This window comes from Paenibacillus sp. FSL L8-0494 (assembly GCF_038003695.1).
Taxonomy (GTDB): Bacteria; Bacillota; Bacilli; order Paenibacillales; family Paenibacillaceae; genus Paenibacillus_AQ; species Paenibacillus_AQ odorifer.
In genome coordinates this window covers 3,630,479-3,688,149 of the sequence record NZ_JBBOPQ010000001.1, presented here as the reverse complement: position 1 = coordinate 3,688,149, position 57,671 = coordinate 3,630,479, and the positions used below count along the sequence as shown (strand labels likewise).

Below are 57,671 nucleotides of genomic sequence, written 5' to 3'. Positions count from 1 at the left end.
ACGCGATCCCATGTAGCGTATGTGCCGTTCCATCTGGCATTTGCCGGTGTAGGCAATTTCTCGATTTTCAATATTCCGGATGCTGCAACTTCTTCACTGATATCTCCCGCATTATTTATGACAATAGCTGTAACAGTGTAGTTGCCCACTCCCAGTGCCCTTGCATAGGGCAGAACATGATGCCTTTCATGATTGTTAGGCTGGTCGGGACCCCCATTTTTCGATAAATAATAACCAACAAGTCCACCGTCTTTGAACAGTGTTACAAGGGTATCGCCGTAATTGGAAGCGCCATTATAAATACCCGTATCCGAGTCAAGCGTTGGATTAATTGGTGCATTCACCTGCGTATTGGTGGTTATCAACAACGGTACAGCATGGGATTTCACCACAACTCCCTCTGCCGAGGAGACTTCGCAATAATAAAAATTGCCTTGTTGTGAAGCTGCGTCCACATTGGAAAGTGTTAATACTGCCTTATCAGCTCCGCTGACTTTTGTCCCGCTCAAGCCAGTCTCGTCATCAGATACATACCATTGATAAGCAGTAGCAGCGGCTGATGCCGTAATGCTAAATGTTGCTGTCTCACTTTGTTTCACTTCTGCCCTTGTTGGCTGAGTGATTATTTCTAAATTTGGCAATCCGCCGGGAGGTACCAAATTCACTGTTAATGTTCTGGTACCTGTTGTTGTAGCCACATCTTTTACAACATAAAAATCGTCAATTAGATGTTTATTTTTAATATAAGCTTTGTTCCCTGACTGGCTATTCCATCCTCCAGCTATTTTAGGCTGAATGGTTGTACCGCTCTTCATAGCTTTGTAAATATCACTTTGCGCTGAATCGGATATTAATGTTCCGTCTATTTGTAACGTCGCACCATTCGGTGTAATAAGCCACTCGAATTTATGCCAGCCTGTGGAACGTAAAGCCCCGCTATCTTTCCAACGGTTGCCTGCTGTACCCGCTGATGATGGTTCATAAGCCCAAGTATATTTCGTCGGGTTATGAATAACATCAGCCTCTGAACTTTGATAGAATGTCCCGGCAAAGGTGGCATTTTTGCCATCTACAATAGCAAATTGCGTTCTATCCGTCGCAGTCTTCTCCTCATTAGGATACGGGTCAAAATACCATGCCGTCATCTTATAATTGCTGCCAGCCGGCAATGCCACGTCCTGGGCTACCTTTTCATTATTCGTATCATCCGATGGTGTAATCGCTTTCAATCCAGAGCGGGACTGTGCATCGGACAGCGTGAAGGACGAGCCTAATTTGCTCATAGATGTCATCGGACCATTGTTGTTCTCGAAGTCCTCCATGAATAACACTTCTGAGTCAGGGTAATAACCTGCCGTGGCCGTGATTGTCACCGGGACGCCCGGGGCACCTGGCGACGCAAATGTATAACCGTTAGATAAAGTAATGTTACCCTGATTATTAACAGTTAAAAGATGCGAATTGCTGGAATCATAACTTACCTCGTCAATAACCGGTCCTTTAACCAGACTGCTTAAAGGCGAACCTTTATAGGAAAGATTTACCCTGCCTGCCTGACCTGCGGCTTGTGTCAATTCTAGTACAACGGAGTCAAAAGATTCGCCCCCTCCCGCAGCTGATACTTCAGATGAAGGCGCCAAGCCGAACAGACCAGGGAATGCCAACGTTGTTGCCGTAACTATCGACAAAGCTTTTTGCATCCATTTCGATCGTATCATTCCAAAATTTCCTCCCTTTGAAATTAATAAATTTATACTTTATAAAAAAATCTGTATCTATGGAAATCTCAATAGACAAAGATTTTTATAAACTTAAAAACTAACTATTCTAGTTCACTACTAATTCACTGAATCGATTACCGTTATACACGATCTTCAACTTATTCGTATTTGTTATTAACGCTCGCAAGTCAGATTCCGCCCATTCGTATATAATGGAATCTTTCACTTCTTCCAGTTTAAGCTTGGTGATTTCCGGTTTTGTGATTAATGTGGCAATGACATCCTCGTCCATATATTTACCGATTACTGTCTCACCTACAGAAGCAGCAGCTAATGACTCCCAGAACTTAAGAGACTCGGTATCTTCTTTGGATATATCCAAACGATTTAGCACTTTCTCTTTCTTGGCCTGCCCCGTTGTCGCTAACGCAGCCGTTAATTTATCAGCAACACGAGTATATTCCGCACTTTTTGATGCATACTCAACTTGTAACTCCGCGTTGCTCATTTTCGTTTTCTTAACCTGGGTTTCTACCAAATCCGGCCAACGGGCGCCACTTAAATATTGCATGTATTGATATAAATCAAACTGAGGCAGCCCATAGTATGTCTCTCCTGAATCATCCATCTTAGCTCGCTTAACATTTTCATCATCCATGTCGGATTCTAGCTCATCAAAGCTTTTGTAAGGGGCGATCCCCCGCTCATCTGCAATAAACTGCTCCTGCTTGGTTTTTAGCAATGCAGTCATCGCAGAATTTTTGGCGTATTCAGAGGGGGTTTCATGATTTTTGCCGTATTTACGTGTCCAGAAGCCCTCATCTACTTGAGCCCCATAAGTTCTGAAGAAATAGTCTGCTGTTACAGCTCTTTGCTCTGTTACATAGAAATGAAATTCTTCCTCTGTTACTGCATATCCATCTACGGTAAATATCCAGTTTTCAGGCAGCTCCGCCTTTTTGTTAGTTAAGCCCAACATGAGTAAAGCAAGAACAATCAGAGCGGTAAACAAGATAATCACTGTTGGTTTTCGTCTTGTAATCCCCATGACAGCCCCCTTTCCAATATTCAACCTAGCTTTGCATGAAAGCCATGACAGTGAAATTCTTCCCCGTTGCAGGAGAAGTTCCCAAATTTAAATGGTTAGACATTATTGTAAGTTTAGCCACCCCCTAATGTAAGCGCTTATTTAGACTGAATTAGAACAAATTTGACTTATAAAAAAACAGTCCTAGTTCGCAACTTTGTGTGTACTAGGGGATCAATATCTTAAAAAGGAACTGTCGTTTGGTGTAAACGCTTTTATTTATGGATATTAATTTTTAAATTTTATTCACAAACACCTAGACACGGCGAAAATAGTTGTGATACATTTGAGCATAAGTAATGCTGCTGGGTTAGCAATTTCTACCTATAGGTGAAAAGTGACGTTGAGGATGCGATGATTTCCTATTGAAGCGCATATCTTCAAATCTCTTCAGCATATAAGTCAAATGTCACCTTCGCCCTAAAGTTAAAGCGCTTAAACTTTATAGGCTTAAATAACATCTATTGTTAAGCGTGTTACTTTGGAGATCAGACTATAGGGAAGGAGGATTCATTGACGTTAATTAAAAACCGTCACTTAAGGAGAAATTTTTGTGCACTCATTGAAATCGACCTCGGGCACAATGAAAGTGTTAATAGTAACGTTGAGGATGCGATGATTCCCTAATGAAGCACGTATCTCCAAATCTTTTTCAGCATATAAGTAAATGTCACTTCCGCCCTAAAGTTAAAGCGCTTTAACATTATAAGCGTGTGTAGCACTTATTGTTAAGCGTTTTACTTTGGAGATCATTCTATAGGGAAGGAGAATTCATTGACGTTAATTAAACTAACCATCACTTAAGGAGGAATTTTTATGTACTCATTGAAATCGACCTCAGGCACAATGAAAGTGATGTTACTTGTTATGCTTTCGGCGGTTATGCTTCTATCGACATTAGCCGCACCTGCACCGCTTCAACCAAAAGCTCATGGAGCGGGTGAATTGAAACCGTTTCCTCAACAAGTCAGCTATCCGGGTATCATTAAACCAAACCACGTCAGTCAATCCTCGTTGAATAGTTCTGTAGCTTCCTACTATGACTACTGGAAGGCTACTTATCTTAAAAACAACCTGTCCTCGCTGCCTGGAGGATACTATGTAAAAGGTGACATTACTGGCGAAGCGGACGGCTTCGATCCGCTAGGCACATCGGAAGGCCAAGGATACGGTATGGTCATTACCGTGCTTATGGCCGGTTACGATACGAATTCCAGAACAATCTATGACGGTTTGTTCAAAACGGCTAGAGCGTTCAAGAGCTCTAACAACCCGAACCTGATGGGATGGGTAGTAGCAGATAGTACTGGGGCTCAAGGGCACTTCGGTTCGGCAACAGACGGGGACCTCGATATCGCTTACTCCCTTATTCTAGCTGATCGCCAATGGGGCTCGACCGGAACGATCAATTATTTGGCTGAAGCCAAAAAGATGATTGGCGCTATTAAGCTTAGCAATGTGACAACTAACAACAGGCTGAACCTTGGTGACTGGGATACGAAGAGCGCCTTGAATACCCGTCCCTCCGACTGGATGCTCAGCCATCTACGGGCTTTCAATGAAGTAACTGGAGATTCAACTTGGCTAAGTGTCATCAACAATCTGTATAACGTATACAGCCAATTTACAGCAGCTTATTCGTCTAGCACAGGTCTGATATCGGACTTCGTGGTAGGCAACCCGCCTAAGCCGGCTCCCCCAAACTATTTGGAAGAGTTCCCTGAAACAAATGAATACAACTACAATGCAAGCCGTGTACCACTTCGGATCGTAATGGATTACGCCTTGTACGGAGATACCCGCGGTAAGGATATCGCTAATAAAATGGTGGTATGGATCAAAGGAAAAACAGGCAACAATCCGAACAATGTGAAGGACGGTTACCAACTGAACGGTTCGAATCGCGGTACTTATGCAACAGCGGTATTCGTAGCGCCTTTCATCTCCGCAGCGACGACTACCAGCACGCATCAAGCTTGGGTCAATGCCGGTTGGGACTGGATGAAGAACAAAAAGGAAAGTTACTTCAGCGACTCCTTTAACATGCTGAACCTACTGTTCATCTCGGGGAACTGGTGGAAGCCTACCTACAGTGCAGCGGATGCACAAGCTCCCTCGGATCCAACGAATCTGACCGCAACAGCAGCTTCAAGCAGCCAAATTAATCTGAGTTGGACTGCTTCCACAGATAATGTCGGTGTAACAGGCTATCGGGTTTTCCGTGGCGGCGTGGAAGTAGGCGCACCTACAGACACATCCTTCAGCGATACCGGACTTACCGCATCGACAGCTTACAGCTATACGGTGAAAGCTGTCGATGCCGCAGGCAACCTGTCTGCTAACAGCAATACCGCAACAGCAACTACAAGTGCAACTTCTCCTGACAACACCAACCTTGCGCTAGGTAAGACAGCGGTAGCCAGCTCTATCGAAGGTGCAGGATTTGAAGCTTCCAAGGCAACAGACGGCAACTCCACTACCCGTTGGGCGAGCATGGAAGGAAGCAACAATGAATGGATTTACGTCGATCTGGGTGCAACCCAAAGTGTGAACCGCGTCAAGTTGAATTGGGAAGATGCTTACGCTAAAGGCTACAAAGTTCAGGTGTCTAACGACGCAACAACATGGACGGATACTTACGTAACAACGACCGGTAATGGTTCTATTGACGATATTACATTTACCGCAAATAGCGGACGTTACGTCAGAGTGCTGTGTACTGCTAGAGGGACCGTATACGGATATTCAATATTCGATTTCGAGGTTTACGGCTCTTAATTGAACAAAGCCTGGCGGATATGAATCCGTCAGGCTTTGTTACTTTTGCTTAGGGCAGCGACGGTTCTATAAACCGTATTATCACTGGATGTGCAGCTATATGGACTTCATTTCGATTATAGGAGAATAAGAACCATTTCCATTGCGACATTTGCTCGTATCTCTTTATTAAAGATTAAATATCCCGAAATCTGGATGCCTCCCTCCACTCTCATATCCTGATCTTGTTCATTTATTCGATTTATCGTTCGCAACAAGGTTGATTTCCAGCAACCGGAGGGGCCGATCAAAGCCGTAATTGATTTTTCAAGGATGCACATAGTTATATTTTTTAATCTGGCACATCTCACGTTCAAAATAATACGGTTGGCTGATATCGCCCTGCTGATCTAGCATGAGCAGTATCGTGTAAATATCACCCAGTTGTGAGCTTTGAAAGATTAGATTAAATACGATCGGATGCTCCGGCATATGTTCCAAAAATGTACTGTCTTCTTACATCATCGTTTTACAAGTGTTTTGCATAATTCAATACTAAATTCCTAGAAATAAAAAGCCGAATGGATCGTTCTCATCCACTCAGCTCATAGGTTTATTTTACAATAATCTGTATAGTATCACTTTCCGTAGTTCCACTTCCATTCATAAACTCACAGTGATATTGATAAATGCCAGGAGTTTTCCCTGAGATTTGTGTAATGGCCGATTGAGCACTTGGTGTTTGTGAAGATAAAGATTGCGTTTCAATGAGTTCGCCATTTTCATATAATCGATATTGTGCTGCGTTCGTGCCCCACCACATATTAGCAGTAATGTTATAGTCCCCATCTTGATCCCAGTTGTCACTAGACAACACAGGTTTGCCGGGATTCGCCTCAGTCACGGTGACGGTGTGTGGATCACATGAAGTCGTTCCATACAAATTCGATAACTCACATGTATACACATAGGTTCCATTCGGCTTTCCTTGAATAGGAATAATGGAAGTCTGGGCAGCAGGCGAAACATCGGCCAGTGACTTCGTTTGGATCAATTGGCCATTCTCGTACAACTTATACAGTGAGCCATTGTTTCCCCACCACATATTCATCGTAACTTCGTAATTGCCATCATTTATGCCTGTGGCAACACCGCTATTATTCGAAAGTGCCGGTTTACCTGGCACCCCATTTGCAAGCAATTCCGGGCTAACGGAATGCCGTTCGAACTTGACTGCATCAGCCCTCGTATAAATCATATCGGCAGGTAGAGTTGGCGGATCTACCGTTGTCGGAGTAACCCTGGTTAGACGAACATACTCGCTGCCGTCTCCAGTAAAGTCGAACGTTCCTAGATTAACCCAACCTGAGGAGCCGACGGTTGCATCAATATACGTGACCTCGGTAACCGACTGATGCTTCACTTCTACTTTGACATAATTATCGTTTGCCGTCGTATGGACGAGCTTGTAGATGGAGACCGTATATTTCCCCTCTGGGAACTGGCCTTTCCACGTCGCTGATGATCCTTGCACGGTAGAGTAACGGGACTTAACCCCAATTTTGTATCCGGCTAAATTGCTTTGGCTCCAAGATCCTTCTGTCGTGTATAACCCAGTCGTATTCGTGCTGTCGACAATAACCGTTAAGTCCCTGATCGCAATTGTCAAAGACGGCGTTGTTAAGGTCACCCCGTCAATCGTTACAGTGGCCCATACCTCAATATGATCCGTTTCTCCGTCGAGACTTAGAAGGGTCAACATACCGCTACTGTCCACTTCAGCCAGATCGGTTCGATCAACGAAATATTGCACATTTGCCTGTGATAGATCACCAATCAGACCGTTATCCAAATAGCCGGTCACGCTTAGTTGTGCGGTTTGAGTCATTTGCAGTTCACTCCGATCCGACAGGATCACCACAGACTCCAATTGCGGCATACTTTTTGGATCGACCCACATCATCGCATCGGCAACTACCCGTGACTTGTTGGCCTTATTGGTTAACTCGACATATCCGCTATAGCCTGCTGCAAAAGGATAATCTCCCAGGTGCACCCAAGTCCCATTGGCCGTTGTCTCATCAACGGTAACCGTCTCGGAGCCTCCACTATAATAAACGGTAAATGAGGCATTCGTTGCCCAATTTTCACTTGTAGCGGTTATTTGCGGAAGCTTGTAATACACACTGTAAGTAACACTTTCCGGCAGCTCAGGCTGCCATTTAATTCTGCTTGTCGCTGTGCCGGCAGCCGATTTGGCGTACACATAGTTATCATAGTAATAGTCGTTAGCGGTTGTATCCCGTATCCAGACGCCTTCTGTCTCCGCCTCCGTATTATCCACAATGATCGATGAACCCTTCTGCCAATCCGGTTGAACCGGAGTTTCTTGTACCTGATCAGGCAAATAGAGTGTCCGCTTGCGAGTCTGTTTCCCGTCCGATTCCACATAATAAGTGAAGGTTTGGGATAAATCGTTTACCCGTATCGACCATTCCATCGGATAAATCGTATCTGGAATCGTCGTATACGTCGCCCCGCCATCCAAGGAATAATGGATCGTCGCTGGTTTTGTCGTTTTTGCCTGCACATAAGCATCATAGGCCGTTTCGTCGGGCTTGACGATCAGCATACCTTTAACCGCATCTATAGGGCTGTGGATATCGAAGAAATAGCTTGCCTCCGATGTATCAGCAGTTCTGACCTGGTGCAGCGGCACATCAATGTTGAGTCCTTCTACAATGATAGCGGTTATTCCCTTGCTTGAAACCGTGGCTTGAATGATTCCGCCACTCATAACCGTTTGCTCTGGTGTGCCATTGTCGCGGATGATGGTTACGGTATAATCTTGTGCCGGGTTGAACCCAATGATTTGCGCATTCAATTCGATAGGAGTCTGGACTTCAGCTGACGATTCGTTGCTTAACCCGATGTAGAATTTATTCCCGCTCTCTCCCGTTATCCAGTTCAATTGAGGATGGTTGGTCTTAATAATCCCCTTGGGCATCCAGAGCCAAACGTCGGAATTACCGTAAAAATGACCTGGTTTATTTCCATAGAGGTGATATTTGAACCATAAAAAATTAGTTTCAAATACAGTAGGGAATGTAATACTACCATTCGATTTCAACGATTGTTCGCTGATCAAATAATCCATAGTTTGCCCGAGTTGTCCCGGTATATGGTGATAATAGATAGATGTAGCCCCGCTTGGGCCTTCCAGAGGAAACTCTGGTTCAAGTTGGCTAACGGCGAAGCCCTTATAGTAATAACCTGGATAACTGGAATACCGACCAATAACCGCATTATGAGCAATATCCTGCAGCAGTTTATCACCTGTATAGAGCGACAATCTCAGCATGAATGGAGCTTCCTGAGCATTCATCCGATAATAGCCAGTTGTACTTCCCGCTTCAAACGTCAATCCATTGGGAGAAACAAGCTCACTATCCGCTTGTACGCCTCCGGCTACATCTTCTGGGAGCTTGATCCGAGGATATTGATATTTACCACTTTCCGGCCAATGGAACGACTCCGCGTAATTATACGTCTCAGGCTGCGGAATCGTAACGGCACCTTCAGGAACCGGACGAGCAACGAACATCGTTGCATACCGTTTGGCTTCCTTATAAGCAGCATTCAAGTATTTGGGATCCTGAGTTTCCTCGTAAAGCTCCAAGATCTCCATCCACAGCTTGCTATAATAATAAATGAACTCATTTTTACTCACATTAACAGATGCAGGCGTATCAATATGCTGCATGATATAGCTGTCGGCTGCATCCTTGGCAGCCTGTAAATAATGCGCATCTCCCGTCATACGATACATCATCAGGGGCTGAATGACAGGACCGCGGTCTTTCTGGTCAGGATCACGCACGAGGTACTCTTCCTGTGCTAGCGCCCCAATTCCTGCCGAAGTACCCATCATCTGATTGACAGCGGCTACGCTTGAAAAATCAAACGGCAAGGTTGCCATTTTCCATAATGACGGCACACCGTATACTGGCTTCTGCGTCGGCGACCAACCTATGCCATTTCGCGATAAGCCATACTGGACGGACGGCAATGCTCTCGTATCGTAAAGCTGGTCATCCCCAGTCAAATAGTAAGCCCCCAAAAGAACCGCATTCGAGCTTGTTCGAACGCTATCCTCGTTTTCGATGTCAATGAAGCCCTTGGCACGGCTCCACCACCCGCTGGGTGACGGGACATAATCAACAGAGTCATCTCCTTGCGGCTCTATCTTAAGTAAATCGATCATATTGAACATCGCGTCAGTAAGCGACTGATCTGATACATTCTCACGGTATGCAGAATAACCGTACTCTTTGCGAAGAATATCCGCGTAGGACTCATACAAATTACTTTTTTGAGCGATTAGTCCCATATGAAATTGATAAGTGCTTTCTGCGTTCATTTGCGAATAGGTCCCTAATTGAGGAGCATACAAGATTGGCTGCACGCTGCCTTCGTTGTTGACAAGGCTCATGCCGAGCCTTTGCTTCGTAACACCTCCCGTCGGTTCAAATTCAACCAGAAGCTCATCCGACGGTACAAATACCCCATACGTCAATGGATTCCCCGAACCGTCATTCTTCTCAACCAGACTCATCGGAGCGCTCAGTTCCCTTAAGCTTGTTGATTCCACTGAACCTACCATTTTGGCGTGTGATCTGAAACCATTTAACACTTCATTGACACCTGAGATTTGCTCTGTTGTGAAGGACTGATAACCGATTACATAATTGCCATCCCTGCGAGGTGTAAAGGCGAAGGAAACATCAGGTTTGTCCCCTGACATAGACCAGTTCACTTGTAAATCGTAATCGCTTTCATGTGATGAATCGGTTAATATCGCCGTGTGGCTGTCGGGGAAGTCGATCTCGTCGAATGTAATCCAGTGTTTGTTCATCGTATCGTAGTAATTGGTACGACTCCCCGCATTCCCATCCAATAAGACCCATTGTTCTTCAAGTCTTTCTGATACATTATTGACAGGTACCCAGTTCTCCGTATCCGCGTCCTTGTAGAACAAATCACGAACGATGGATTTGCCACCATCCCAAGCTGCTTCATAGAAGGTTGCTTTATAGCCGTCATTCTCGATGCTGCCTTTTTCCGTGTAACTGAGATTCGCCAATGTACGGCTGCGCAGCGGAGGCAACGGGGGAGCCTGCTGCCGGATATTCCCTTCAAATTTGACCGCATCGGCTCGCGTAATGATCTTTCCGGTCGTAGGTTGTGTTCGAGTCAGTCTGACAAATTCGCTATCATCACCACTGAAATAATATGACCCCAAATCAACCCATCCGGCCGATGGTCCCGACGAGGGTCTCAGATCCATAAACATGACATCCGTAATCCCATTGTGAACAATTTCGATTTTAACATTACTGTCTGCTTTGTCCGCCCAATCAAGCTTGTTGAATGAAATTTTCGCCGTCCCTGCTTCTAATCGCGGATTCCATGTGATGCTTCTTCCTACTGCATCGGTAAATTTGGAACTGGAATAATTATATCCCTTCACTCCCGTACTTGTAGTCCAATCAGGAGCGGAGAATCCGTTATTTGCGTTATTTACATCAGTGGTGACGACATCATCAATCGTGATGCTTCCATCATCAATGATGATCGTCTTATGAGGTTCTTTTTGCTGAATATTACCTTCGAACTTGACCGCATCTGCACGAGTAAGTATCGTGCTGGTTGTGCTGGTAGACCGAGTTAATCTAACGAATTCGTTACCCACTCCGGAAAAATAGTACTCTCCCAAATCAACCCATCCCACAGAAGCGCCAAATGAAGGTCTCAAATCCATAAAAAGAACATCCGTCGTTCCATTGTGGACGATTTCAATTTTTACATTGCTATCTGCTTTATCTTCCCAGTTAAGCTTGTATAACGAAATTCTCGCCGTTCCCGCTTCCAATCGTGGATTCCATGATATCGTTCTGCCTGCTGTACTCGTATATTTGGAACTGGAGTTATCATACCCCTTCACCCCTGTACTTGTGGTCCAATTCGGTGCCAAATATCCGTTGTTCTCGTTACCCACATCAGGTGTCACAACATCATTGATCGTGATGCTCCCGTCATCGATGATAATCGTCTTATACGGTAAGGTCTCTGCATAAGCGGTCCTTATTCCGTCTAGGCTGAAAGGAACTAATATCGTCACGATGAAAACGATTAAGAAAAACAGCTTCCTTTTTATCATACAACTCACAGCCTCCCTTAAGTTGATAACGCTTTCAAAATAATAAAACCCTCCTTTGTTCGAAGATCATAAAGAAGCGATCAGCCGTATCCTTCTGGCTAATCCCGCTCCGTCGTTTTTATCATAGCATGTCACAGAACTGTGAAATTTCTTTGATTTCAAGAATTTCTTATAAGATTTTAAGCAAGAAGAAACGACTTTGTCTTCCTTTAAAAAAGAGACCTACATCATAACTGGCCGCTCAACTGCAGTCAGTATAAAATAGGTCTTTCAATTGGATAAAACCTTTAGATTAATTATAATGGCGGCTGCACCAATAACAACTTCCCAAGCTGGATCACCGTTTGATCATACCAATCTGGATGCTGCCGAACATGCTCAATACTTCGTTCATTTCCGCATGCCTCAAACACAGCCGCTTTGTCTGTCTTTTCGGTATCGACTTCGAAGCGAACTGTATGTTTCCCATTCGGGAGCTCTGGCAAGAATACATACTGATTACGATTATGATCGTTGTGTAGTGTGAATCGATCGACAATAAAGGGTTCTCCACCATCCACCGACACCTTCAATCTGCCAGAATCAGGCCCCCCGATATCGAATAATCCGATATGGGTTCCCTCGAACTGCACCGTGATAGCCTCTCCAGGATCGACTGCTCGCCATAGGCCGGGGAACAACCAATTGTACTCGCGCACTAAAGCACAATCATCCGGAGTCATGTAAGACCATCCTGCGGAAAAATCGGTAAGACTATCCAGTGACAGCATGGTCGCATACTCCCAAGGATTAGCCGGAACCAACGGATTCTGAGGTAAGTGATGTACTGACCTTCCCGGATGATCTTGAAGTTCTCTAATTTTCTCAAATGACCGGGTGATCGTATCCGTGTAAATCTGGTGTCCTTCAGGAATAGTCGGATGGATCGAATCATGCGTAAAAACAACGGCTCCGGAAATGGACACGTCTTCCCTTGAGGTAAAAACGAGTTTTCCCTCCGACACCAAGTGACTGACCTCTACGCCTAGATGAATCGAAGGAATGCCGTAATAGTCGGCCACTTCCTCTTGCATTATAGCCCCCTTCTGGTATTCCCCAGACTGAAATAAGGCCACATCCCGCTCCTTCAGCGTATAAACGAACAGGATATCGGTAAACCGGTTCCGCTTGCGGATCTGACGGACAATCCCTTCGATACGCGCCTTGGATTCGGGATCTCCGCCATCGTTACCGACAAATTCAACAAATACTAGATCAGGCCGATGACGCAGTACATCTGTCTCCAAACGGGCACAGCCCAAATCCGATCCTGTCCCATCAATGCCTGCATTCACAGAGCGGATATCCGCCTTAGGATATTGCTTACGAAGCCAATCCGCCGTCATGACCCTGTAGCCTTCAGAACGTGTATTACTGCCGCCGAAATAGACGATTGTTACGGTATCCCCATTTTCCAATTTTTGAATTATATTGGGGAGCCCTTTACGAGGGAATAATTCCTTCATCGTGACTTCACCTGACCTCATTTATCGATTTTAGGAGCAAACAATTTTACAGCAAACACTTCGAAATAAGGCGAACCATAAGTTGCGCAGAAATTAATCCGGATTCGGGATACACGTTTCTCATCCACCTTATGTTTATTCAAGGTGAGATAATTCCCACGAGTTATGATTGTCCTATCGGTTCCGTCTTCTAAGGTCAAGGTCATATCATAATCTTGAATAAGGGACTCGATCGGATCGTTGAAATGCTCCAAATCCAGCTGCGAATTAAAAACAAGATGGATTTCGTCCAGATTTTTGGGGCTTGTAAAACAGAATTCCAACCATTCCTGTCCTTTCGAATGTTCAGAAATCCAGCCGTTCGGTTGGCCATAAGGTCTGGAGTAGCCATTGACAACATTCTCAGGACTATACATATTCTGAGCTGGCATCAGGTCCTTAAAGCAAATGCTCTTATTGAATTTCTTCAGCCTGGACGGCTCTTCCGGCCTATAATGGAAGCTGACCGCACCTGTCAATTTCTCTTCATTACCGTATATGGCAATGCTCGCCGTGCCCTCCAATATGATGTAGATTTTGTCGTCAGCCGGTTTCTTGCAGTCCAAGTCTAGCGTAATCCAGTCGTCATGACCGGCTGTAATAACCAAGTGGTAGTCTCTCAACTCGCTGGTTGGAATGTAATTTTCCTTCCGTTCCCCGCCAAACAGCTTCACATGTAGAGTTTCCGAATGCTTGGACCTATTTTTAATTTTGATCCGTACGCTTTCAGCCACGGATGTCTGAATCGGCAAGACCAAACATAACCCTTTCTCCAAGGAAATCTCTTCGGTTGGATGAAGATTGTCATAACTGCGCTGAGACGAGGCACGAATAGTTAATCCGTCAGCGAAGTAAGGATCCAATTCTTCTTGAAGGCCTACAATGGTTTGCCCGTCTCGAAGCAGTAGCGCCTGCAGCTCCCCCATATGAGCTTCGACTATGGCCGCGGGGTCTACCTCATATTTCGAGCACAAAGAAGCAGCTGTTCCAACCGCCTGCCCCATACAACCGCAGGTTGCCATAACCCTTGTAGATCCGAAAGCCACATGGGTAGCACTTATATTGCGACCAGCGAACAAGAGATTAGGAATATTTCGTGAATATAAACTGCGGAAAGGGATATTGTACAATCCGGGCACGAAATTCCAAGCTGTAGCCGGCCCCTCATCGTAGATACCCTTATTAGCATGTAAATCCATATACCATCCACCGACGGATACAGCATCTTCGAAATGCGGCTTTGCTGTGAGATCGTTCTGAGACAACATGTGATCCCCAATAAACCTCCTCGACTCCCTCTTTCCCGGGATCGGGCATACATAATCCAAGATGAGATTGTCTACATCATCAAATTCACCGCTATTTTTGAGATAATCCCAAATCCCGTACACCAATTTCCGCAGTTCCAACGCGATGTCTTCATTATTTTTGATAATATCCATATGTCCGCCGTATTCCAGCCACCACAATCCGCCAAGCCCGTTGATTTTTCTTGGAAAAGCCCGATGGTTCAAGCCTTTTCTGATACTATCGAAAAAGGCCAATTTCGTAATATCATACGCAAAGCCAGGTCTTTTGTATGGAACGGAATATCCTACGTCACGGGCTTGAAACAGGATCGTATCGCCCATGGTGTAATGGTCCGCCACTTCAGGAGCCAATTCTTCCTTGTATTCATGTTTCGCTTCTCTCCCCCATCGGAAGAGAGCACCTGCCTGATATCCGACAACTCCATCTCCGGAGCAATCGATATAGGTTCGGCTTTCAAAACGAAATTTCCTTTCGGAAGCCAATTGAAGGCCCTCCACCCATTTAATTCTGCCGTTCTCCATGCCCGTTTCATGCACGCATGTATTCAGAAATAGAGAAATGTTAGGCTCAGCATAGACCATATCCAACAAGACCGTATCCGAAAGCGAAAGCATCAGCTTCTTGTTGTATAACGGATTATAGTGGAAAATCTTCAACTTGAGTTCTTCCACCAACCCTCCTTCGCGTGCATAATAGGATGGACTGTTTCCGAGATATGCCGACCCGTTGATATGAACCCTGACCTCGCTGCTCGCATTTCCCCCAAGAACCGGTCGATCATTAATAAGTGACACTTGCAGCCCTTGGCGTGCGGCAGCAATGGCAGCGCATATCCCAGCAATACCTCCGCCGACGACGGTTACATCTGCTTTAATAAGCTCCATTTTGATAACCTCCATGATTAGATCCTTCTATCATGGTAATCCTTTTGCTCCCTTTTTTTTTACATGATTTCGCGAAAAAATCACACATTTTTTGCAACCTTAATTGGATTCATACCGTGTCATTTTTATCCGATATTGCTTAGGAGTATCACCCGTATATTCTTTAAATAATTTGCAAAAATAACCTTCATTCACAATTCCTACTTCCTCGCACAATTCCAATATAGAATAATCCTGAACATTTAACAGCTCGAGAGCTAATTGGATTTTTTTACGATTGATGTAGCTGATAACGCCCTCGTTCATTGTTTTTTTGAATAAGCTGCTAAAATACGATGGAGCTAAATTCACTTCCTCGGCAATCGCCTCGAGCGTTAATCGCTGTTTCAGGTTTTTCTCTATAAACCGCATAGCACTCATGATTTCTATACGATGTAAAAGTTGGCCAGCGTGTACATATTCGAAGGTAAAGTCGCCAATATAGGCAAGCTGCTCCCGAAAAGCTAAAAATTCTATGGGAAACTCTGCTACTTCCGTGGCCAACTTGTTCCCCGATTTAAACTTCACAATAATGTCTCTGTACAAGTCTCGTAGCATAGGCGCCATGATGGACTTATGGATTTTATGGTCCGTAACAAATTGGTTCAGATCAGCAAACGCTTTCTCCAGCTCTTCCTTGGAAACCTTTCTTTTCACCCCAGCAAGAAAATCAGCCAGTTTCTGCTGAAATTCTTCTTTTCTGTCATTATGGTAATGGAACCGATGCATGGGTGTTTTTACTACTTTCTCTGTATGATAATAGAAATCATCACTCACATTTTGTGCTTCCGTGTAAGCTTGTTTGATGGATTCCCAGCCTCGGTGCTGACCTCCAAAAGCGACAGATACCCTTTGATTCAAATATTGATGCAAATGGGAGACGATCTGCCCCCCCAGTGTCTGGCAATCATATTCCGTTTCCAGATCACTACGATTATTTTCCCAGGAAAGAAAGCCAATAAAACGATTATCGGATAGATCCGCAGCTACACCACTGCCGCCATTCATCACCGTTTCTTCGATTATATTTGTAATCGCATACCGCAAGATGTTTTGATCAGACGCTGAATAATCGTTTCGGAAACTTTCATACATATTCATTTCGACAATGAAGCAGCGATAGTTGGCTTGAAAAAAATGGAACTGCATGCGATTGGCAAAATCCGATGCCCGATGAGAAGGAATTTCGCCTCTGATAAGCTCGTTAAAAAATTGCTTGCGGACTCTATATTTATTTTCAAGCACGGATACGTTTAACGATTGAAATTCCGCTTCTTTTTTCTTTACCTCATTTAAAATCCCGGCTGCCTTATCTAAAGCTCGATCCAAATCCGCGTCCCTGAGCGGAACCTTAACAATGTACTCCAATACGTTGGCTTGAATAGCTCTCTGGGCGTATTCAAAGGATGAATAAGCGGTCAAAAGAATGAATTGGGTATGGGGAAGCTTTGGCTTTAGCTGCTCAATCATGGAAATCCCATCCATTCGCGGCATGACGATATCAGATATTACGATATCCGGCTTAAGCTTTACGATCTCCTCTAACCCCTTCAGCCCATTATTCGCTTTTCCCACTAAATGAAATCGCCTATCCCTAAGGGAGAGCTCGTGAAAAAACAATTCCAATCTCTGAATGATTAGATCTTCATCGTCAACAATGAAGCAGGTGTAGTCTCTCATCATCATGCATCTCCTTTAAACAAGCCTGCTGGGAATAAGGCGCGAACCCGGGTTATTTCCTTAGGTATGCTTATGATTTGGAGCCCGAATTGTTCTCCGTAGTGAAGTCTGATTCGGTCATGAATATTGTTTAACCCGATTCTTTTTCTTTTCAATTCCACATCCCCCGGTTCTGAAATTAAAATATGCTTTATTTTATCAGTTGGAATTCCCTCGCCCTGATCAACTACTTCTATGATGACATTGCCGCCCTCCCTGTACGCATGAATAGTAATAGGGCCTTCGATCCCCCCACCGTTATAACCATGGAAGATACTATTCTCCACAAGGGGCTGCAGCAGCATTCTAAAAACCGAAAAATCTATTAGCCCTGCTTCGATATTTTCGATTAAGTGGAAGTTTCTGTTATAGCGGATGTTCTGGATCGCGATATAGTCCGATACATTTTGCAATTCCTGACGCAGTGATACCTTCTCCGAAGCGTCGGCTATCCCATATTCCAATATTGAAATAAGAGACTCAATCACCACATCTACTTTCTCTATTTGTCCGAGTCGTATGACATTGCTGATAGAACCAAGCGTGTTATACAGAAAATGAGGGTTTATTTGAGACTGCAGTACTTGAATTTCCAGCTTGCGTTCAAGTTCATTATGAAGCTCTGCTCCCCGAATCAGTTCCACAATTTGCTGCAGCATACGATCGAATGCTCGGGAGAGATCTCCAAACTCATCGTTTCGGTTAATCGATATTGTAGTTGTGAGGGAGCCTTGCTCCACCCGCTTCATTTTTGTTTTGAGTGCATAGAGCGGGTTCCTAATATATTTGGCAATAAAGAAGGAAACGAACAGACTTAAGAGAAAACCTGCAGCTAGAAGCTCGATATAATAGGTTTCCAATCTGGATAAAGCAGCTTTTAGGCGTGATTCATCGTTGATTGAGATGATGGTCCAGTTAAATTTTTCAGTCGGTTTTTTCAGAAGGGAGACCTGAATCCCCTCCTTGGTGTGCAGTTGAAGGTTTGTTTCTGTAGTATCCAGAATTTGTTCCGCTGACGTTTCACCGATTGAAAAAGTATGATCTTGAACATTCAGGGGGCCTTTATTTTCCGAAAACCCGGCAATGATTTTTCCCGATGCGGTGATTAGAGCCAAATTCATTTGTTCTTTTTTATTAATCTTGAACAAGGTTTCTTCAATGGCATTTAGATCTAAGTCTACCGCAATGGCCATAGGAAACGGAGCACTGTTCAGATATCGGACCATCGTAACTGTCCAGCCGGAATATTTAGATTTGTAAGGATCACTGACAAATGTAATCCTTCTGTTCTTGTCAGCTGCCTCAAACAATGGTTCTCTTTCAGCTAAAGGTTCATCAAATATTCGGGTAGGTGTACTTCCGCCTAGAATGGATAAATCGCTTTTGATCAAATAAATATTACTGACGTAATTACTGTTGAGTTCATACAGCTCTCTTAATTGCTTTTTAATCACGTCCGGATTGTCAATGTTGGCTTTCACCGATGACTCGACCGAGAACAGCATCGTCTGGAAGGAGGAAAAATTAACTGTGAAATACTGATCAATCTTATCAAGTATTTGGTTGGTGTAATAAATGTCAGAGGTTCTTATTTCCTTTTGGACATAGCGATAAGACAATTGACTTATCAAGATTATGCAGCTTAATACAAATGCAAACACGATAAAAAATAGTTTTAAAGGCAAGCTGATTCTTCTTCGCATCGATCATCTTCCTTTTAAATCTGTAATAAACAAATAATAGCATATGATAAGAAGAAACGCCTTCGGCGTCCTTTTTAAGGACGATAAGCGTTTCTTCGAAAAATAGAAGGATAAAGTATAAAGTAAAACTTATACTTTCTTATATTTCAATAAAGAGAGGGGCTAATTATAGCCGCTCTCTTCGTTTAAAAGATAAGAATTTATATGCTTCGCGCATAAATGTTCCTTATCTTTCTCGCTGAAACGGTACCGCCCTTTAAAAGGACGGCGAAGCCGTTTCTACTTGATTTACTTGATTAAGCCTGCTTCTTTAAATTGCTTGATTACTGAGTCTTTATACTTCTGCATGTCAAACTTAGTTTCCAATGTATTGAGGAAATTGTCCCAGTTCGAAAGAGGCTCTTTGCCAGTCATAAATTTGACCAAGCTTTCATTAATGTAACGTTGGCGGTCAGCTGCCAATGAATCGTTCGGGTCTTCAGTCAATAAATTCCCGGGCAACGTAGCCGCCACGTATTTCTGATTGTTCTCAAAAGCTTCTGCCGTCTTAGGATTCTGGAAGCTGAAGTACTCAGCATCATCACCACGACGCGGCATTCTATAATGATCGACCCATAAGTACTTTTCTTTCATTTCCTTAGATAATTCGGAGGTTTTATTTTTGATCTTGCCGTCTACCAAATCCCAATGAATCCCTTTAATTCCGTATGCAAAATTCGGATAAGCTTCTTTGTCCGTAAAGAGATAATTCAGCATGGACAAGATCCGAATGATTTTGTCCTTATCCGCTTTCTTGGATATGGCCCATGAATTGCCTTGGAACGATTTTCTCTCTACAATTTGATCACCATAAGGACCTGTCATTGGAGGAATAACGATCCATTCCGGCACCTCTCCACTGATTTCTTTCATTTTTTGCTGATAATCTGGTTCCAGCCTGCGGGCATCCCTTATCATGAAGCCAACTTTACCCTTAAATAACTTTTGGTCCAATAAATCGGGAGTATTCATCGTCACCCAGTCTGGATCTACAACTTTAGCTTCCATCATTTTATTGATATAAGCGAGTGCTTCTTTCATTTTTGGGTCGGTAAACAGGAACACTGGTTCATTGTCTTTCACATCAATGGCTGAGGGAGGATTGACACCAAACATCCACATCAAACTATCGAAGCCGTAGGTTTGCAGATTACCTTCTTTATTCATACCGCCTATGAATCCGTACGTATCATTTTTGCCATTGCCGTCCGGGTCTTTTTCTGTAAAGGCTTTCATAACTTCAAATAGCTCGTCGGGTGTTGTTGGCACTTCCATATTCAGCTTTTTCAGCCAATCATTACGGATAAAGAAGCTTCGACTAATACCGTTTACGTTATCATAACCTGGAACCCCAATGGTTTTTCCCTGATAGGACATCGCCTCCCAGGAGTCGTTGCTAAAACGTTTCTGCAATTCAGGAAATTGATCCAGATACGGTGTCAAATCCGCAAGAACGCCCTGGTCATAATATTGTGCAAGATCAGCCCGGCTCTTTAAGAAGATCAAATCTGGAATATCTCCGCCAGCAATGAGCGTATTTAATTTAGTCGTTGCTTGCCCTGATTGAGGAATCATCATTTCCAAGTCGATATTTACTGCTTTCTCCAACATTTGGCGTTGGATATCTTCTTCACGGGGAGGAATCGGAGCAGCAGCATTGAAAGTTCCTTGGTTAAACATCGAAATTTTCAATTTGGTTTCAAAGGGACTAGACTGGCCTTGTGAATTACCCGAAGCTGTCGATGTAACCTCTTTTTGTTCCCCACAGCCTGACAATACTGTTCCCACACCGACCATTGCTGTCAGAATAGCAAATGTAATCGCTTTACGTTGCATAATGACCTCTCCTTTGCTTCTATATTATCACGGTTTCCCCGTAACAACTCAGGTTGGAATATCTTTTTAACCTTTAACCGATCCCAAGAGCACACCTTTGGTAAAATGCTTTTGCATAAATGGGTAAACGATCAAAATCGGAACTGTAGTCACGACAACTGCTGCCATTTGTATAGCGAACGTACTAACAGCTCCGGTATTGGCAAGCGAATCAGCACTTTGTGTTGCGACGTTAAGCAGGATGTTGCGCAAGATCACTTGAAGCGGCATTAAGTTGGAATCATTGATATAAACAATAGCATCGAAGTAACTGTTCCAATGCCCGACTGCGTAAAATAAAGAAATTGTGGATAGGACGGGCAAGGACAGAGGTAAGATGATCCGCCATAGCGACTGAAGTTCACTTGCACCGTCTACCCTCGCTGATTCCTCGATTTCAGCAGGCAATTGCTCGAAAAAGCCTTTAATGATCACCAGATTAAATGCACTAATGAGATTTGGAATAATCAATACCCACGGGCTGTTTAGCAATCCCAGAGAGCGGACTAGTAAATAAGTCGGAATTAATCCTCCCCCAAACATCATCGTAAAGACAATGAATAGTAAAAATGGGCTGCGACCCGGCAAATATTTTTTGGATAACGGATATGCCGCGATTACCGTAAAGAACACATTGAGAGCAGTGCCCACAATCGTTCGAAACAATGTAATTTTATACGCCTGCCCAATACCATGAGAAATAAATACTTCTTTATAGGCTAGAAAGGTAAAGGTTTCTGGTATAATAACAATTCCTCTTCTTAGCACTTCCGATTCTGGCGTTACTGAAACAGCAACAACATATAGAAAGGGTAGTAAGCAAAGTAGAGCTAGCAAAATAAGAATAAAATAAACGAATGCTTGCCAGACCTTTTCTCCGATTGTCAAATTGATCATTTTGATAACCACCTCACCAAATTTGCCCATCGAATTTTTTGGCGAGCTTATTCGCTGCCAACACTAAAACAAATCCGATGACCGCTTTAAATAATCCCACAGCAGTAGCCAAGCCAATCTTAAGTCGCTCGAGCCCTTCACGGTATACCCATGTGTCGATAATGTCGATCTTCTCCTGATTAAAGCTGTTGGCAAACATGAATATTTGGTCAAAACCAGCATCCAGAATATGGCTTAATTTAAGGATCAGCATCAGAATCATAACGCCTCGAATGCCGGGAAGTGTTACATGCCATAGCTGTCTCCACTTGGAAGCGCCATCAATTCTAGCCGCTTCATATAAGCTTGGATCGATTCCTGCTAATGCTGCAAGGTACAATATCGCTCCCCATCCAATATCCTTCCATATTTCAGATAAGATGATCAGCAGTCTGCCCCAGGCAGGTTCCGTTAGGAATGAGATGGGTTCAACTCCAGTTTCCTTCAAAATCATGTTAAAAAGACCATCCCCTGGGGCTAGTAATGCCACCATCATTCCATAAACAATGACCCATGATAGAAAGTGGGGTAAATAAGTGATCGTTTGTACGATTTTCTTAAACCATTGGGTATAAACTTCATTGAGCAGCAAAGCAAGTATGATAGGAGCTGAGAAACCGAACAACAGCTTATACAGGGATATGATAATCGTATTTCTCATGATGTCCCAGAAATAAACGCCGTTCATAAAATCTGTGAAATTTCTAAATCCCACCCATGGGCTATCCCATAGTCCCAAAGCTAGGTTATAGTTTTTAAAGGCAATAATGATTCCCGCCATAGGAATGTATTTGAATACGGCAAAGTAAACTAATGCCGGGAACAAGAGAGCGTACATCACTTTATACTTTTTTATCGTCCTTATCCATGAGTTCCGCTTTTTGGGGAGGGGAATGGCGTCCGCTGCCAATTTTGCTTGCATATCATCACCTCGTCTTTATTTGTATTTGTATAATAGCATCTCGTTATTGGATAAATTTCTGTAATTTCAAGAATTTCTTATAAGATATTAAGTAAGTACAGCCTCGGATAATTCGAATACAATAGGCATGATTGTCTTGCATTAAAGCTCGTACAATAACTCTGACACGAAAGTTTGAGTATAGACCAAATACAATCCTGAGGTCCCAAACAAAAAAAGCCCTAGAAAAAAATGGGCTTAATTTAATGAGTCTGTTTTTATATAATGCATCCACGTATTTTATTTTCCATTACTAAAAACTACATTCATGAGCAAAAAAGGCATCCTCCATCCCTGTTCACGTAAGTTTAGACTTCTCAATATATAAATCAATAATGCTTATGACTAGACCAAAATTCCTTTAACAAACAATGAGACACTATGCTTGTAGAACTCTTCCTCGGTGACGAATTGGGATTGATATTGCCGATGAATCAGCTCGCTCATCTGAAATCCGTAACACATCGAGAGAAAAGACATTGCGACAAGACGCTCATCCTGCCTGGCGATAACTTTTTTCTTCTGCAAGCGTTCAAAATATTCAACCAGCAAGGAGTGAAGTTTCGCCGGCGGATCGGCCAGCACTCTGTCTAATTCGGGAAGCATTCCTTTGTCGCGGATACCAATCAAAATGATGTCCGCATTTTTATGGAAGAACAAACGGTACTGCTGACTTACATTCAGCAGATCGACTTCCGGATTATCGGTCGCTTCCTCTTTTAACAGCTTCTCAAATTGCGGAATATCCGAATGTCTTTGAATGATGGCTTCCAATATCCCTTGCTTACTTCCGAATTGCCGGAAAATCGTAGATTCATTTACTTTAGCTTCCGTTGCAATGGCTTTGGTGCTTACACCCCGATAGCCATTCTTTTTGATGAGACGTGTCGCGGCTTCAATGATTCTGTCTGAAGTTTGCATTGTAGTTCTCCTTTTGCATATGTTAATCCTATTCTACTACAAGTTTTGCAGTCAGGTACCACTTGCGTGAGCATGCTCTTTTACTATCATATCGCATAGAATAAATGAAAGCAAGTACTCGCTTGCATTTATTCTTTTCATTCTCTATAATAATGACTTAGTCAGTATGCCTTATCCTAAAAACATATACGTAAAGGAGAATTTTTATGAAGTATGGACGTATTATCCAAAAACCTCGCGTTAAATTTTTTGAAGTCGCAGATGGCGTCTTTGCTGGTATTTCGCCGTATCGTGGGATCAGTTGGGCCAATGCCGGATTTATCAACAAGGGTGATGGGTTGGTGTATGACACATTCTTCGATTTGTTCCATGCGCGGGAAATGCGGGAGGTTTTTATGGAAGTAAGCAACGGCAGCTCTCCCGCATATGTGGTGAACTCGCACTATAACAGCGACCACGCCTGGGGAAACAAAGTGTTTGAAGATGCTTGTATTATTATGCACAAGGAAGCCTCCAGAGAGCGTCTCACCGAAAATATCGCTTGGATGGACAGCGTCATCAGAAGAGGAAAGAATTCTCCGGAATCGACTCCGGGTGAGCGGTTTTTTGCAGCGGAATTTGAAGGATTCGACCTGGAAGGCGTAGAATGGGTGCTCCCGAGTATTGAGATAAAGGACGATATCAACATCCGTCTTGGCGATACAGAAGTTATGATTCACAACGTAGCTCCAGCCCATTCTGATAGTGACTTACTGTTGTGGATGCCAAAAGAAAAAGTGCTGTTCGCTGGCGATGTCGTGTTTAATGGTTGTACGGCATACAGCGAAGAGGGAACTCTCAATTGGGTTAAAGTGCTTGATCGCATTATTGATGAAATTAAACCCGAAATCGTTGTTCCAGGGCATGGCGCCATTTGCGGCTTGGATTTCGTGAAGGAACAGCGAGACTACCTCTTGAACCTGATCAGCGAGTTCAACAAGCATTACAATGACGAAATCGATTCCTTGTCCCTGACCAAGCAAATGGATATTTCCCTCTTCCTTCATTGGATTCAGCCAGAACGCTTGTATGTTACAGTGGATATCCTATTGAAAAGCAAACGAGGGTTACCACCCCTTCCAATTTGGAACGAGGTGCCTGCTAAGCTGGAAGACATGAAAGCTTTTTTGGCTGGAAAATATGACAATCAGATCAAGCCATGGGACCCTATGAGTGTTTGGCAAGAATAGCAATTTACAGCTAACCTATGAAAACAAAAGAACCGCCCTGTCGCAAATGATGCGAACAGCGGCCGTTCTTTTGAATTGTTCCACGAAATTAAAAACGGTGCTTAGAAACGATTATGATAAAAAATGGAGAAGGACTATGACTTACTAGAGGGTATCCCCTCATTTGGATTGGAGAAGATTCCCGTTGTTGTTGGACTTATTATTCCAAATAACCTTCGGCAAGTTTCATCAAGGTTTCTTTGCTTACCTTATTCAAGTCTCCTTGTATAGTATAGGCGTATTTCACCTTTTTGTCTGGGCTCTCGTATACCCATTTCAGCTCGTGCCACTGCGAAGGACCAAATTCTGTATGCAGCATTTCTACACCCTTCACTTGAACCTTCTCCTGCTTAAATTCAACTTTCTCGTCAATATACGATGTTGGGTCGCTTTTCCCGCTCAGATTATTGATCATAACCCCGATTTTATCTTCGCCATTTTGATACGTAACATTGAGAAGAGAAAACTGATCTGTCATTTCAACAGACATCATTGCATAGCCCTTATTGGACTCTTCCGCCTGTTTTCTCAGCTTTTCTGCCATTTTCTTCTTTTCTTCCGAAGAAGGAGGATTCACTTCCTGAGCATTTTTAAAGATTACGTCCGCCTTTTGGAAAGTATAATTTCCATTGATGTTGTCTGCGATCTTAATGGATTTATCCGTAATCTTATCGCGCAATTGAGATGGATTGTAGAAGATAGTCAACTTCGTTCCAAGATCTGTTTGATGATTCGGGTTATTGGCAACCATATAAAACAGCCCTGCTTCCCCGTTCTTTAGCACCTTTTCCTTAAGTTCAAAAAATGCCTTGAAACGATCTGCCTCATCTTTCGATTCTGTTTTTACGCTCTATACAACGAAGAGCTCGACCCAAAATGTGACAGCAATAAAGATCATTACAATCTAAATCGAGCTTCGCAAGGAGCTTGTGTGGCCCTTTTCCGTTGGAATGTTTGTCCTTTTTTCGCCATGAAAATATCCCCTCCAAGTGTCACTCGAACCTCCATGATAACATGCAGGTTTTTTCGAGTGTCTACTTGAAGGGGATAATACCAAACAAGATCAACCTTTAGTTTTTATCTTAACCATTTTTTGAATCAATCGTGTATAAACCATCGGAATCTGAGAAGTGGCATTTGCAACAAGTTGATGTGTTTGGTCTATATTTACACTTCAACTTCTCCGATCATTTGCTGTTCGATTTGTTTCATCTCATAAAAATAGCCTTTTTGCCCCATCAACTCCGAATAGGACCCCGTTTCGACTACCCTGCCTTGGTCCATGACCACAATCTGGTCCATCTCTTCTAATCCGGTTAGCCGATGACAAATCAGGAGAAGCGTATCATTAGCCGCCTGTGCGTAGAGATGCTTCAATACGTGATGCTCTGTCACATAATCCAGCGATGAAGTTGGTTCGTCCAGAAGCCATACCCGTCCTTTGCGGAGCATCGCTCGCGCCATAGCCAACCTCTGCTTCTCGCCGTCTGACAGATTCTCCCCTTTTTCATACACCATATCGGTCAACGATGTATCGGGCAGCTGCATTTTAGCTAGCACATCCAACAATTGTTCGTCAGCGTGTTCTTCTCCATTTAGCAGCAGGTTGTCCCGAATCGTTCCCCGGAAGAAATGATTTTGCTGAAATACCACATTAGCCGTTTGCCAAATGCTCGTCTCGTCCAGTTCCTTCACCGAAATACCGTTTAATCGTATCTCGCCAGTCGTTGATGTTCGCAGTTTGAGCAGCAATTCGATAATTGTTGATTTTCCTGACCCACTCGGCCCGACTATTGCCGTTTTGGAGCCAGGTAAAATGTGCAGGGACATATCCCTGAGTGCCGGTCTCCACTCCCCTTCATATTGAAATGTAACATTGGATAGTTCCATCGTAACAGCATGATTAACAGGCAATGTGCCACTTGGTTGCGAAGACTGCTCATCAAAAGTCTGAACTGTTTCCGTCAGTCGTTTGGCTGCGTGTTCGCTATCCTCTTTATACGCGGGTAATGTGGCCATAGCCGCCGCTTCTTCAAATACAGTTTGTGATGCCATAACCAACATGGCAAGAAATACGCCTGCAAGCGCTCCTTCCATAATTAAATAGGCGCCGAGCGTCAGCACTCCCCAGGAAACGAGAAATGTAACAAAAGTATGCATCGATTGCCCGCGCAGCAAGTGCCCGGCTGCTCGTTGCTGTTCAGTTGCCAATACAGCGGAAGCATGCTGAAGCTGCTCCTCCCGCTGTGCCAATTGACCATATACTTTCAAATCCCGGAAACCGTACAACACTTCGGTAACTTCCGTGGACAGCTGCGCCCTCTGCTCACGAACGCGTCCATGTGTTCTCCGCTGCCCGAGTAACACAATTCCCGGTACAACGAATGCCGTTACCAGCATACCTATTACAAACAAAACGGCAATCCAGATCGAAAAGGTAGAAGTAAACAGCACCGTAGCCAAAAATACCATGACGACCATGATCGGAGGATAAGCGACTCGCAAAAAATAATTTTGCAAACTTTCCACATCCCCAACGATCCGCGCAAGCAGATCCCCGCTTCGATTTTTGTTCAATATACCAGGCGTTAAAGGAATAAGCTTGGCGAAAAAGGATGTACGTAAACGGCTAAGCATGGAGAAAGTCGCCCGGTGAGAATACAAGCGTTCTCCATAACGACTCGCCGCCCGAAGCAGACCCAGCAGTTTGACCATGGAGGTGAGTACAATTAAAGTATAAAGCGGTGGCGCAAATACCGTTTGTGAAATCAGATACCCGCTCGCAGAAAAGAGTGCCACACCGGCTATGCCGGCAATAAATCCACCCAAAATCGAAAGAATGATATCCTTGCGCTCCTGAATCATCGCCTTTGACAGAACAGCCAGTTCATTCATGAGGATATCCCCCCTTTCCGCTCTACATCAATCATCTCGGCATACTGAGGCAGGCGCTCCAGAAGCTCGTCATGTCGTCCCGAGTCCACCAACACTCCATTGTCCATAAACAAAATCTTGTCGGCTTGTTGAATCGTATATAATCGGTGAGCCACCGTAATCATCGTAGCCGTTTTTGCCAGTTTGGCTATGGAGCGTTGCAGTACCCGCTCGGTGTGCAAATCCAGTCCAACTGTGGGTTCATCAAACAAAATGATAGCAGGACGCTTCAAAAAAGCGCGTGCTAAGGCAAGCCGCTGCTTTTCCCCACCAGACAGTCCCCGGCCTCCTTCACCAACAAAGGTATCAAATCCATGCTCTAATTGGGCTGTAAGCGCAGCGAGTCCGGCTTCCTCCCCCGCCCGCTCAATTTCAGCTCTGGAGATGTTTCCACCAGCACCAATCGCAATATTTTCAGAAAATGTGCCTGCAAAAATATACGGATGCTGTGTAATGTAGCTAACATGTTCGAACCATTCGGTTTCATCGTATTGCGAGAGTGGACTTCCATTCACCAGAAGCGTACCCGATTCTGGTTTCAGCAGACCGGCAATGAGATGTAGCAAAGTCGTTTTGCCGGAACCGCTTTTGCCAACAATCGCAATGTGTTCTCCTGGACTAAGCTTGATCCGCCCCGTCTTAAGCTCGAAAGAATCTGGAGCATACTGAAACCGAAGTTGGTCAATTACGATAGACGGTGGTATTAAAAGGTCTCCGGAATGGGCAAGTTCCAGTTTGCTTATTCTGTCGGTCCTATCCCCGACCTTATCTATGCTGTCGATCTCGTCGATTCCATCGGTTGTTAATGCTCCTTCAATGCCATTAGCGTCCCTGCTCTCCCCTGCCGTTTCCTCAAGCATCTGTTCCACCTTACGAACCGCACCCATACTTGTCCGGCCGCTGTGAAAGGCTGTTCCCGTATTCTTTAACAGGTTGTAAAACTCGGGAACGAGCAGCAAAACGAAAAAGGCAGTGTGGAACGTCATAGCTTTGAAAACAAGCAACTGGATGGCCAGTTCGAGAGCCACAATACCAATGCTTAGCATCACGATTGATTCCAGCATGAAGGTATTCGTAAACGCAATCTTCAGAATACCCATCGTGGCATCACGATAACCCAAGCTACTGCGTTCAATCTCCTGTTGCTGACGGTGAGCCCGTCCGAATATTTTCAATGTCACCAGTCCTTGAAGAGAGTCCAGAAACGTCCCTGAAAACTCAGCGAGTTGCGCATATTTTTCTTGGGATTTGTTCTTCGTTTTCAGCCCTACCAAAATCATGAACAGCGGGATGAACGGAGCAGTAAACAATAGAATGAACCCCGTGTTGGCATGTTGGATAAATGTAACGACCAAAATCAGAACCGGGATGATAGCAGCTTCCATCATACGCGGCATGTATTGACTGAAATAACTATCAGCCTCATCCACAGCATCCAGAGCAATACTGACCTTCCCTCCCGTCTGTCCACTAAGGGTTGAAGGCATGGAAGCATGGGTCAAGTTTTGCAGCACGGCTGCGCGCATATTTGTCTTGGCAGCAGCTGCCATGTGCAAGCCAACTATACCGTTTCCATAGGACAATAGTGTGCGTACAGCCATAATAGCCAGAAGTATACCGAGCAACAGGATAACCGATGAAAATGAAGCTCTCTCCACAAAAATCCGTTGGACTGCTTCAGCAAGCAGTCCAGCCTGACTCACAATAGCTATACCAAGCCCGAGCGAAATGATTGCGAGGAGAGCCATGTTTTTCCTTTGTGAAGACATTTGTTGAGAAATCAGACTGGATTTCCTCTTCACAGATCACACCTCCTTTATATATAGGCTTGTAGGGAAACCTCAAACATGCCGTAATGGATTAATCAGCTTTATTTTTTCCCTTTTACATAATCCGCATCAAACAGGAAGAGTCTGAAGACCAGAATAAGGGATGGGATCAACAGGCATAGACCGCCGATAAACACAATAACTAACGCTAAGCCCATTGCTGGTGAAGTTGCACTGCTCTGAATCGTGATATACGGATCAAGAATATAAGGGTATTGCCCAATCCCATAAGCGAAAAAGGCACAGAAAAATTGCAACATGACGCATATAAAAGCTAATCCGTAACGGCGTCCGTTATATAACAGCCACATCGCGATCATGAAGAAAGCAACGGAAAGTGCCAGCAACCACCATAAATCCATCATATTTTGAAAATGCCGCTCATTGTGTTGACCCAAATAGATAAATGCTGTAAGTGCGAGGATTATCGTCGGTGTGCTCCAAAACAGGGCGTAGTTGCGCATCAGCTTCAACGCGGAATGATCCTCTGCCCGAGAAGCGTAAAATGTCAGAAATGAGCCGCTAATGAACAAAACGGACACAATTGCCAGTCCAACGATACTCCACGATAACGGATTGGTAAACAGCGCCCAGTAATCCAGAGAAACCGTCTCCCCCTGCTTCACGATAAAGCCGCCTTCAGACAAAGTTAGCGCCACTGACAACGATGCTGGAATAAGCAAACCTGTAGCTCCGTACAAAAAAAGATATACTATGTTTTTCTTGGAACCGTAATTTTCAAAAGCATAGAATGAACCGCGAATCGCAAGAAGAATCACTGCAATGCTTCCCGGAACAAGTAACGCAGAGCCATAATAATAGGCTGTGTCCGGAAAAAAACCGACGATGCCAATGTAGAAAAAGATAAAAAATACATTTGTAATTTCCCAAACGGGTGATAAATAACGCGAAATCAGACGATTAATGAGGTGATCCTGCTTCGTTAAACGGGCATAAAAGGCGAAGAAGCCCGCTCCGAAATCAATGGAAGCTATAATTAAATAGCCGTACAAAAACAGCCAGAGCACCGAGATGCCAATCAATTCGTAACTCATCATTCAGTGCCCCCCTTTTCCGTAGATTGATTAGGATGATCCTTCATCCATTTCTCCATCTCAGCTTCTGCCGGATTATTGTTGAACAAACGTCTTAGCACGATTACACACATACTGCCGAGAACGATGTACAAGAGCAATAAGGCGAAGAATATAATTCTTACATTCGGTGAAGACGTGGCCGCCTCCTCAACACGCATATATCCACGGATAATCCACGGCTGTCGGCCAACCTCTGCATAAAACCAGCCCAGCTCAACAGCCAGAAAAGCGAGGGGGGCGCTCAGTGCGATGATGCGAAGCATCCACTTGTTAAGATCATTACGCTTTTTCCAGAACACAAACAGAAAATATAGGAACGAAATCGCGAGCAAAGTAAATCCGATTCCGACCATTAAATCAAACAGATAATGAACGAGAAGTGGTGGCCATTCTTCCTTGGGGAATTCCTCGAGCCCCGTCACCTCTGCATTAAAGTTTCCAAAGGCCAGGAAGCTGAGCAGCTTCGGAAGATGAAGAGCCCCTAGAACTTCATGCTCTGTATTCAGCCATCCCAATAGAACCAAATCCACCCTGCTACTCGTCTCAAAATGCCACTCTGCCGCTGCAAGCTTCTCTGGTTGATGCTCGGCCAAAAACTTGGCGGACACATCACCGGCTAACGTGTTCAGCAAACCGAATAGTAAAACGACCGCCATCATGAGATTTAAAGATTTTTTGTGGTATGCGGACACACCTTTTCTCAGCATCGCGAAGGCTGCAATCCCGGCTAACAAGGCAGCTCCTGTTAAATAGGCCGAGCTTAATACATGGAACACTTTGGAGAACGTCGCCGTATTCAGCATCGCTTGCACCGGGTTAATCGCTGTGAATTGGCCTGCTTCCATGACAAAGCCTTCAGGCTGGTTCATGAATCCGTTCACCGTCGTAATAAAAACGGCAGACATGCCTGCCCCGGCGACAATCGGTATCGTCAGCAGCCAATGGGTATATGGATTTTTGAACCGATCCCACGTATACAAATAAATGCCCAGGAAGATAGCCTCGAAAAAGAACGCGAACACCTCCATGAATAACGGAAGTGCAATGACATTCCCAGCCAGTTTCATAAAATTCGGCCATACCAGGGCCAGCTGTAGTGAAATCGCTGTACCGGTCACAACACCAACCGCCACAGAAATGACAAATCCTCGAGACCACCTCTTTGCCATAAGTGTATAATGGGGGTCTTTCTTCCGGATCCCGATGAACTCTGCTATAGCGATCATTAGCGGTATACCGACGCCAATCGTCGCAAAAATAACGTGGAACCCGAGAGTCAAGCCTGTCACTAGCCTGCTCCATAGCACCGTATCAATTGCCATTCTTTACTGCTCCCTTCAAAACTCTGTTCATTTTTCGTCTTAAGTTGATACTTATGATTAGGCCCGCTAACTGTAGGCTGCATTCAATATCAGGTTTAGCAAGGCTCAGCGACATCGTTTCCTGTTCGTTTTAGTATGACATTCCTCGTTCTTTGCTATGTAAAAAGAGAAATATTTCACAAAGCAAGAGTTGGCGAACCTGATTTACCTGTTACTGAGCAGTCAAATTAATAACGTGGCCTAATAATTAAAGTTATCTTATCTTAAATTTTAAGTATTTCAATCATCGACATCTCTTAATCCCTAAACGTTCAAGAAAGGGACAAATCTTTCTAACAACTCAGTGAATAACACAAAAAGCACCCGAAGGAGCTATTGATTGATTAGCGTATATGTGATGTCACAAGTTTCCTCCTACTTCGATGCTAACAAAAAAACGAAATTTTCTCATTTTAAGCCGTAATATACCCCCTTTTTGCAACAAAAAAACACTGACTTAAATCATCAGTGTTTTTGAATTCAAGCTAATTTCATCTTCGTCATGACAAATCTTGAACTGCCACCATCATTTAGTACGACCGTAGAAAAAAGAATACCCATCTGACTTCCCGAGTTTAGTCGTCTCCGTTCCGTCCACTAGCTTGACCGCTTTCAGCAACGATACAATTTGCGTATGCATTAGCTTTGCATCAAATTTGTCCATCTCTCTGTTGTCACTATCCACGAGCAGATAGTCGGGCATTGGAATGAATCCAATCACCGGTATCCCTGCTTCAAATAAGGGCTGACTCTCTCCAAACTCAAACTTGTTATGTCCACGCAATAATACAGTACGTGTGCTATCTGTCTTTTCAATAGCCTTCAGCCAAATGGCTGCCATCATTTCATTGCCTGCATACGTATATTCTGTACTTATTTGTCCAGTTGGACCATAATGACCCGTATCATCGTCCTTCCACTCCATGCTGCCTAAATGCTCAACCGTAATTCCAGCTACAGCTTTTAAATGACCATTCTTGCCATCCCACAGCTCTCGATGCCCCTCCATCCAGGTGGAAGTTGCCTGAGAGGACCCTTTGAACTCCGGTAATCTAAAATGTCCTGTCACAAAAGCGAAAATCATCGTACGTTCCGGCTGCTCCTGCTGTAAGTAACGAATCATAGACAGCATGCCCACAGCGCCATTCTCCTCCACTACATTTATCCCATCCGTATGGGTATTTACGATAATCGCTTCGTCTTTATTCTTACCGTCAATTTTCACATAAAAGGATTCTGTTGGGGCATCTTTTTGAATTTCCGCTTCTAAAATAACCGTACCTTCTTTATGCTCCTGAGCTGCGCTGATCACCTTTTTCCCTTCCGTTTCATTAACCCAGATTGCAGGGATTCCTGCATAATCGGTGGTAAAAGGCACATATTGCTCTTCAACCTTATCGTCAGATACCCCTTTCCAGACTAAAACAACAGCTTTTACGCCCATTTCCGTCGCTTGCTCCAATTTAGCTTCTTTTAAAGCTGTAGTGAGGACCAGATCGCCTTCATTTGGGGCAATTTGGTTGTCCATTGGAGATGAAGCCCGCATATTCATAACGATCCCACTTGGAAAATTTCTAAAATTCTCAATTTCAATGACAGCAATTTTTCCACTGGCCTGGCCATATTCACCACGCTTCGTATACACACACCAGCTCCCCTGTCACACCTTTTTCGTCAGTTTCCCCGGAATAGGGAAAAGCTGAAGAGACATGAATTGCCTGGTGATCAATCATTAAAGCACTGTTCTTTTCTTCCCATCGGTCAAAAGTATAGCGATCACGATATACTTGCAGCCCCATATCCGTTACCTGCTGCTCCAGCCAAGCAATAAACTGATTGTGACCCTCAGAGCCGGTTGTACGGCTTCCAAAAGAATTCATTACTTCAATATCTTTCAGCATCATTGCTGCAGAATCCAATTTACGTTCATCGATCGTCATAGCCGCATCAGCTGATAATGCCACAGGTGTTGTAATAGGTTTTGCATAGATTCCAATCCCCCAAAGTGCAGTAACGATAAGTGCAGTAATGCTGAATAACACTTTACGAACGGCTAGAAACGGAGTGACTCTTCTGCTCCCCGATTGCCCAAAGAGTCCTCTACATATGCCCGCTACGATCAGCAGCAGGATAGAAAGCGCAAGCAGCCAAAATTCTCTTGTTAGTAAGAATAGCCCTTCTGCCACCATCACACTAATAAAAACCACATGTACCTTCTCACGTTTCTTTAAAAGTAAAAAAGAGATGCCTAATTCTGCTAACAAAAAGATAATGGTCACGATCGAGATTACCGTTTCTTTGCCAATGAATACCGTAGCACAGAGTGCTAGGATCAAAAGCAGGACCGCTGACAATCGTCTATATAAGATTTCTAACATGACGCCCTCCCATTTTAACTAACGATTATTTTGACATTACATTTGTAATGCCTTATGGTTTTAGCATATTGAAAAGACTCATGAAAAACAATGAAACGAACATCAGAATGTACAAACGGAGGGGAAATGTCATCTCAAATCATGAATTATACAGTCCAAATACCTCTCAGCATCGTTCCAATAAAGAAACTAACCGTTTGACAAGAGAAGCCATCTGCACGGCATTAGTCTTCTTGATCCAGGAACAGTCTTTTAGTAAAATCACCATCACCGATATTGTGAAGCGCGCAGGGGTTTCTCGAACGGCCTATTACAACAACTATTCCTCCAAGCAAGAGATCCTGGTGGATTTGGTCGATTCGCTTATTTTCGAAATTAATCAAAAACTCTTACCTTACACCAATGAATTAACAGGCAAAGCTAAAGAACCTCAAAAATTTATCAAAGTGCTTTTCGAAGTTATTTTTCAGCAGCGGAACATCTACAAAGCACTGCAAAGCGCAAAGTTTGATGATGTAATTCTGGATTGCTTGAATGAAATGATGCTTTCTACTGCTCATGACAAAAGCGATGAGAATGTGTACCGAATATACTTTAAAGCGGGAGCCCTCTATAATGTTCTCCTTAAATGGATACAATCAGACTTTGCAAAATCCATTGACGAAATGACCAAAATTTGTCTTGAGGTATACCATACTCCAATGTCCCAGGAATAAGGTTTAAAAATCGTGTTTATAAATGAAAAAACAAAGAAACCACGGAACCAAGTTCGGCTCCGCAGTTTAATTATCAACCCTACTATTGAATTTGAATTTGTTTCATATACTCTTTGAATGCCTCAGCGATTTCTTTATATTTTGTATGATGCAGATAATGTGAACCTTCCATTGGGATCATTTTGCCCTGTGCGGATTGTTTGACTTGCTCCTCATGCAGTGGAATCCACTGTTTATTGTGCTCGTTATTCGATTGAACGAAGAGAAGCAACGGCAAGTCATTTGGCATTGTGATTTTTTCTCCATTTTTGAAATTGGAACCGAGGTGGCTCAGTTCATTCATCAATGTTGGGTTGGTCGCGACTTGATTTGATATCAAACGCATCTGTTCTTTGGTATGCTCATCGAATGCAAGCGATTCATACGGATCTCCGCTCACTTTTTGGACCAATCTCATTAGCCCTGATTTTTGAAGAAACTGCATGGCTTTCAAAGGTAGTTTGACATCCATTCCGGGTTGATTGGGAACGCTGCTATCGATGCCGACAAAAGCAAGAACTTCATCCGGATAAGTATTCACATAGGTCGCTCCGTATAGTCCCGCGATGGAATGTCCCATTAGAATGTAACGGTCTACACCCAGTTGCTGCAAAGCTTCGTGAACCTCACTTACTATATTCTCAGTCGTTCTTTCCTTCTCGGTTTCATCGCTCAAACCATAACCGAAAGGCTCGACCACCACGACTTTGTAATTAGGGGTAATCTCATCGATCAGCAATTTGAAATCAAGTGCAGGTGTCGGGGTTCCTTGTCCTGGTAGGAGTACAACCGTTTGTTCTCCGCTGCCTTGAATAAGCACATTCATCTTTTTCCCATCCACATTGACATACTGGCCATACGATTCGATTTTCTTTTTCTCTACCCCGTCGCTGATTGCATCAACGATAAAAACGATGCCCATGAACAACACTAGCGCCCCTACAATACCTCCGATTATTTTTAACCATAGGTTCCGTTTCTTGTGGCTCTTAGTCCCAGTTGTTTTTATTTCCACCTTATTTGCCACGTTGATCTCTTCCCTTCCTTGTCCCTGTATCTGAAGTGCCGCCTTGACGACATATTCAAAGTGTAATCAATCAAGATGTACTCTTCGTGACGACAATATGAACGGAATATGAACAAGCCAAAAAAGAGGTTTTAGATCAACATCAAATCGGAAATGAAATAATGTTCTTGTCCTTTACTCAAAAAGCAGCGCCTCTCATTTAGAGGATCGCTGCTTTTTATTGTTACTTCATTTAATTATGTGTAGGTTCTCACTATTATATTATTTTTCAGCACAAATCATGAACATCGGTGTTGACCGGTTTAAGACTTGCTGTTTCTCATCCAGTACTTTGGCGTTCAAATTCTCTTCAGCAAAAATAGTGGTGAATCCTTCTTCCTTGAGAGTCCGTATATCCCATTCGGGACGCCACTCTCTGGTCAGTGGCAATACAAGACTCAGACGGTCTGTCTCCTCTATGTCCTTATGATGCGGGAGCTCACCAAAGCCCTTATCTACATAGACTTTCTGATCCTCTACTCGCTTTTGCTGCATCTCTTCGTCCCAGAGATGGCGATTCCAGTTGGCATCAAAAACCAGTAGCCGTCCCCCAGGCTTAAGTACTCTTTTCCACTCTTTGTAAGCTGACTGCGGATCGGTAAGGCTCCAGGTAACATTGCGGCACACGATCAGATCGAAATTCTCCGCAGCAAAGTCAAGCTTGTGCGAATCCATCTTGCGGAAAGTAACGGTGACACCTTCCCGACTGGAGTGGGAACGTGCTTCTTCCAGCATATTGTCGGTACAATCGATCGCAGTAACCAGATGCCCGGCACTTGAGAGAATCACAGAGAAGAAGCCAGGCCCGCAGCCAATATCTAGAACCTGCAATCTTTCCTTCTGTGGTGCGTTAGCGAGGATAAGCTTCAGCCAGGCCTCCCGCTGGAATCCGTTCAGTTCCTTCTGAATGCCTTCGCTGTACAGCTAGGCTTCGCCTTCCCAATACATTTCCACCTCTTGTTGTGTACCCATTTATCATTCACCCTTCTTGGCAAGTATCATGAACCGGTTTACATTCTGGTAACCGTATTTCAAAAAATCGAGCGGCATCTCACGGGCAGAGATAAAGTTCCGGTGAACATCTATGCTGCGGAACCCGGCCTGTTTCAGCGCTTTCCCGTCAGCTTCAGGCCGTTGTACATTAACAAATGGCAACTCGCTTAGCAGGTTTTTATCTTGACTGCTTCGCTGGCGGATTCTTTGTTCTGTGAGAAGAATCAGTGTCCAGGACAAGGCATACCAAAGTCTATGGAATACAGTCTTGCTCTCTTTATATAAATAGTTGCCGTCAAAAATAATCAGAGTCCCGCCCGGTTTTAGAATCCGATGCCATTCAGCATAAGCCCTCTGTGGATCAGGCAGCGTCCATACTACATCCCTGCAGACCACTGCATCAAAGCTATTCTCTAGCTCCATATGCAAGTCGGCAGCATCAGCGACATAAGCTGGAACTTTGTATCCATAACTCTCAAAATTTCGTGAAGCTCTATCTATCATTCCCTGAGAGGCATCCACCGCTGTAGGCAGATGACCCATCTGTGATAAGAGTATGGAGAAAAAGCCAGGTCCTGTTCCCACATCCAGCACCTTTTGCTGGGGAGTTGTTCCCAACCCTTTAATAAGCAGCTGTTTCCAGAGGTTTATAGTTTTTTTACTGCGGAATTGAGTCTGTATGACTTTGTCATAACTCTCCGAGCTTGATGTCCAGTATTTCGAAATCTCTTTTAACATCATTTTTCTCCTATGTCGAGTAGATTCCAGAAGACCGGCATAAAGGTGGAGTACCCCGGTTTAAATCCAGTCACTCTATTATTAACTGCCAAGATATCGTCAGGGAAATAAATAGCTGCAAACATAGCCTCCTGATACAATTTGGAAAAAATGGAGTCATATGCGGTCTGACGTTCCTGAATATCGGTTGTTCCTACTGCTGTGTCAATTTGAGATTCTAGTGCAGGATCAGACCATACCACAGCAGATGCATCAGCTGTTTTATGAAATAAGGAGAGCAAGAATGCATGCGGATTATAGGCATCGTCATAAGTCCGGTACATAATTAGATCAGAGGCTTTGCTTGTCCATAAGGCATCGTAATAGGCATTCGGCTCAAGAACCTGAAGATTCACTCTAATGCCAATCTCCTTTAACTCAGACTGAACCAGTTCACTGATGGACTTCCATTCGGGATATTCAGCCTGCTGCAGCACGAAATTAAGCTCAAGCTGCGCTCCGTCCTTCTGTACCATTCCATCTCCGTCCGAATCCGTGTAACCGGCAGTTGCTAGCAGCTGCTTCGCTTCCAGCGGATCGAAGCCGTACCAGGTATTATTGGATTCCGTCACATAAGGAACCGTCAACGGAAACAGACCTTGGGCTTCACTGCCGATACCGTCCATAAGATCATCGACAATGCTTTTTTTATTAATTGCCAAATTGATAGCTTTGCGCACATTCAGATCTTGAAGTGCGGGCGTTTTGTAGTTAAAGATCAAGAAATGAGAGTTTGTTCCTTGTGATTTTTGCAAGGTCAGTGAAGAATCCGCTTCAATCACTGGCACGCTTTCGACTGGAATCTTTCCCATTTGTCCCCCGGCAATGTCAACATCTCCAGCTTGCAGCGCTAGTACTCTGGACTGTGGATCAGGGATTACCTTTAAAATAATTTTCGACAGCTTCGGCATTTCTCCCCAATAATTCGGATTTCTGACGAGTACGGCTTCCTGATCTGTTTTGTAGCTCTCAGCCATCCATGCGCCAGTTCCAATCGCTTTGATGAATTTACCCGTAATATCTCCTGCGGGTTCCACAGCGGAAGGGCTGATAATTCGGACCGGTCTTGCAAAGGATAACTCGGTTAAGAAGGGATAATACGCTTTGTTGAATGTCATTGTAATCGTATGTTCGTCCACAACAACAAGGGATTGCATCGCAGTTGCCACATTTAACGAATTGGCTGGATCCTTAATCCATCGTTCGAAGGAGAATTTAACCGCGTCGGCATTGAACTCCGTACCGTCAGAGAATTTGACGTCATGGCGAAGATGGAACGTATATACTTTCCCATCTTCTGAAATATCCCAAGACTCCGCAAGCGACGGCAGTATTTCGCCTTTTTCACCATACTCCACTAACCCCTCATATATCATCGCGTGCACATTCATCGAACCATCATAGGCACCGGCATCCAATCGGTCTATACCGGCATCGGACGATATAGCAACAGTGACTGTCTTGTCCTGAGCTTCAGATCCTTGTGCAGCTTCATTATTGGCGGTATTATTGGCTCTAGCCGTAGAATTGCTGTTATTACTGTTACCGCAACCTGATATCACCATAACTACCACAAGAAGCATAAAGAATAACGATTTTGATAATAGGCTTTTTGTCTTAAGGTTCGTTCTCATTCTTGGTACATCCTTTCTCTACTTAACATCATAGGAATGGCTGGGTTGCCACTCTGTGCCCAGTCTCTTCTTCCTTAAGCGGGGGTCCTGCACGGGTACCGAAGAGAGTAATGTTCTTGTATAAGGGTGGTCTGCTTGCTGCAACATAGTTGCACCTGATTGCTTCTCTACTATTTCCCCTTGACACATCACTGCCACACTGTCGCAAAAACGATTTACAACTGACAAGTCATGTGTAATGAATACATAGGATAATCCCAGCTCATGCTTCAACTCCTGCAGCAGACCCATCATTTGCTTTCGCAGGGTGACATCGAGACTCGAGAAAGGTTCATCACAGATAATCAGCTCCGGCCGCAAGGAGATCGCTCGTGCAATTCCGACCCTTTGCTGCTGTCCGCCGCTGAGTTCATGCGGATAGCGGTGAATATGCCGCCGTTCAAGTCCCACAAGCTCAAGTGTGTCTGCTACCGTGGCCCTGCGGGCTCCAGCCTTCCTCTCTCCATAGTTTCGAAGAGGCTCCCCGATAATCTGCTCTACCGTAAACAACGGATTAAATGAAGCCAGACTGTTCTGAAACACCATCTGCATCTTCCTGCGGATCATGCGCATTTCGCTGAAGCTCCAGTCCGTATAATCCTCGTTCCGGTACATAACTCTTCCGGAGGATGGTTTCTCCAGTCCCAGCAGAAGTCTGGCCAAAGTGCTCTTACCACAGCCACTTTCCCCCACTAATCCAAGGGTTTCGCCGCTCTCCAGACTGAGAGACAGGTTGTTGACGGCATGAACACTTCTGGCATTACGTGTGAACCACCCCCTTTCCATCCCATATTTCTTGTTCAGGCTTACCGCTTCCAATAACTTCAAGATCACCACGTCCCTGAAAAATGTAATATTACCGTTGTTATCTGCACTCCATTAAGTATTTAGTATAGGGATGCACGGGATTAGAAAAGAGTTCAAACACATTGCCTGATTCCACGATCTTCCCGGACTTCATCACATATACATAATCTGCAAGCTCCGCAACAACGCCTAGATCATGGGTAATTAATAGGATGCCGACATTGTTCGTCCATCTGATTCGGTCCAGCTCTTTAAGAATCTGGGCTTGAATGGTTACATCCAATGCCGTTGTAGGCTCATCTGCAATTAATAATTTTGCACCGGATACCAGTGCGATGGCAATCATTACTCTTTGACACATACCACCGCTAATTTGAAAAGGATATTTATTGAAAAGTAAATCAGGATCGCTGAGCCCTGCTTGCTCCATCTGCTTCATGGCAAGTAATCTTGCTTCTTTTCCCGACACCCGCTTATGCAGTTTAATCGTCTCCGTGATCTGCCTGCCAATAGTAAGTACCGGATTCAGCGCGTTCATAGGATCTTGAAAGATTACGGCCATTTCTGTTCCCCGAAGTTTCCGTAACTGACGGCTGGAGCACTCACGAAGATTGTTACCCTTAAGCCAGATTTCTCCACTCTCAACTAAGCCTGGAGAATCTAATAATCCTAATATGGACATTGCCGTAACACTTTTACCGCTGCCGCTCTCACCTACAAGTGCGACAATCTGCCGGGATTTCACCTCGATACTGACATCATCAACTGCCGTAACTTTATAACTGCCTGTGTGAAAGCAGGTGCGTAAATGACTGACCTTCAGCAGTGGAGACTCTGCCATCATGTTCTGGCCCCCCACTTCACTGCAGAATCGAAAACACGCTCTGGTTGTCGCAAGCCATCTCCCAACAGATTAAAGCCCAGAACCGCCAGCATGATCATCATTCCCGGAAATAGCATCAACCGTGGCTCCGTTTGAATATAGGCACGGCTGTCGTTCAGCATTACTCCCCATTCCGGTGTAGGCGGCTGAGCTCCCAAACCCAGAAAGGACAAACCCGCAATGGAGAGCATAATCGTACCCACTTCCATAGAAGCAAGAACCAGAATAGGCCGGGCTGCGTTCAGCAGAATATGCCTGAAAATAATTTGTAAATGAGAAGTGCCTGACGCTTTGGCCGCTGTAATATATTCACTTTCCTTGATTTGAAGGACCATGCTGCGTATCACTCTGGCATACCCCGTCCACCAGACAGCAGCAAATGCGATTAGCAGATTCTTCATACTGGGACCTAGCATGGCTGTAATCGCAAGGGATAGGATTAAGCTGGGAAAGGCAAGCAATATATCTATGATCCGCATAATCAAATGATCGATCTTGCCGCCAGCGTAACCCGCCAGTAAACCAACAGGGATGCTAATCGCAAAAACAACGATCAACACCATAAACGAATAATTCAGGGAGGTTCGGGTCCCATAGATTAATCGGGATAAGACACAGCGTCCCAGATGATCCGTACCGAGCGGGTATTGCCAGGAAGGCATAGCCAGTTTGTGTTCCATGTGAATCTGCAGCGGATCGGAAGGTGAAAGCCATGGGGCAAAGAGTCCAACGCATATGAACAAAAGTACTATGCCCGCTCCTAACCTTGCTCCCTCATTCTTAATTAAGCTAATACGAAATATGACAATCCGCTCCTTCTAAATCGTCACCGCAGCCTGATTCGCGGATCCAGCAGCAGATGTAATAAATCCACTGTCAAGTTAATCAGGACAACGACAACAGCCATCCATAATACGTAACCCTGAATGACAATATAGTCTTTCGCAAAAATCGCCTCAATGGCATACTTACCGATTCCCGGCCAAGAAAATATAGTTTCAACAATAACGGAACCGCCCAATAGCCCCGCTATGTTAACTCCAAGGAGGGTAAGACTCGGAAGAAGCGCATTACGAAGTGCATGCCGAATGATTATTCTCCATTCCTGCAGCCCCTTAGCTCTAGCTGCTGTGATGTACCGCTTGCCCAAAACGTCTAGAAGACTGGAACGAATCAAGCGGATGTAGACTCCTGCCATTCCAAATCCTAGTGTGAGGGCAGGTAGAATGACACTGGATACCCCATCCATTCCCATCACAGGAAATAGCTTAAACTTCACCGCACCATAATAAATTAGGAGCAGACTTAGCCAGTATCCCGGCATTGAAACACTGAGCAGTGCACATACTCTTCCCAGTCGATCAAGCAATTTACCCGGATATAGTGCAGATCCCACTCCTATAGGCAAGGCAATAAGAATAGCGGACAATACGGAACAGGCACTGAGCAGTATAGTTGCCGGAAAGCGACTCATTAGCTCTGTGAATACTGGACGACCGCTGCTGTAAGATAGGCCTAAATCGAGATGGGACACCCGGTTCAACCAATGAAAATATTGCTTATGTACAGGACCATCCAGACCAAGTGCATGTCTGGTCACCTCAATAGCTTCCTGCGTGGGTTTAATGCCGTCAGCACGCAGCATGATCTCCGCTGGATCACCTGGCGTTAAGTGCATCAGCGCAAAGGTAATGCAAGAGATACCGAGCAGCACGGGGATGAGCTGCAATAAGCGTTGCAACAAGTATCGATTGATGGCATTCAACTCCAAGATCTTAATCGTAATAATTACGATTATAGCATAATCTTTTTAAATTAATAGTCTTAATTTGATTTATTTCATGTAGGACATAAAAAAATCAACCCATATTAAATGAGTTGATCTTTAAACATTTGGCCTCTGCACAGTCGCAACTTTTTTTTGCAATAATATTGTCAAATCCTTAATAATCATGTCATTATAAGTAGGTTCATATTAAAAATAACAATAAAGGAAGTGTGTATTTGAATCGGTTCAATTTAGTCCTCATCTATGTTTTATCCATCATGATAGCTTTTCTTTTAGGAATTTACGTGGCCCCTAGCGTTGAAACACGCTTGAATGGGCAGAATGTGGCAAGTAATCCCGTTATCGAAGAAATACCACCTAGTACCGCAGATAAAGCTGCTATTGCTGCTGAATCCAACACTACTGGGTCCAATTCTATTGAATCAGATCCTACTGAATCAGATCCTACTGAATCTTCACCTTCCCCGGAAGCCGTTGTCTTGGAAGATATGCCTTCGGACGATGATACCGGACCCGCCGGTGATGAAGCTGAAGATCTGCCAGCAGCAGATACCCCATCCGGGCAAGGGATTGGTGCGCCATTAGAATTCAAGTATAGTACGAACTCTGCCGATGCTGTTAAGCTGACCTGGGAAGCTGACAACTTAACCGGTAAAAGGATCAATTATTACACAGCCCACATCAGCACGTTTAATCCAGTAGGCGATCCTTCCAATGATCAGCTGAACGGCAAGAGCAGCTTTTCGCTTAAATATGTGGGGCCGGTTGAGCCCAATGATACTTTATTTATTTTCAGTGATTTTACATATCAGAATACAATACATACGATTATTATTGACCAGCTCACACTTCAATATGATGATGGTACTATCGAGACCTTCGACTATGGTTACGAAACTACCGATGATAGCGGCCTATAATCCATATGATTTGCAGCCCTGGTGCGAACCAGAGCTTTTTGCGAGGCACAATGAACTAATGGTAATGTAAAAAACGAAGAGCGGCCTGGAATCCGGCGCTCTTCGTTTTTTACTGTTATTGTTACTGCCATTCAGTTTAGCGGATGACCGTTACCTTGATCGTATCACTGGCAGTTACTCCCGCCGCGTTGACCAGCTCCGCCCGATATTCGTACACACCGGCAGTGCGTCCGCTGATGGTGGTTGCTGCACTTTGCGCCGAAGGTGTATGGGCATTCAGCGGCTGTGAGTCGATAAGCTCCCCGTTCTCATATAGGCGGTACTCTGTAGCGTTAGTTCCCCACCAAAGATTCATCGACACCTTATAGGTGCCATCTCCGTCCCAGTTATCTTCGGACAGAATCGGCTTGCCCGGCGCAGAGTCACTTATGGTGACCGTAAGCGAATCGATCTTGGTCGTGCCATATTTGTTGGTTAACTCTGCAGTGTATACATAAGTGCCGTTCACCTTGCCATGAAGCTCTGTGCTTGCCGTCTGGGCAGCCGGCGATACATCCTTCAGTGTCTTAGAATCAATCAGTGTGCCGTTCTCATAGAGTTTGTAGCTCGTGCCGTTATTACCCCACCATAGGTTCATGGTGACCGTATAGTTACCATCACTAAGTCCATTAGCATAGCTGCTGTTGGAGGAAAGATCAGCCTGTCCTGGCTTACCAGTCGCAATCACCTGGCCGCCAATAACCTGGAAAGTATAGCTCTTTTCAGTCGTATTGCTGGCCGCATCCTGCACGGTGTATTTCACGGTGTGGGAGCCGGCGCCTAAATCGGCGGCGCTCAGGGTCTGGCCCTCGGCAATCGTTTTCCCATCTAATAGAAGCTGTTTCGAGGTGACACCTGACAATACATCGTCAGCAGTCAATTCAAAGTAAAGCTGCGCTCCTTCTTCTACATCTCTCACCTCATGGCCGGATTCCTTCAGTTCGGCAACCGGTGGAGCCGTATCAATATTGAGGTTCAACGTCTTGGGATCTTCCGATTTGCCTTTTCCCGGCACAGCATGGTATGTCAATGTATGCCGCCCGTCTTCCTTCAGGTCCACAGGTGTACTGTACTCAGCTTCCTTGTTGCCGTTAAGCGAGTAATAAACATTAGCTGTATCTGTATTCGCCTTCAGGGTAACGGTGACCGGCTGGTTAAACCAGCCGGAAGCATTAGGCTCGGCAGACAGCGTCGCCGTTGTCACCGGAGCCCCCTCTTCTTCTGCTGCGGCGAAGTCATCGAGGCTTCTCGGCTTGAGCTGGTAGATGCCTTTAAAAATTGCGGCAACACCTGTGATATTAAGTTTTTGTCCCTCAGTATAAGGGAAGATATCCTTAGTAATGCCTGTCCGGGCATCCACGCGCACATGATTGCTTGTCCCGTCGGCGTTGACTGCGTCGAATTCAAAGGAGCCGCTTGGCGTAGCGTTGATAATGTTCGCCACTGTCACACCGTTCAGTTGAACCAATTGGCCTTGGTTGGCATCATTCACCATGTTCGCCGCAATCGGCTGCGGCAGTGCCGCCGTGCCCGTCTTCGCAATTTGTACTGCTTCGGTCAGCTCCAGCTCTGTGTTGTACAGTGCGGTGGACGCTGTTACCTTGACCTTATCGCCCACGTGGAAGCCGCTCTGACTCTGGAAGACATAAACCCCACCGGTTCCATCTTGGAGATAGAAGGACTGTCCGCCAAAGATACCCGGCTCGGTCGTCACGGTCCCCTCCACCGTTACCAGTGATCCGGCTGCCTTAGCCCGGGAATCGCCGATAGAGATTGCAGCCGGTATGGGATCTTCCTCAGCCGGAAGCGGTTCAGCAGGAACATTGCCCAGCGTCACCGATTCAGTCTTGAGGTTTGTACTGTTCTGACGGAGGCGCAGATTGGATGCAGCTGTGGTGCCCGGCTTGATCTGGATCGTCAGGTCCTTGTAGGCATGACCGTTCAGATCAGCCGTCAGATTGAATGAGGAGCTATAGCCGTAGCTGCTTGGCCAGGTGCCGTCGCTGTTCTGAATCTTGGCGATTTGGGCGCCGCTGCTTACCTGGTAGACACCTACCTGGAAGCCGGAAACGCTTGTGCCTGCTGGAAGATTATCTGCACTCACCCGAATCTGAAAATTCTGTGCATTTGGCAGCACAGCCTGGTGCGTGAAGTTATAAACCGCACTTGCAGTGGCTGCTGGTCCGCCGTAGGAGCCTGCTTTGAAGGTGCTGCGATCATACCATTTGTAGCCAGCATTTGGTTGAGCCCAAGGCTCCGGTTGCGGCTCAGTGGACAGCGCTGGCTCCTCGAATGGCAGCAGTGCTGTCGGCTGATCTAGCATCAGGCCATTCACCTGGGTGAAATCCGTATAACTCTCCTGCTCAGCGAGCCAGTTGACGGTGTTAACCAGCAGTTTGGCATCGTCCACTTCCTTGAAGCCATCGTAAGTTGTTTTCTTGGCACCGGTATCTTCGCGCAGGTATTTCGGTGTTGCATCTTCTACAGGAGATGAGTCACCGATGAAGGCTGCCTTGCCGGAGCCTTTTTTCGCAACTGCCACATAAGGACCTTCTGCCACACCGCCGCCGTTATAGACCCCCTGGTCTACGGCATTGGCCCAGACAGCATTGGTTTGCGGCAGGTAGACGATACCTTTCGCACGGGCTGGGTCTAGAATGGCCAGCGTGGAACCGGCATGCATAGCTACCGCCGATACGCCCGTTGTAATGCCGAAGGCTTGATCGGGAGCCACGATGTTGGTTGTGTTAATGTCGCCAAGCGCATTGTAGCGGAAACGGACACCGAACTCGTCCGCCAGCCAGTCAGAGCTAACCACACCCTGCATGGCTGCAGAAGCGACCTCATCGGCATTCATGCCTTTGGCTGGATTGTCCCACGCTCCACGGCGGTAGCCGTTGAAAGCTTCAGAACCATCCCAGCGATTTTTGTTGCGGTCGGCATTATAATGGTCGCCGATGAAGAAGATACTGCCGCCATCCTCCACATATTCCGCCATCGCAAGCTGCTCGCTTGCTTTGTAGGGCACGTTGGATTCGGCGACGATGTAGACATCATAATCGGAAAGATCACTCAAAGTAATTGGAGTCGTCTTGCGGAGTTCTTTGACATAATAGCCTTCCTGGGCAAGGGCATTCCCAAAGTCTGAAAAAGCGCCGTCAATCACCCAATCGGCTGCTCCCGCAGTCTGCTCATGGGTATTGTCAAACAGGATCTTCTGGCCTGCATGCTCATTGACCACTTTGGCCTCAATGTACGGTGCAGGATCGTTTGGTCCTTCTGCGAATACCGCCGAACCGGCTCCGAACGTGAACAGCTGAAGTGGTACGGCCACCGCCACAGCTAGAGTGCTGTTCATCAGCCTCTTTTTCCAAACTGAATTCTTCTCCTTCATACCCTTCCTCCTCAAGAAATAGTCCGGTGAGTAATTACCATAAATACCCACCTGCTTGACATCTACTATCCTATCTCAAAACAATTAAAAAAAAGATAGATTTATGTAAACTGCTGTAAAAATTATACTTTTGGCCTATAAAACGGGTCGAATATAGAAAGGGTATTATGAAAAAAGTCACAGTTGCTGAGGCTCATGATGAAGGATTGGGCTATCGGGATATTAGTACAAAAAAAAGCGAAACGGATAAATGCTCCGTTTCGCTCTCTCCTAAGTTACTGATAACCAAGTAACAAATTCACAATCGTATCAAGCTGAAGCTCTAATGAAAAAGGGTCCTCCATTACGAATTCATCATGATAATTATCGCCATACAAATAAACTTTGCCATTTTTCACTGCAGGGATGCCTTTCCATATGTTACTTTCCATTGCTTTATTGGTTGCATCCGCATCGCCATTATATACAAAAACATAATCACCTAAGTATTCTGGAAGCACTTCAAGTGAAATGGATTCAAACCCCTCCGCCATATTTTTGGCACTTTCTGTTGGAGGTAGCTTCAGCATATTGTATATAGTGGAAGAACCATAATTTCCTCCCTTTGCCGCTAAGACGTACACGGCCTTTTGTGAAAACTGAACAATCGAAACGGTTTCCCCTTCCTTGATAACCCCGGCAAGTTTCGACTTTGCTTCAGCTACTTTCAGTTCATATTCCGTAATCCATTCTTCTGCTTCTTTTTCTTTTCCGAATATTTTGCTTACACTCCTAAATTTATCAAGCGGCCCTGCTGTTTTTAACCCCTCCCAATAAGGCAGAAAAACAGTGGTCCCAATTTTCTCATATTGTTCTATGTTCTCATCGATCGAACCGATAATTAAGTCCGGATCTAGCATCGTTAATTTTTCCAAATTTAAAGGAAAATCCCCTAAATCCTCAATTTTCTCGATCGTTTCTTTGGGTATGTCCGCTTTTTCCATCCACCCTTCATCCAGCATAAACGTTCTTGCTCCGATGGGTATAATTCCTAATTTCAATAAATGCCCCATATATTGGTCAGCCGCCACTCTTTTCGGCTCTGCTGGTAGTTCCACATCTCCCTTAGGCGTTGATACTATTCGAGTGTTCGTACTTTCTTCTGATGTTGCTTGATTTACGGTTCCATTCCCATTACTTTGTTCCTTCGTAGCAGTACCCGTCCCGCTTGAGCAAGCACCTAATAATAGAGAACTGCAAAGCAGTAAAGCTGCCGTCGTCTGAGATTTTGTCATTTTAAACATAGGTAATTCCCCTTTTTCCGTATTATGATAATGATTATCATTATTAATATACTGTTGAACGATGGGTTCAAAAATAGAGGATGTGGGGAAGTTTAATGGACTTTCAGCAACTTTAGGCCGCTGAAACTCTCTTGTTCTAAAATGTGCAGGGGATACACCTTTTCTTTTCTTGAAAATTCGGCTGAAATAATATACGTCTTTATAACCAACACTTGCTGATATTTCCCCGACCGAAGCATCTGTTGTCATTAAAAGCTCCGTTGCAAGTTCAAGCCGAAACCGAATTAAGTAATCAATCGGACTCATACCTGTGTGCTCTTTAAACAAGGATGACAAATGATAAGCACTGAAATTAAATACTTCCGCAAGCGAATCTAATGTAATTGGCTCCGCATAGTACTCCTGGATATAGGTGATTACCTGGACTGCAACACTTGTTTGTTTCACTTCAGTCTCTTTTCTATGTAATTCTTTTAAAACCTGATGAATGAATTGATAAAAAAGTGATTTTACATTGAGTCTCTCTTCTTGCTCGTTCCATTTTTGATACATCAATTGCATTTTGTTATAAAGTAAAATGGGTGCATCTGGGGAAAAACAATATTGTGTTTGGAACAGATCCTCCTCTTGCATCCATGCACGGTAATAAATGATATAGTAAACAAAATTCTTGCTTGTCGGAACAATATTAAGGGTCGCTCCTTTCCCGCTATGCAGGACTTGAAATCCTGTAAAAGAAAATTCAGACTGATCTAATTGAACTTGAGCGCTCCCTTGTACCGAAAGTAAAAATATACTGGCAGGAATCTTATATTTATGAAGAATTTCGCCCCGAATCCTTTCAATACGGCGCACATCCAATAACTTGACCGTCGCTTGGTCCCAAAGCAATATTTGATTGCTTTTGTGCATAATGACTACCCCTCCGTTATCTGTCTAATACTCATCATAAATGATAACCATTATCAATAACAGTCAAGATATTTAACTTAATAACAAAAATCCGATTGCCCTAAAAGGTGCAATCGGATTTTGTAATATAATTTTATTGTTCAGACGCCAATTGCAGAAAATGATCTGCAGCCAAACGGACAGCCAGGATACTTGCGCTATTGAGTGAGTTATCAAAGATAAGTACATGATTGTTTTTCACTGCTTCCAGTGAGTTCCACACGTTCGAAGTTTCCTTGTCCTTGATGGCTGCCTTTGCGATATCCATATCATGCTGGATAATAATAAAATCTGGATTCATGCTGTATATTCCCTCCAGAGAAAGTGCCCCTCCCTCTTCAGGATATCCCTTTGGTGGCAACAACCCAAAGCCTACAGTTTGATTGTAGTACATCGTGTTTTTAGAGCCTTGAGCATTAAAATTGGCTTTTCCGTCGACCCGTAGTAAAGCAAATGTTTTATTCTCAAGACTACTTAACTGTTCTTTTGTTTTTGCAATCATTTCTTGGGTTTCCTTAATGGCTTGTTCCGCTAATGTCTCTTTACCAACAATCTGAGCACACAGCATCGCCGTTTTTTCCCAGGTATCGGTGTAGTCAATTAAGATGACTGGTGCAATCTTATTCAACTCTTCATAATTGCTATCAACAGAACCCTTGAAGGTTACAATCACATCTGGCTTTGCATCCATGATCATTTCCAGGTTCGCATTGCTGCTGCCCAAATCAATAATTTCAGCAGTTCCAGCATAAGGCTGTAAAGTAGCAAAATCCTTCATCGCTTCCGCTGCATTGGTTGATGCGATTGGAGGAGTATCTAGAGCAAAAAAGTAATCTAAATACAAGGGATGCAAAACCGCTATACGCTCAGGACGTGTCTTAAGCACCACTCCATTGTCGCTGGCATCCGCAATTGTTCTAGGCCATCCCGCTTCATCGATCTTGCCGGCTTCCGGTGTAGGCGTGACTGAAGTTTCGGAACATCCAGCCAGTAATCCTGCAAGTATAATTAAGGATGCAATCCATCCATATAGTCTTTTCATTTGGCTCCCCCTTGAGTTGTTATCATTACTGTCTGTATAAATGCTTCATTAAATCACGGTTTTTCTGCGTGAACAGGTCATTATGTGAAGACACCATCCCGGACGAATTTGCCTCCGGTGTGATGTATTGTTTGGCTTGGTTTACCGCATTGGCAGCATCCTGGAATGCCCCCGCGATCAGGTGCAGTTTCCCATCATGATGTAGAACATCACCTGCCGCATAAATACCCGGCACGGATGTCCCGCTCGTTACTGATCCTGAAATCTGGTGTTCCCACAGATCCATTTTAATTTCACTGTTCACCAGCAGTTCTTTGTCGCGCTCATAACCGTGATTAATGATGACCTCATCGACAGACAGCTCAAATGCCTCTCCGTTGTCATTACTTTTCAGCAGTACAGTCCCTATTCTTTCGTGATCCGGTGTGGCAATCAACTTTTCGATTGAAGTATTTAACAAGCACTCTACGCCATTGTTTGCCAAGCGTGAAATATCGGCTTCATGCCCCTTTAAGTTCTCTTTCCGGTACGTCAGAAACACCTTTTTGGCAATCGGAGCCAGTTCATTCGCCCAGTCAACAGCAGAATGGCCGCCTCCCGATATTAGGATAGTCTTCTCTTTAAATCGGGCAAGTGACTTCACCGTATAATGCAAATTTGTGATTTCGAATCTTTCGGCACCCTCGATTTCGAGCTTGACCGGCTTCAGAATGCCTCCTCCAATGGCCAATATCACAGTTTTAGTGAAATGCTTCCGGTTTGCGGCGGTGTGTAAAATAAAGTAACCTGCTTCATCTTGCGAGATGGATGTGACCTTTTCATTAAAGGCAACCTCCGGTTGGAAAGTCATCCCTTGAGCAACCATTTGTTCTATAAGTTGTGAGCCAAGAATAGGCTGTAAGCCTCCTACGTCCCAGATCATCTTTTCCGGATAGACATGCACCTTACCGCCAAGCACAGGTTGGAATTCTATAATTTTGGTTTTCATTTCACGGAGTCCGCTATAAAATGCAGCAAATAATCCAGCCGGACCGCCGCCAATAATCGTAACATCAAACAATTCCTCTTCATGCATCGTTCAATCGCCTCATTTCTCTTTTTTAAATCCCTAAATGCTCACGGAAAGTGCTTCCAGTATATTCACTCCGGAATAAACCTCTTTCAACCAGCTCCGGTACCAACTTCTCAAAAAACAACTCCATAGATTGTTCCGAGCCGCCTGGCAAGGCGATGAAGCCATCCATAGCCTCCGCATCAAACCGTTCAATAATATCGTTCAGCACATCCTCTACTGTCCCGACAGATACCCAATGTGCAGATCCGACAACCTCCGGCCTGTCCAAGATTTCTTTCACTGTAGGCTGGTTTTTGATAATATACCGCCGTAACAATTCGGCATGAGTCCGGCTGCGGACGGCCTGACTGGAATCGGGTAATATATCGTCAGTTACTCGCTTATCTAAGGGATAACCGCTTAAATCAAGACCCATCACCGATTTGAGCGAAGCATGTCTGCGTTCAAGGCTTAAATTCGCATGTGCAGCCTTATGTAATTCAAGTGCTTCTTCGCGCGTATCGGCCAGGAAAAAATATAAGCCCGGCAAAACTTTGATAGCATCCGGATCACGGCCCTGCTCAGCCGCTCTTCTTCTCAGATCATTCCTTAGTTCCACTCCCGATTCGATATCCGGCATTGCCGCAAAAATAGCATCAGCTACAGATGAGGCGAAATTCCGTCCAATGTCTGAAGCACCAGCTTGAAATAGCGGCGGTGTTCCTGATTTGTGAGCAGGCAAAGTAAGCGGCCCTTTTACACTGAAAAATTCCCCGGAATGATTAATAGCAGTCACTTTATCCTTATCCGAAAACATACCTGACTGACGGTCGATAACAATCGCTTCATTCGGAAAACTCTTCCAAAGCTTGCGTACAACATCCGTGAATTCCATAGCCTTGGCATATCTTTCTTCCGGTGACGGCATAGGTGAATCGCTGAAATTATCGGCACCTTCAATCGAAGTGACAATATTCCAGCCGGCGCGTCCATTGCTCAGCCAGTGTAAGGACTGCAATTGCCTTGCAACAACATACGGCGGATTAAAAGTAGTGGAAATCGTCGTTACCAGTCCGATCCGCTCGGTTTCACGAGCTATCGCTGCAAAAAACAATGCAGGGTCGGGGCTGCCGAAATTTGAGGAGTCTCCTATCATCTGCGGGCTAACATACAGATAATCAGCCCTGAAAAGAAAATCGAGCTTTGAATTCTCAGCCATTTTTGCCAAATCAATATAGTAATCAATAGTCTCCATCTTCTCTACTCCGCTATCCGGGTGCCGCCAGCCGTCTCCTTTCATCCAGGTTGCATTTAAGGACAGGCCAATACATAATTGTCTTGGTCTTTTTTCTGTCATATCTACCAGCCTTTCATTTATAAATCAATTTACTGATAATGATTCTCAGTTACAAAGGTGAGTTTATCAAAAAATTAAATAAATTCAAATGTACAAATCTCAAATCCAGCATGCATCATTATTTAATCTAAATAAAAAAAGTCTGCACTTCTGGCTTATCACCAGTAGCTGCAGACGTAATTCAAGTACAAGAAGCTCATTATGTACATTATTTATAGGCAGAGGGAGAAACACCGAATTTCTTTTTGAATAATCGGCTGAAATATAGTGGATTGTCATAACCAACACGGTCAGCAATCTCACGGATAGGAAAATTACCTGCTTTGAGTAATTCACAGGCCCGTTCCAAACGATAATTAACGACATAGTCGATTGGTCGTAGTCCCGTATATTTATGAAAGAGGTAAGAGAAGCGGTTGGCACTCATTGCATGCTGTTCCGCTAACTCACCGAGTGTAAGTGAATTCATATAATGAAGTTTAATATACGCAAGGGCTTCGTCTACCATCCTTTGATTCGGAGAACTATCGTTCTCTCTGTAACTGCACGCAATCAGAACCTGGTGCATCAGGCTTAAGAACAACTCCTTGATACGCAGCTTCCCAATCTCACCGGATGGATGGGTATTCTGATGGAGCATAATTAGTAATTCAATAATTTTTAGATTCGCCCCCGGCTCCAGCTTGAAATGAGAGTCAAATTCGTAAATACTATTTTTTTCTTCCGGCATATCCAATTTATAAAAAAGTGAGTAATACTCGAGCTCAGATTGTCCTATAACCTGCGAATCCATCTGCATGCCCGGAGCAGCATGAAAAACTGAGCCTGCCCGTAATTCATATACCGTTCCATTCACACGTATTCTGGCTCCCCCGCGAATGATAAATAGAAATCCATGCTTAACGGTGGTGAATTCACTTAATAAGCTTTTGGGCTGGATGACTAAGCGGCTTCTATTTTCTATTTCATAGACACCTTTAGTAAATGCCTTTGCTAATTTGTCCAAATTTATCAATGTTCTGCACCTGCTTCCTAGCACCATGCTTCTTTTAAAATCAGATCCAATTCTGATATTTATTTAAAACAGTATAGACAATAGTGTGCGAAATTGCTAGAAGTGTAGTAGATATTCAAATGTACATTGTACCCAAGAAGATGCTCAGGAGATTTTGGTTGAAAATATGCCGTTTTCATTACAATCAATTTGAAGAAGTTCATCCTGTAAAATCCAAACATCAGTTTTTTCAACAAAGAAATGAAATCCGCCAATGGATTGAACCCATGCGGGATCGATCGGTGTAGCACTTGCATTAATTCCAACAGTGAAGGCATCTGAGCCTCCACCGGCATATTTTGCATAAATTCTTACATATTGGTCCTCTTCCAAACCCCATTCATTCTTAAATGAATCCAATGCTTTTTCGGATACTGCAAATGATATCATTCCTCTTCTCTCCTTTCTGCGGTTCAATCACATTTTTTTATTTCGCCACGATAATTGGCCATTCTGAAACTGGCTCCGCATCCACATGAAGCTTTTGCATTAGGGTTATTCATAGTGAATCCGCCTACCATTCCACTCTCTTCATAGTCAATTTCAAGACCGTCAATATAAGGAATACTATTCAGGTGAACCAATATACTAAAATCCTTTTTATTTAATACAATATCCTCTTCTGCCTGCTGTTCATCTAAGACTAGGGTATAGGATAATCCACTGCATCCCCCTTCATCAACACCCACTCTAAGGAATGGATTTAGGATATTCGCACTTAATAAGATTTCGGCGATTTTTTCTGATGCCTTATCACTGATCTCGATGATCATTGTGAACTCCTCCTTCGTTTATTTGTTTTTCAAACCTAAAGATTGGATACCCGTTCCTATCTGTTTAGCTACTGGTGAGATCCGAGTGCTCGCAAATAAACTCATTACAATCAACAAGAGATGGAAACCCATTGCTACAATTAATCCGGATTGGAGTGACATTCCGCCAGCCTGACAAACCACAAGAATGGAACCGCCGATCCCGATAACTACACCGGGTGTAAAAGAATCCGCAAATTGCAGATTTGCCGAGGTGTTGCCGACACCTCCTTCTCTTGTCTGAGAAAACGCCACAACACCGCTAATCGGATGCGCCAATCCAATGCCGATTCCAGCGATGATCTGTCCAAAAACTGCAACGGTAACGGTCACCACGGGTATCCAAAATACGATAGTAATCCCTATGGCAAGCAGCAATACACCCAGAATAATTCGCGTATGCCGTCCACGCCCCTGATCTGCCGAATCCCACCGTCCTTGCAGATACGCTATGACGCACCAACTCAACGCAGCACTCGCTACAATCAATCCGGCCTGAGAAGGCGTTATTCCCTTCACATCGATTAGAGCCAATACCAAGAAATTCTGTGTGCTGGTATAGGCAGCGAAGAACAGCCCACGTGTTGCCAGAATAGCTGGCATGCCTCTTCGAAGCGTAAGAGTTCCCTTCGGCAGCAGTTTGCGGAGCGGAAATATCATCAGTACTAAGCCGATAAGGACTAAAACAAATCCCATAATACTCGGAAGCATGCTTAGACCAACCAAGAAAATCCCTGTACCCATCGTTAACAGTAAAGCCATCCAAGTCGATGAAGCTCCGATATCCCCTTGTGTCTTCGGTGTTTTTAATTTCGTGAACGCAGGTAAACTAAGCAGCGCTGAAATTATCAGGATCGGTAATATTCCCCAGAAAACAAACCGCCAGGACCACTGATCTGCGATAAGACCTGCAACGTATGGACCGAGCATGGACGGAAGAACATAGGCCGTACCAAATGCTCCTAGTATTTTGGCGCGTAATTCATCCGGGTAGCTTAAGGATATTGCTGTGTACACACAAGTCATCATAGCTCCGGCACCCAAACCCTGCATGGCCCGTGATCCTATCATGGTATACATATCGCCTGATGTTGCGGCAGCGATCAACCCAACGATAAACAAAAGTAGTGCGATAGTGAACGGTACTGCAGGTCCTCTTCTATCTATGATTCGACCGACGACCAGAGTTCCGATAATCTGCGCAAGCAGATAAGTACTGAATATCCAGCCAAACAGGCTAAGGCCGTTCAAATCTCCAGCAATTGAAGGGGCAATGGTGGTTACTGACAGACCTTCGAATCCAACGGCCATCACTGACAGAATAATACCTATGGATAGTGCAAAATAACGTGGGCTGAAAATACTTTGATGATTAGACGACATGAAATGTGACCTCCAAGAAAATTGGTATGTATACATCGTATCCGGACACTTAGTAAACAATTTTGTTTATAATGTCTAAGCTACAGTTCAGCTTTGACTTTGTCAACATTTTTGTTTAAAATGTAGTCTGTGATGTAGATTTAGTTGCTTCAAAAGGAGGTGCACCTTGAGCCGAAATCAAACCAAAAAGGATGTCTCAACCAAGACCCGAAGAGCGATCATTGATCTGTTAAAGCAGCAAGGGGGAATGGATGTTATGGCACTCTCCTCGCAGTTTTCGCTATCTGGAATGGCTATTCGTCAACATTTGAATGCGCTGAAAGAAGAAGGGCTGGTTACTAATAAAGAAGAGGCCCGTCCCATGGGGCGGCCCACCAAGCTATGGATCTTAACCCCCGCGGCCGATCGGTTTTTTCCAAGCGGATATTCGGATTTATCCGTCAGTCTGATCCATTCCATGAAAGAAGCTTTCGGAAACGAGGGGCTGGACAAGCTGCTGGCTGTTCGAAATAAAAATATGCAAGAACAATATCTTCAGCAACTTGGTGATACAGCAGACGTTAGAGGGAAGCTGGAGAAACTGGCCGAGATTCGAACAAATGAAGGCTATATGGCCGAGGTTAAGGAGCAGGATGATGGCAGTCTTTTATTCATTGAGAAACATTGCCCGATCTGTGAAGCTGCTGCTGTATGTACCGGGTTATGCAAAAATGAGTTACATCTATTTAAAACTGTTCTAGGTAATAATGTTCATATTGAACGGGGGGAGTACATATTAGCGGGAGGAAGAAACTGTGTATATACGGTTAGAATCTGACAATTGCTGTGGCACTTTCCAAACGCCTGCCATGTCACACATGAGCATCCAATGACTAGCGATATGAACCATTATCATAATATTCATTACAAATAGATAACAACCCACAGCCAAGATTTATAATAAAAATGATCTTGGCTGTGGGTTGTTATAGTTTAACTTTACCCCGTTATTTAATGTTACATATTCCATTTCATTTCTTCCTCAATTTAACTACGATATCCCTTATTCAGAAAAA

The 57,671-nt window shown here is 44.3% G+C and carries 42 protein-coding genes and 1 pseudogene (1 of these 43 cut by a window edge); 6 read left to right on the top strand and 37 right to left on the bottom strand.

Annotated elements, in window-relative coordinates; translation table 11 throughout:
- Both NYE35_RS16745 and NYE35_RS16740 read right to left on the bottom strand, forming a co-directional pair.
- A protein-coding gene (locus tag NYE35_RS16745; protein WP_341121700.1) for a putative Ig domain-containing protein crosses the window boundary here: on the bottom strand, positions 1-1,718 show its start. The gene continues 5,080 nt to the left of window position 1, outside the view; the window shows 1,718 of its 6,798 coding nt (coding positions 1-1,718); its start codon is at positions 1,716-1,718; its stop codon lies beyond the left edge, outside the window.
- A gap of 109 nt (positions 1,719-1,827) precedes the next feature.
- Complete coding sequence (locus NYE35_RS16740; protein ID WP_076099121.1) at positions 1,828-2,769, bottom strand: hypothetical protein; 942 nt, start codon at positions 2,767-2,769, stop codon at positions 1,828-1,830.
- Between the two features lie 975 nt (positions 2,770-3,744).
- On the opposite strand from NYE35_RS16740, the pseudogene NYE35_RS16735 reads away from it, so the two are divergent.
- Positions 3,745-4,893: pseudogene (locus NYE35_RS16735) on the top strand (glycosyl hydrolase family 8); the annotation flags it as partial.
- Positions 4,870-5,586, top strand: coding sequence for a galactose-binding domain-containing protein (locus tag NYE35_RS16730; protein WP_249267696.1), 717 nt, complete (start codon positions 4,870-4,872; stop codon positions 5,584-5,586). The pseudogene NYE35_RS16735 and the gene NYE35_RS16730, both read left to right, overlap by 24 nt.
- 116 nt (positions 5,587-5,702) lie before the next feature.
- Here NYE35_RS16730 and NYE35_RS31440 read toward each other — a convergent pair whose 3' ends face one another.
- The 11 genes from NYE35_RS31440 to NYE35_RS16680 form a co-directional block, all read right to left on the bottom strand.
- Positions 5,703-5,906, bottom strand: coding sequence for an ATP-binding cassette domain-containing protein (locus tag NYE35_RS31440; RefSeq protein WP_076099123.1), 204 nt, complete (start codon positions 5,904-5,906; stop codon positions 5,703-5,705).
- Complete coding sequence (locus NYE35_RS16725; protein ID WP_179087750.1) at positions 5,893-6,066, bottom strand: hypothetical protein; 174 nt, start codon at positions 6,064-6,066, stop codon at positions 5,893-5,895. Before NYE35_RS16725 ends, NYE35_RS31440 begins: the two co-directional genes overlap by 14 nt.
- Positions 6,067-6,178: 112 nt before the next feature.
- Positions 6,179-11,785 carry a golvesin C-terminal-like domain-containing protein gene (locus NYE35_RS16720; RefSeq protein ID WP_341121697.1) on the bottom strand — a complete coding sequence of 1,869 codons (5,607 nt, stop codon included), beginning with the start codon at positions 11,783-11,785 and terminating at the stop codon, positions 6,179-6,181.
- A gap of 296 nt (positions 11,786-12,081) precedes the next feature.
- Entirely contained in the window at positions 12,082-13,290 is a 1,209-nt protein-coding gene (locus NYE35_RS16715; RefSeq protein WP_076099125.1) for an SGNH/GDSL hydrolase family protein, read from the bottom strand.
- 17 nt (positions 13,291-13,307) lie between these two features.
- Positions 13,308-15,539, bottom strand: coding sequence for an FAD-dependent oxidoreductase (locus NYE35_RS16710; RefSeq protein ID WP_076099126.1), 2,232 nt, complete (start codon positions 15,537-15,539; stop codon positions 13,308-13,310).
- Between the two features lie 84 nt (positions 15,540-15,623).
- Complete coding sequence (locus tag NYE35_RS16705; protein ID WP_076099127.1) at positions 15,624-17,246, bottom strand: response regulator; 1,623 nt, start codon at positions 17,244-17,246, stop codon at positions 15,624-15,626.
- On the bottom strand, positions 17,246-18,985 hold the full coding sequence (locus NYE35_RS16700; protein ID WP_341121695.1) for a sensor histidine kinase: 1,740 nt from the start codon (positions 18,983-18,985) through the stop codon (positions 17,246-17,248). Before NYE35_RS16700 ends, NYE35_RS16705 begins: the two co-directional genes overlap by 1 nt.
- A 288-nt stretch (positions 18,986-19,273) precedes the next feature.
- Positions 19,274-20,860 (bottom strand): extracellular solute-binding protein, encoded by a 1,587-nt coding sequence (locus NYE35_RS16695; RefSeq protein ID WP_036677074.1) that lies wholly within the window; start codon positions 20,858-20,860, stop codon positions 19,274-19,276.
- Positions 20,861-20,926: 66 nt separating this feature from the next.
- Positions 20,927-21,796, bottom strand: coding sequence for a carbohydrate ABC transporter permease (locus NYE35_RS16690; RefSeq protein ID WP_036677077.1), 870 nt, complete (start codon positions 21,794-21,796; stop codon positions 20,927-20,929).
- Between the two features lie 13 nt (positions 21,797-21,809).
- Positions 21,810-22,757 (bottom strand): ABC transporter permease, encoded by a 948-nt coding sequence (locus tag NYE35_RS16685; RefSeq protein ID WP_036677080.1) that lies wholly within the window; start codon positions 22,755-22,757, stop codon positions 21,810-21,812.
- Between the two features lie 384 nt (positions 22,758-23,141).
- The gene (locus NYE35_RS16680) at positions 23,142-23,717 is read right to left on the bottom strand and encodes a TetR/AcrR family transcriptional regulator (protein WP_076273214.1); all 576 of its coding nucleotides are present in this window, start codon (positions 23,715-23,717) and stop codon (positions 23,142-23,144) included.
- Between the two features lie 206 nt (positions 23,718-23,923).
- Between NYE35_RS16680 and NYE35_RS16675 the strand changes: the two genes are divergently transcribed.
- The gene (locus NYE35_RS16675; protein WP_076273213.1) at positions 23,924-24,946 is read left to right on the top strand and encodes an MBL fold metallo-hydrolase; all 1,023 of its coding nucleotides are present in this window, start codon (positions 23,924-23,926) and stop codon (positions 24,944-24,946) included.
- 199 nt (positions 24,947-25,145) lie between these two features.
- Here NYE35_RS16675 and NYE35_RS16670 read toward each other — a convergent pair whose 3' ends face one another.
- The 7 genes from NYE35_RS16670 to NYE35_RS16640 form a co-directional block, all read right to left on the bottom strand.
- The gene (locus tag NYE35_RS16670; protein WP_076223699.1) at positions 25,146-25,736 is read right to left on the bottom strand and encodes a hypothetical protein; all 591 of its coding nucleotides are present in this window, start codon (positions 25,734-25,736) and stop codon (positions 25,146-25,148) included.
- 416 nt (positions 25,737-26,152) lie between these two features.
- A complete protein-coding gene (gene cydC, locus NYE35_RS16665) occupies positions 26,153-27,880 on the bottom strand; it encodes a thiol reductant ABC exporter subunit CydC (RefSeq protein ID WP_341121693.1) in 1,728 nt (575 codons plus the stop codon).
- A complete protein-coding gene (gene cydD, locus NYE35_RS16660; RefSeq protein WP_076273211.1) occupies positions 27,877-29,721 on the bottom strand; it encodes a thiol reductant ABC exporter subunit CydD in 1,845 nt (614 codons plus the stop codon). The genes cydC and cydD overlap by 4 nt, the downstream gene beginning before the upstream one ends.
- A gap of 68 nt (positions 29,722-29,789) precedes the next feature.
- Complete coding sequence (locus tag NYE35_RS16655) at positions 29,790-30,806, bottom strand: cytochrome d ubiquinol oxidase subunit II (RefSeq protein ID WP_076143652.1); 1,017 nt, start codon at positions 30,804-30,806, stop codon at positions 29,790-29,792.
- A complete protein-coding gene (locus NYE35_RS16650) occupies positions 30,803-32,167 on the bottom strand; it encodes a cytochrome ubiquinol oxidase subunit I (protein ID WP_341121691.1) in 1,365 nt (454 codons plus the stop codon). Before NYE35_RS16650 ends, NYE35_RS16655 begins: the two co-directional genes overlap by 4 nt.
- Before the next feature lie 565 nt (positions 32,168-32,732).
- Complete coding sequence (locus NYE35_RS16645; protein WP_076273209.1) at positions 32,733-33,851, bottom strand: hypothetical protein; 1,119 nt, start codon at positions 33,849-33,851, stop codon at positions 32,733-32,735.
- Entirely contained in the window at positions 33,832-34,584 is a 753-nt protein-coding gene (locus tag NYE35_RS16640) for a hypothetical protein (protein ID WP_076273208.1), read from the bottom strand. Before NYE35_RS16640 ends, NYE35_RS16645 begins: the two co-directional genes overlap by 20 nt.
- Positions 34,585-34,664: 80 nt before the next feature.
- Between NYE35_RS16640 and NYE35_RS16635 the strand changes: the two genes are divergently transcribed.
- Positions 34,665-35,300 carry a TetR/AcrR family transcriptional regulator gene (locus tag NYE35_RS16635; RefSeq protein ID WP_326047185.1) on the top strand — a complete coding sequence of 212 codons (636 nt, stop codon included), beginning with the start codon at positions 34,665-34,667 and terminating at the stop codon, positions 35,298-35,300.
- 82 nt (positions 35,301-35,382) lie between these two features.
- Here the strand turns inward: NYE35_RS16635 and NYE35_RS16630 are convergent, their stop codons facing one another.
- From NYE35_RS16630 to nikB, 8 genes are all read right to left on the bottom strand, one after another.
- Complete coding sequence (locus NYE35_RS16630) at positions 35,383-36,366, bottom strand: alpha/beta fold hydrolase (RefSeq protein ID WP_038571303.1); 984 nt, start codon at positions 36,364-36,366, stop codon at positions 35,383-35,385.
- A gap of 261 nt (positions 36,367-36,627) precedes the next feature.
- Complete coding sequence (locus NYE35_RS16625) at positions 36,628-37,302, bottom strand: class I SAM-dependent methyltransferase (RefSeq protein WP_256718566.1); 675 nt, start codon at positions 37,300-37,302, stop codon at positions 36,628-36,630.
- 78 nt (positions 37,303-37,380) lie between these two features.
- A complete protein-coding gene (locus NYE35_RS16620) occupies positions 37,381-38,136 on the bottom strand; it encodes a class I SAM-dependent methyltransferase (protein ID WP_076273207.1) in 756 nt (251 codons plus the stop codon).
- Positions 38,136-39,809: a nickel ABC transporter substrate-binding protein gene (locus NYE35_RS16615; RefSeq protein WP_076273206.1), complete on the bottom strand. Its 1,674-nt coding sequence runs from the start codon at positions 39,807-39,809 to the stop codon at positions 38,136-38,138. Before NYE35_RS16615 ends, NYE35_RS16620 begins: the two co-directional genes overlap by 1 nt.
- An 18-nt stretch (positions 39,810-39,827) precedes the next feature.
- Positions 39,828-40,676: an ATP-binding cassette domain-containing protein gene (locus tag NYE35_RS16610; RefSeq protein ID WP_076273205.1), complete on the bottom strand. Its 849-nt coding sequence runs from the start codon at positions 40,674-40,676 to the stop codon at positions 39,828-39,830.
- Between the two features lie 37 nt (positions 40,677-40,713).
- Positions 40,714-41,499: an ABC transporter ATP-binding protein gene (locus tag NYE35_RS16605; RefSeq protein ID WP_076273204.1), complete on the bottom strand. Its 786-nt coding sequence runs from the start codon at positions 41,497-41,499 to the stop codon at positions 40,714-40,716.
- Complete coding sequence (nikC, locus tag NYE35_RS16600; RefSeq protein WP_370511314.1) at positions 41,496-42,332, bottom strand: nickel transporter permease; 837 nt, start codon at positions 42,330-42,332, stop codon at positions 41,496-41,498. Before nikC ends, NYE35_RS16605 begins: the two co-directional genes overlap by 4 nt.
- 32 nt (positions 42,333-42,364) lie before the next feature.
- Entirely contained in the window at positions 42,365-43,303 is a 939-nt protein-coding gene (nikB, locus tag NYE35_RS16595; protein WP_254924484.1) for a nickel ABC transporter permease, read from the bottom strand.
- A gap of 239 nt (positions 43,304-43,542) precedes the next feature.
- Here nikB and NYE35_RS16590 point away from each other — a divergent pair, with 239 nt between their 5' ends.
- Positions 43,543-44,247, top strand: coding sequence for a hypothetical protein (locus tag NYE35_RS16590; protein ID WP_076223676.1), 705 nt, complete (start codon positions 43,543-43,545; stop codon positions 44,245-44,247).
- Positions 44,248-44,383: 136 nt separating this feature from the next.
- Here NYE35_RS16590 and NYE35_RS16585 read toward each other — a convergent pair whose 3' ends face one another.
- The 9 genes from NYE35_RS16585 to NYE35_RS16545 form a co-directional block, all read right to left on the bottom strand.
- Positions 44,384-47,680: a chitinase N-terminal domain-containing protein gene (locus NYE35_RS16585; protein ID WP_076273201.1), complete on the bottom strand. Its 3,297-nt coding sequence runs from the start codon at positions 47,678-47,680 to the stop codon at positions 44,384-44,386.
- A 275-nt stretch (positions 47,681-47,955) separates the two neighbouring features.
- Complete coding sequence (locus NYE35_RS16580; RefSeq protein ID WP_076296634.1) at positions 47,956-49,875, bottom strand: AraC family transcriptional regulator; 1,920 nt, start codon at positions 49,873-49,875, stop codon at positions 47,956-47,958.
- Between the two features lie 133 nt (positions 49,876-50,008).
- Entirely contained in the window at positions 50,009-50,956 is a 948-nt protein-coding gene (locus NYE35_RS16575; protein ID WP_076273199.1) for an ABC transporter substrate-binding protein, read from the bottom strand.
- A gap of 25 nt (positions 50,957-50,981) precedes the next feature.
- Complete coding sequence (locus NYE35_RS16570) at positions 50,982-52,031, bottom strand: NAD(P)/FAD-dependent oxidoreductase (RefSeq protein WP_076106628.1); 1,050 nt, start codon at positions 52,029-52,031, stop codon at positions 50,982-50,984.
- Between the two features lie 25 nt (positions 52,032-52,056).
- Positions 52,057-53,367 carry an NtaA/DmoA family FMN-dependent monooxygenase gene (locus tag NYE35_RS16565; RefSeq protein WP_341121685.1) on the bottom strand — a complete coding sequence of 437 codons (1,311 nt, stop codon included), beginning with the start codon at positions 53,365-53,367 and terminating at the stop codon, positions 52,057-52,059.
- 208 nt (positions 53,368-53,575) lie between these two features.
- Positions 53,576-54,382, bottom strand: a complete 807-nt coding sequence (locus NYE35_RS16560; protein WP_076133122.1) for a helix-turn-helix domain-containing protein — start codon at positions 54,380-54,382, stop codon at positions 53,576-53,578.
- A 144-nt stretch (positions 54,383-54,526) separates the two neighbouring features.
- Positions 54,527-54,811 (bottom strand): hypothetical protein, encoded by a 285-nt coding sequence (locus tag NYE35_RS16555; protein ID WP_076141255.1) that lies wholly within the window; start codon positions 54,809-54,811, stop codon positions 54,527-54,529.
- A gap of 23 nt (positions 54,812-54,834) precedes the next feature.
- A complete protein-coding gene (locus tag NYE35_RS16550) occupies positions 54,835-55,191 on the bottom strand; it encodes a HesB/IscA family protein (RefSeq protein ID WP_341122473.1) in 357 nt (118 codons plus the stop codon).
- Between the two features lie 21 nt (positions 55,192-55,212).
- A complete protein-coding gene (locus NYE35_RS16545) occupies positions 55,213-56,616 on the bottom strand; it encodes an MFS transporter (protein ID WP_341121683.1) in 1,404 nt (467 codons plus the stop codon).
- A 166-nt stretch (positions 56,617-56,782) separates the two neighbouring features.
- Here NYE35_RS16545 and NYE35_RS16540 point away from each other — a divergent pair, with 166 nt between their 5' ends.
- Positions 56,783-57,433 carry a helix-turn-helix transcriptional regulator gene (locus NYE35_RS16540; protein WP_076106619.1) on the top strand — a complete coding sequence of 217 codons (651 nt, stop codon included), beginning with the start codon at positions 56,783-56,785 and terminating at the stop codon, positions 57,431-57,433.
- Positions 57,434-57,671 lie beyond the last annotated feature (238 nt).

Excerpts from the sequence above, each read along its gene's own strand:
- NYE35_RS16615 (WP_076273206.1), bottom strand. The coding sequence starts at position 39,809 with ATGAGAACGAACCTTAAGACAAAAAGCCTATTATCAAAATCGTTATTC.
- NYE35_RS16695 (WP_036677074.1), bottom strand. The coding sequence starts at position 20,860 with ATGCAACGTAAAGCGATTACATTTGCTATTCTGACAGCAATGGTCGGT.
- NYE35_RS16715 (WP_076099125.1), bottom strand. The coding sequence starts at position 13,290 with ATGAAGGAATTATTCCCTCGTAAAGGGCTCCCCAATATAATTCAAAAA.
- NYE35_RS16705 (WP_076099127.1), bottom strand. The coding sequence starts at position 17,246 with ATGATGAGAGACTACACCTGCTTCATTGTTGACGATGAAGATCTAATC.
- NYE35_RS16580 (WP_076296634.1), bottom strand. The coding sequence starts at position 49,875 with ATGCACAAAAGCAATCAAATATTGCTTTGGGACCAAGCGACGGTCAAG.
- NYE35_RS16690 (WP_036677077.1), bottom strand. The coding sequence starts at position 21,796 with ATGATCAATTTGACAATCGGAGAAAAGGTCTGGCAAGCATTCGTTTAT.
- NYE35_RS16555 (WP_076141255.1), bottom strand. The coding sequence starts at position 54,811 with ATGATATCATTTGCAGTATCCGAAAAAGCATTGGATTCATTTAAGAAT.
- NYE35_RS16545 (WP_341121683.1), bottom strand. The coding sequence starts at position 56,616 with ATGTCGTCTAATCATCAAAGTATTTTCAGCCCACGTTATTTTGCACTA.
- NYE35_RS16700 (WP_341121695.1), bottom strand. The coding sequence starts at position 18,985 with ATGCGAAGAAGAATCAGCTTGCCTTTAAAACTATTTTTTATCGTGTTT.
- NYE35_RS16605 (WP_076273204.1), bottom strand. The coding sequence starts at position 41,499 with ATGATGGCAGAGTCTCCACTGCTGAAGGTCAGTCATTTACGCACCTGC.
- NYE35_RS16635 (WP_326047185.1), top strand. The coding sequence starts at position 34,665 with ATGAAAAACAATGAAACGAACATCAGAATGTACAAACGGAGGGGAAAT.
- cydC (WP_341121693.1), bottom strand. The coding sequence starts at position 27,880 with ATGAATGAACTGGCTGTTCTGTCAAAGGCGATGATTCAGGAGCGCAAG.
- NYE35_RS16720 (WP_341121697.1), bottom strand. The coding sequence starts at position 11,785 with ATGATAAAAAGGAAGCTGTTTTTCTTAATCGTTTTCATCGTGACGATA.
- NYE35_RS16710 (WP_076099126.1), bottom strand. The coding sequence starts at position 15,539 with ATGGAGGTTATCAAAATGGAGCTTATTAAAGCAGATGTAACCGTCGTC.
- NYE35_RS16670 (WP_076223699.1), bottom strand. The coding sequence starts at position 25,736 with ATGGTTGCCAATAACCCGAATCATCAAACAGATCTTGGAACGAAGTTG.
- NYE35_RS16655 (WP_076143652.1), bottom strand. The coding sequence starts at position 30,806 with ATGATGAGTTACGAATTGATTGGCATCTCGGTGCTCTGGCTGTTTTTG.
- NYE35_RS16585 (WP_076273201.1), bottom strand. The coding sequence starts at position 47,680 with ATGAAGGAGAAGAATTCAGTTTGGAAAAAGAGGCTGATGAACAGCACT.
- NYE35_RS16565 (WP_341121685.1), bottom strand. The coding sequence starts at position 53,367 with ATGACAGAAAAAAGACCAAGACAATTATGTATTGGCCTGTCCTTAAAT.
- NYE35_RS16620 (WP_076273207.1), bottom strand. The coding sequence starts at position 38,136 with ATGTTAAAAGAGATTTCGAAATACTGGACATCAAGCTCGGAGAGTTAT.
- NYE35_RS16575 (WP_076273199.1), bottom strand. The coding sequence starts at position 50,956 with ATGAAAAGACTATATGGATGGATTGCATCCTTAATTATACTTGCAGGA.
- NYE35_RS16675 (WP_076273213.1), top strand. The coding sequence starts at position 23,924 with ATGAAGTATGGACGTATTATCCAAAAACCTCGCGTTAAATTTTTTGAA.
- NYE35_RS16570 (WP_076106628.1), bottom strand. The coding sequence starts at position 52,031 with ATGCATGAAGAGGAATTGTTTGATGTTACGATTATTGGCGGCGGTCCG.
- NYE35_RS31440 (WP_076099123.1), bottom strand. The coding sequence starts at position 5,906 with ATGTGCATCCTTGAAAAATCAATTACGGCTTTGATCGGCCCCTCCGGT.
- NYE35_RS16650 (WP_341121691.1), bottom strand. The coding sequence starts at position 32,167 with ATGGCAATTGATACGGTGCTATGGAGCAGGCTAGTGACAGGCTTGACT.
- NYE35_RS16685 (WP_036677080.1), bottom strand. The coding sequence starts at position 22,757 with ATGCAAGCAAAATTGGCAGCGGACGCCATTCCCCTCCCCAAAAAGCGG.
- NYE35_RS16680 (WP_076273214.1), bottom strand. The coding sequence starts at position 23,717 with ATGCAAACTTCAGACAGAATCATTGAAGCCGCGACACGTCTCATCAAA.
- NYE35_RS16740 (WP_076099121.1), bottom strand. The coding sequence starts at position 2,769 with ATGGGGATTACAAGACGAAAACCAACAGTGATTATCTTGTTTACCGCT.
- NYE35_RS16640 (WP_076273208.1), bottom strand. The coding sequence starts at position 34,584 with ATGTTAGAAATCTTATATAGACGATTGTCAGCGGTCCTGCTTTTGATC.